General features: G+C 63.3%; 50 protein-coding genes and 2 pseudogenes (1 of these 52 running past the window's edge). 29 read left to right on the top strand and 23 right to left on the bottom strand.

Features of this window, described 5'->3' with window-relative positions; translation table 11 throughout:
- The 3 genes in view from ACFC25_RS18235 to ACFC25_RS18225 are tightly spaced (at most 24 nt apart) and all read right to left on the bottom strand, a layout consistent with a single transcriptional unit that may run on beyond the window.
- Positions 1-197 carry the start of a sugar ABC transporter substrate-binding protein gene (locus tag ACFC25_RS18235; protein WP_376047748.1) on the bottom strand. 826 nt of this gene lie to the left of the window's left edge, so only the first 197 of its 1,023 coding nucleotides appear in the window; it begins with the start codon at positions 195-197; the stop codon falls past the left edge of the window.
- A gap of 24 nt (positions 198-221) precedes the next feature.
- Positions 222-1,895: a hydantoinase B/oxoprolinase family protein gene (locus tag ACFC25_RS18230; RefSeq protein ID WP_337348762.1), complete on the bottom strand. Its 1,674-nt coding sequence runs from the start codon at positions 1,893-1,895 to the stop codon at positions 222-224.
- Positions 1,896-1,905: 10 nt separating this feature from the next.
- Positions 1,906-3,957: a hydantoinase/oxoprolinase family protein gene (locus ACFC25_RS18225; protein ID WP_337348763.1), complete on the bottom strand. Its 2,052-nt coding sequence runs from the start codon at positions 3,955-3,957 to the stop codon at positions 1,906-1,908.
- Between the two features lie 300 nt (positions 3,958-4,257).
- On the opposite strand from ACFC25_RS18225, the gene dtd reads away from it, so the two are divergent.
- The 3 genes from dtd (at position 4,258) to ACFC25_RS18210 (ending at position 8,652) form a co-directional block, all read left to right on the top strand.
- Entirely contained in the window at positions 4,258-4,710 is a 453-nt protein-coding gene (dtd, locus tag ACFC25_RS18220; RefSeq protein WP_376047743.1) for a D-aminoacyl-tRNA deacylase, read from the top strand.
- 169 nt (positions 4,711-4,879) lie between these two features.
- The gene (locus tag ACFC25_RS18215; RefSeq protein WP_376047740.1) at positions 4,880-6,613 is read left to right on the top strand and encodes an ABC transporter ATP-binding protein; all 1,734 of its coding nucleotides are present in this window, start codon (positions 4,880-4,882) and stop codon (positions 6,611-6,613) included.
- Positions 6,610-8,652: an ABC transporter ATP-binding protein gene (locus ACFC25_RS18210; protein WP_376047737.1), complete on the top strand. Its 2,043-nt coding sequence runs from the start codon at positions 6,610-6,612 to the stop codon at positions 8,650-8,652. Before ACFC25_RS18215 ends, ACFC25_RS18210 begins: the two co-directional genes overlap by 4 nt.
- Before the next feature lie 22 nt (positions 8,653-8,674).
- Here the strand turns inward: ACFC25_RS18210 and ACFC25_RS18205 are convergent, their stop codons facing one another.
- The 4 genes from ACFC25_RS18205 to ACFC25_RS18190 form a co-directional block, all read right to left on the bottom strand.
- A complete protein-coding gene (locus tag ACFC25_RS18205; RefSeq protein ID WP_376047734.1) occupies positions 8,675-9,031 on the bottom strand; it encodes a hypothetical protein in 357 nt (118 codons plus the stop codon).
- A gap of 7 nt (positions 9,032-9,038) precedes the next feature.
- Complete coding sequence (locus ACFC25_RS18200) at positions 9,039-9,656, bottom strand: hypothetical protein (RefSeq protein WP_376047732.1); 618 nt, start codon at positions 9,654-9,656, stop codon at positions 9,039-9,041.
- Positions 9,657-9,893: 237 nt separating this feature from the next.
- On the bottom strand, positions 9,894-10,193 hold the full coding sequence (locus ACFC25_RS18195) for a hypothetical protein (RefSeq protein WP_376047729.1): 300 nt from the start codon (positions 10,191-10,193) through the stop codon (positions 9,894-9,896).
- A gap of 16 nt (positions 10,194-10,209) precedes the next feature.
- Complete coding sequence (locus ACFC25_RS18190) at positions 10,210-10,905, bottom strand: hypothetical protein (protein ID WP_376047727.1); 696 nt, start codon at positions 10,903-10,905, stop codon at positions 10,210-10,212.
- A gap of 170 nt (positions 10,906-11,075) precedes the next feature.
- On the opposite strand from ACFC25_RS18190, the pseudogene ACFC25_RS18185 reads away from it, so the two are divergent.
- From ACFC25_RS18185 to ACFC25_RS18175, 3 genes and pseudogenes are all read left to right on the top strand, one after another.
- Positions 11,076-11,311 (top strand): annotated as a pseudogene (locus ACFC25_RS18185) (ABC transporter ATP-binding protein); the annotation flags it as partial.
- Between the two features lie 424 nt (positions 11,312-11,735).
- A complete protein-coding gene (locus tag ACFC25_RS18180) occupies positions 11,736-13,289 on the top strand; it encodes an amino acid permease (protein WP_376047724.1) in 1,554 nt (517 codons plus the stop codon).
- 63 nt (positions 13,290-13,352) lie between these two features.
- Positions 13,353-14,270 (top strand): annotated as a pseudogene (locus ACFC25_RS18175) (ABC transporter ATP-binding protein); the annotation flags it as partial.
- Between the two features lie 125 nt (positions 14,271-14,395).
- Here the strand turns inward: ACFC25_RS18175 and ACFC25_RS18170 are convergent.
- The 4 genes from ACFC25_RS18170 to ACFC25_RS18155 are packed head-to-tail and all read right to left on the bottom strand — an operon-like array spanning position 14,396 to position 20,155.
- On the bottom strand, positions 14,396-16,876 hold the full coding sequence (locus tag ACFC25_RS18170) for an AAA family ATPase (protein WP_376047721.1): 2,481 nt from the start codon (positions 16,874-16,876) through the stop codon (positions 14,396-14,398).
- Positions 16,873-17,541: a hypothetical protein gene (locus ACFC25_RS18165; protein ID WP_376047718.1), complete on the bottom strand. Its 669-nt coding sequence runs from the start codon at positions 17,539-17,541 to the stop codon at positions 16,873-16,875. Before ACFC25_RS18165 ends, ACFC25_RS18170 begins: the two co-directional genes overlap by 4 nt.
- Positions 17,478-19,202: an SIR2 family protein gene (locus tag ACFC25_RS18160; RefSeq protein WP_376047715.1), complete on the bottom strand. Its 1,725-nt coding sequence runs from the start codon at positions 19,200-19,202 to the stop codon at positions 17,478-17,480. The genes ACFC25_RS18165 and ACFC25_RS18160 overlap by 64 nt, the downstream gene beginning before the upstream one ends.
- 2 nt (positions 19,203-19,204) lie before the next feature.
- Complete coding sequence (locus ACFC25_RS18155; RefSeq protein ID WP_376047712.1) at positions 19,205-20,155, bottom strand: exonuclease domain-containing protein; 951 nt, start codon at positions 20,153-20,155, stop codon at positions 19,205-19,207.
- Between the two features lie 1,032 nt (positions 20,156-21,187).
- Here ACFC25_RS18155 and metH point away from each other — a divergent pair.
- Positions 21,188-24,838, top strand: a complete 3,651-nt coding sequence (gene metH, locus ACFC25_RS18150; protein ID WP_376047709.1) for a methionine synthase — start codon at positions 21,188-21,190, stop codon at positions 24,836-24,838.
- Between the two features lie 107 nt (positions 24,839-24,945).
- On the opposite strand, the gene ACFC25_RS18145 is transcribed toward metH, so the two are convergent.
- Entirely contained in the window at positions 24,946-25,473 is a 528-nt protein-coding gene (locus tag ACFC25_RS18145) for a winged helix-turn-helix transcriptional regulator (RefSeq protein WP_376047708.1), read from the bottom strand.
- Positions 25,474-25,581: 108 nt separating this feature from the next.
- On the opposite strand from ACFC25_RS18145, the gene ACFC25_RS18140 reads away from it, so the two are divergent.
- Both ACFC25_RS18140 and ACFC25_RS18135 read left to right on the top strand, forming a co-directional pair.
- Positions 25,582-26,367: an SDR family oxidoreductase gene (locus ACFC25_RS18140; RefSeq protein WP_376047705.1), complete on the top strand. Its 786-nt coding sequence runs from the start codon at positions 25,582-25,584 to the stop codon at positions 26,365-26,367.
- 30 nt (positions 26,368-26,397) lie between these two features.
- Positions 26,398-26,748 (top strand): hypothetical protein, encoded by a 351-nt coding sequence (locus ACFC25_RS18135; RefSeq protein WP_376047703.1) that lies wholly within the window; start codon positions 26,398-26,400, stop codon positions 26,746-26,748.
- 56 nt (positions 26,749-26,804) lie between these two features.
- Here ACFC25_RS18135 and ACFC25_RS18130 read toward each other — a convergent pair whose 3' ends face one another.
- Together ACFC25_RS18130 and ACFC25_RS18125 are read right to left on the bottom strand one after the other, a co-directional pair.
- On the bottom strand, positions 26,805-29,687 hold the full coding sequence (locus ACFC25_RS18130; protein ID WP_376047700.1) for an ATP-binding cassette domain-containing protein: 2,883 nt from the start codon (positions 29,685-29,687) through the stop codon (positions 26,805-26,807).
- Positions 29,684-30,238: a hypothetical protein gene (locus ACFC25_RS18125; protein ID WP_376047698.1), complete on the bottom strand. Its 555-nt coding sequence runs from the start codon at positions 30,236-30,238 to the stop codon at positions 29,684-29,686. The genes ACFC25_RS18130 and ACFC25_RS18125 overlap by 4 nt, the downstream gene beginning before the upstream one ends.
- Before the next feature lie 225 nt (positions 30,239-30,463).
- Between ACFC25_RS18125 and ACFC25_RS18120 the strand changes: the two genes are divergently transcribed.
- Complete coding sequence (locus ACFC25_RS18120; RefSeq protein ID WP_376047695.1) at positions 30,464-31,135, top strand: hypothetical protein; 672 nt, start codon at positions 30,464-30,466, stop codon at positions 31,133-31,135.
- Positions 31,136-31,219: 84 nt separating this feature from the next.
- Here ACFC25_RS18120 and ACFC25_RS18115 read toward each other — a convergent pair whose 3' ends face one another.
- A complete protein-coding gene (locus ACFC25_RS18115) occupies positions 31,220-32,722 on the bottom strand; it encodes a phospholipase D family protein (protein ID WP_376047692.1) in 1,503 nt (500 codons plus the stop codon).
- A gap of 340 nt (positions 32,723-33,062) precedes the next feature.
- Here ACFC25_RS18115 and ACFC25_RS18110 point away from each other — a divergent pair, with 340 nt between their 5' ends.
- The 3 genes from ACFC25_RS18110 to ACFC25_RS18100 all read left to right on the top strand — a co-directional run bounded on the left by ACFC25_RS18110 (position 33,063) and on the right by ACFC25_RS18100 (position 35,597).
- Positions 33,063-33,536 carry an SRPBCC family protein gene (locus ACFC25_RS18110; protein WP_376047689.1) on the top strand — a complete coding sequence of 158 codons (474 nt, stop codon included), beginning with the start codon at positions 33,063-33,065 and terminating at the stop codon, positions 33,534-33,536.
- Positions 33,537-33,750: 214 nt separating this feature from the next.
- Positions 33,751-34,416: a GntR family transcriptional regulator gene (locus tag ACFC25_RS18105; protein ID WP_376047686.1), complete on the top strand. Its 666-nt coding sequence runs from the start codon at positions 33,751-33,753 to the stop codon at positions 34,414-34,416.
- Positions 34,413-35,597: an MFS transporter gene (locus ACFC25_RS18100; RefSeq protein WP_376047683.1), complete on the top strand. Its 1,185-nt coding sequence runs from the start codon at positions 34,413-34,415 to the stop codon at positions 35,595-35,597. The genes ACFC25_RS18105 and ACFC25_RS18100 overlap by 4 nt, the downstream gene beginning before the upstream one ends.
- 10 nt (positions 35,598-35,607) lie before the next feature.
- Here ACFC25_RS18100 and ACFC25_RS18095 read toward each other — a convergent pair whose 3' ends face one another.
- Complete coding sequence (locus tag ACFC25_RS18095) at positions 35,608-36,531, bottom strand: LysR family transcriptional regulator (RefSeq protein ID WP_376047680.1); 924 nt, start codon at positions 36,529-36,531, stop codon at positions 35,608-35,610.
- Positions 36,532-36,675: 144 nt separating this feature from the next.
- On the opposite strand from ACFC25_RS18095, the gene ACFC25_RS18090 reads away from it, so the two are divergent.
- Entirely contained in the window at positions 36,676-37,101 is a 426-nt protein-coding gene (locus ACFC25_RS18090) for a hypothetical protein (RefSeq protein WP_376047677.1), read from the top strand.
- Between the two features lie 110 nt (positions 37,102-37,211).
- On the opposite strand, the gene ACFC25_RS18085 is transcribed toward ACFC25_RS18090, so the two are convergent.
- Positions 37,212-37,685, bottom strand: a complete 474-nt coding sequence (locus tag ACFC25_RS18085; protein ID WP_376047674.1) for a GNAT family N-acetyltransferase — start codon at positions 37,683-37,685, stop codon at positions 37,212-37,214.
- Between the two features lie 143 nt (positions 37,686-37,828).
- Between ACFC25_RS18085 and ACFC25_RS18080 the strand changes: the two genes are divergently transcribed.
- The gene (locus ACFC25_RS18080) at positions 37,829-38,128 is read left to right on the top strand and encodes an antibiotic biosynthesis monooxygenase family protein (RefSeq protein WP_337348785.1); all 300 of its coding nucleotides are present in this window, start codon (positions 37,829-37,831) and stop codon (positions 38,126-38,128) included.
- A gap of 129 nt (positions 38,129-38,257) precedes the next feature.
- Here the strand turns inward: ACFC25_RS18080 and ACFC25_RS18075 are convergent, their stop codons facing one another.
- Entirely contained in the window at positions 38,258-38,914 is a 657-nt protein-coding gene (locus ACFC25_RS18075) for a peroxiredoxin (RefSeq protein WP_376047670.1), read from the bottom strand.
- Positions 38,915-39,023: 109 nt separating this feature from the next.
- Here ACFC25_RS18075 and ACFC25_RS18070 point away from each other — a divergent pair, with 109 nt between their 5' ends.
- On the top strand, positions 39,024-40,748 hold the full coding sequence (locus ACFC25_RS18070) for a BTAD domain-containing putative transcriptional regulator (protein ID WP_376047667.1): 1,725 nt from the start codon (positions 39,024-39,026) through the stop codon (positions 40,746-40,748).
- Between the two features lie 19 nt (positions 40,749-40,767).
- Here the strand turns inward: ACFC25_RS18070 and ACFC25_RS18065 are convergent, their stop codons facing one another.
- Entirely contained in the window at positions 40,768-41,091 is a 324-nt protein-coding gene (locus tag ACFC25_RS18065; protein ID WP_376047664.1) for a hypothetical protein, read from the bottom strand.
- A gap of 121 nt (positions 41,092-41,212) precedes the next feature.
- On the opposite strand from ACFC25_RS18065, the gene ACFC25_RS18060 reads away from it, so the two are divergent.
- Positions 41,213-42,043: a GPP34 family phosphoprotein gene (locus ACFC25_RS18060; RefSeq protein ID WP_376047661.1), complete on the top strand. Its 831-nt coding sequence runs from the start codon at positions 41,213-41,215 to the stop codon at positions 42,041-42,043.
- A gap of 20 nt (positions 42,044-42,063) precedes the next feature.
- On the opposite strand, the gene ACFC25_RS18055 is transcribed toward ACFC25_RS18060, so the two are convergent.
- Positions 42,064-42,912, bottom strand: a complete 849-nt coding sequence (locus ACFC25_RS18055; protein ID WP_376047658.1) for an HAD hydrolase family protein — start codon at positions 42,910-42,912, stop codon at positions 42,064-42,066.
- A 70-nt stretch (positions 42,913-42,982) separates the two neighbouring features.
- On the opposite strand from ACFC25_RS18055, the gene ACFC25_RS18050 reads away from it, so the two are divergent.
- The 12 genes from ACFC25_RS18050 (at position 42,983) to ACFC25_RS17995 (ending at position 54,900) form a co-directional block, all read left to right on the top strand.
- Positions 42,983-43,306: a hypothetical protein gene (locus ACFC25_RS18050; RefSeq protein ID WP_376047656.1), complete on the top strand. Its 324-nt coding sequence runs from the start codon at positions 42,983-42,985 to the stop codon at positions 43,304-43,306.
- 166 nt (positions 43,307-43,472) lie between these two features.
- Complete coding sequence (locus ACFC25_RS18045; RefSeq protein WP_376047653.1) at positions 43,473-44,330, top strand: phosphatidylinositol-specific phospholipase C/glycerophosphodiester phosphodiesterase family protein; 858 nt, start codon at positions 43,473-43,475, stop codon at positions 44,328-44,330.
- A 31-nt stretch (positions 44,331-44,361) separates the two neighbouring features.
- Positions 44,362-45,402, top strand: a complete 1,041-nt coding sequence (locus ACFC25_RS18040; protein WP_376047650.1) for a hypothetical protein — start codon at positions 44,362-44,364, stop codon at positions 45,400-45,402.
- Between the two features lie 160 nt (positions 45,403-45,562).
- Complete coding sequence (locus ACFC25_RS18035; protein WP_376047648.1) at positions 45,563-46,081, top strand: OsmC family protein; 519 nt, start codon at positions 45,563-45,565, stop codon at positions 46,079-46,081.
- A gap of 106 nt (positions 46,082-46,187) precedes the next feature.
- On the top strand, positions 46,188-47,264 hold the full coding sequence (locus tag ACFC25_RS18030) for a LacI family DNA-binding transcriptional regulator (protein WP_376047645.1): 1,077 nt from the start codon (positions 46,188-46,190) through the stop codon (positions 47,262-47,264).
- Positions 47,265-47,583: 319 nt separating this feature from the next.
- The gene (gene argH, locus ACFC25_RS18025) at positions 47,584-49,026 is read left to right on the top strand and encodes an argininosuccinate lyase (protein WP_337348796.1); all 1,443 of its coding nucleotides are present in this window, start codon (positions 47,584-47,586) and stop codon (positions 49,024-49,026) included.
- Between the two features lie 66 nt (positions 49,027-49,092).
- Positions 49,093-50,010, top strand: a complete 918-nt coding sequence (locus ACFC25_RS18020; RefSeq protein ID WP_337348797.1) for an amino acid ABC transporter permease — start codon at positions 49,093-49,095, stop codon at positions 50,008-50,010.
- Positions 50,007-50,774, top strand: a complete 768-nt coding sequence (locus ACFC25_RS18015) for an amino acid ABC transporter ATP-binding protein (protein ID WP_337348798.1) — start codon at positions 50,007-50,009, stop codon at positions 50,772-50,774. The genes ACFC25_RS18020 and ACFC25_RS18015 overlap by 4 nt, the downstream gene beginning before the upstream one ends.
- Positions 50,775-50,829: 55 nt before the next feature.
- Positions 50,830-51,702, top strand: coding sequence for an ABC transporter substrate-binding protein (locus ACFC25_RS18010; RefSeq protein ID WP_376047640.1), 873 nt, complete (start codon positions 50,830-50,832; stop codon positions 51,700-51,702).
- Entirely contained in the window at positions 51,699-52,553 is an 855-nt protein-coding gene (locus ACFC25_RS18005) for a polysaccharide deacetylase (RefSeq protein WP_376047638.1), read from the top strand. The genes ACFC25_RS18010 and ACFC25_RS18005 overlap by 4 nt, the downstream gene beginning before the upstream one ends.
- Entirely contained in the window at positions 52,550-53,452 is a 903-nt protein-coding gene (locus tag ACFC25_RS18000; protein ID WP_376047635.1) for a polysaccharide deacetylase, read from the top strand. Before ACFC25_RS18005 ends, ACFC25_RS18000 begins: the two co-directional genes overlap by 4 nt.
- The gene (locus ACFC25_RS17995) at positions 53,449-54,900 is read left to right on the top strand and encodes an MmgE/PrpD family protein (protein WP_376047633.1); all 1,452 of its coding nucleotides are present in this window, start codon (positions 53,449-53,451) and stop codon (positions 54,898-54,900) included. The genes ACFC25_RS18000 and ACFC25_RS17995 overlap by 4 nt, the downstream gene beginning before the upstream one ends.
- Positions 54,901-55,082: 182 nt before the next feature.
- On the opposite strand, the gene ACFC25_RS17990 is transcribed toward ACFC25_RS17995, so the two are convergent.
- The 3 genes from ACFC25_RS17990 to ACFC25_RS17980 form a co-directional block, all read right to left on the bottom strand.
- Positions 55,083-55,346, bottom strand: a complete 264-nt coding sequence (locus tag ACFC25_RS17990) for a hypothetical protein (RefSeq protein ID WP_376047630.1) — start codon at positions 55,344-55,346, stop codon at positions 55,083-55,085.
- A gap of 143 nt (positions 55,347-55,489) precedes the next feature.
- A complete protein-coding gene (locus tag ACFC25_RS17985) occupies positions 55,490-55,720 on the bottom strand; it encodes a CDGSH iron-sulfur domain-containing protein (RefSeq protein WP_337348804.1) in 231 nt (76 codons plus the stop codon).
- 20 nt (positions 55,721-55,740) lie between these two features.
- Positions 55,741-56,796, bottom strand: a complete 1,056-nt coding sequence (locus ACFC25_RS17980; RefSeq protein WP_376047627.1) for an iron-containing redox enzyme family protein — start codon at positions 56,794-56,796, stop codon at positions 55,741-55,743.
- Positions 56,797-57,149: the final 353 nt, after the last annotated feature.

Genomic DNA, 57,149 nt, shown 5'->3' with positions numbered 1-57,149 from the left:
TGCTCCACGCCGAGGTACGTGCCCTGGGCAAAGCCGTTGGATTTGGCAAAACCGAAGAATCCAACGTTGAGTTTCTGGTCTGCACCGGCAGCCACTGCTTCTGTGGTGCTGCTTTGGGCGGGCGGGGTGCATGCTGAGGTCAGCAGGGCGAGGCTCATGAGGGCCATCGCTGCGGCTGGACGCTTGGTGATTTTCACAGTTAATCCTTTCTGTCGCGGCGTTTAGTAGCCGTAGTGGGTCTTGGCGAAGTCCTCGGTGATGAAACCGTTGACGATGTCGTACTCAATGTCTTCGCGGGAGCGCTTGGAGACATCTCCGAAACCGCCGCCGCCCCCAACTGCAAGGCGGACGACGTCGCCGGCCTTGATTTTCCGTGCGTTGGCCTTCAGCGTCCGGACCTCGTCGTGGCGGCCGGGATTGATCACCACTTCCGGGCCCTGGGCGTCAGAACCACCGAAGAGGCCCCAGGCGGGCGTCTTGGACCTTTCGAACCACAGCCCCACGACGCAGTCGGCGAGGAACTCGTATTCACGGACAACTCCGTTGCCGCCCCGCCACTGCCCGGGGCCACCGGAGTTCGGACGGATGGAGTACTCGTTGATCCGCAGCGGGTAACGGGTTTCCATCATTTCGATGGGCAGGTCCTTGAGGGACCCGTTGACGTTGTTGATCATGGCGGATTCGCCGTCGGTTCCCTGCCAGGCGCCCCAGCCGCCAAGGGTGGCTTCCATGCTGACGAAGTTCCGGCCGAAGCGGGGGTCGAAGCCGGCGGCAGTAATGATCATTGAGTCACCATGGCTGGCGCTTGCCACCCGTTCAGGCATGGCGGGTGCCATTGCCTTGGAGACCAAATCGATCAGCAGCCCGAGATGCGAGAAGTACCACTGGCATGGTGCCGGTGCCACGGCGCCCAGCACTGAGCCGGAACGCACCTGGGTGGTCATGGGGCGGAAGGATCCGCCGTTGGAGTTGGAGTCCGGGCTGACCAGGAGCTTGTACCCCACACGCAGGGCCGAGACGGCTTGGGCTGCGCCGCAGTTGACCGGGCCCATGGTCTGGTCGGCGGAGCCGGTGACGTCGAAGTCGACAGTGTCGCCGGCGACGGTGATCTTCAGCCTGATCGGGATGGGGGTGTCCAGGTTGATGCCGTCGTTGTCCAGGACGCCTTCGGCTTCGTACACGCCGTCGGGGATGTTGCGGACGGTCTCGCGCTCAATCTCCTCCGTCTGGCGGAAGATCTCATCGCGTGCGGCATCGAGTTGCTCCATGCCGTACCGGCCCACCAACTCCTTCATCCGGGTGGTTCCCATCCGGAGTGCGGCGATCATCGCGTGCATGTCGCCGATGGTCTGGTAGGGAAAGCGGACGTTGGTGCGGATCAGGTCCACCACGGAGGTTTCAATGCCGGCTTCCATGAGCTTGACCGGCCCCATACGGAAGCCTTCCTGGAAGATGTCCGTGGCATCCATCGAGCCGCCCACATCCTTGGAGCCCATGTCCATCCAGTGCGCGCGGGTGGCGGCGAAGCCAACCACCGAGCCGTCGTCAAAAATCGGCGCGAAGATGGTGACATCGTTAAGGTGCGTTCCGCCGAGGTAGGAGTCGTTAAGGATCCACACGTCCCCTTCCTGCCAGACCTCGCGTCCGTACAGCTCCTCCACAGCAATGGAGCACGTTTCCAGGTTGCCGAGGAACAGTGGGAGCCCGGCGGACTGTCCGAGTACGCGGTGTTCGGTGTCCAGCAGCGCCACCACACAGTCACCGCCCTCGTAGAGGATGGGTGAGTAGGCGGAGCGGATCAGGGTGGCGTTCATATCGTCCGCGGCGCTGGTGAGCGCGTTGCGGATGATTTCCACGGTTACGGGATCCAGGGTTTTGACTGCAGTGATTGTCATTAGTGGTACCTCAATTTCCTTCTGCGTCTTCAGTGCGGATGACCAGGGAGCCGAACTCGTCGACCGTGACGTTGAACCCGGGCGGCACCACGGTGGTGGCGGTCTGCTCCACGATGATGGCCGGTCCTTCGAAGGTGTGCCCGGCGGCCAGGTCGTCGCGGCGCACCACGGTGGTCTCGTGTTCCACGTGGTCAAAGACCACCCGGCGCATTTCGTGCTTGAACTCGGGGCTCTGCGCGGTTGCGAAGAGCGGTGCCTCCAGCCGGCCGAGGTCGCCTACCGCCTGGGTCCGCAGTGCGACGATCTCGATGGGGGCGCCCAGGTTGGAGTGCCCGTAGCGCTCGTGGTACATCGCGGAGAAGCGGACCGCCAGGTCGGCGACGAAGCCCTCTGACTCGGGTTCGTCGGCGGACGTGAGGGGGACGTTCAGTGAGAATTCCTGGGACTGGTAGCGCACGTCCACGGAAGCGGTTGTTTGGCGGCTTTCCTCAGGGACGCCCTCGGAAACCAGGGACGTCAGGCCCTCCACTTCCATCCTTCGCAGGACACCGGCCATGTCAGCCACGTCGATGTCTTCGTCGAGGAAGAAGTACGGTTCGGAGAAGTCCTTGCGGATGTTCGTCTGCAGCATGCCCCACGCCGAAAACGCGCCGGGGAAACGGGGAACCACGGTTTCCGGGATCCCGAGTTCCTTGGCGAGGAAGACCGCGTGCATGGGCCCTGCGCCGCCGAACGCCACGAGGGCAAAGTCGCGAGGTTCGATGCCCCGGGAGATGGTGATGGTCCTGATGGCCTGGGCCATCTGGGAGTTGGCTACGTCGCAGATGCCTTCGGCCATGGCGATCGGGTCCAGGCCGAGCTCGTCTCCCACTGTCTTCAGGGCCGTGATGGCCGCTTCCCGGTCCAGGGCAACCTGTCCGCCTGCGAACCAGTCGGGGTCCACGCGGCCGAGCACCAGGTTGGCGTCGGTGACGGTGGGCTCGGTGCCGCCGCGGCCGTAGCAGGCCGGCCCGGGGGTGGCACCGGCGGACCGGGGTCCCACCCGGAGACCCCCGGCTTCGAGCCATGCAACAGAGCCGCCGCCGGCTCCCACAGTATGGATGTTGACGACGCTCATGAGCATCGGCAGGCCCTCAAGGTGGGCTTCGGTGGACACGTCGGGTTTTCCGTCGACAACGAGGGAGACGTCAAAGGAGGTCCCGCCCATGTCAACACCGATGAGGTTGCGGTTGCCGGACACGCCAGCCAGTTCGACGTCGCCCATTGCGCCGCCGACCGGCCCGGACAGCAGCGTCTGAAGGGGACGCTTGCGGGCGGACTCTGCGGTGAGCACGCCGCCGGAGGACTGCATGATGTGCAGCGGGGCCTCCACGCCGCGGTCCGCGAGCTTCTCTTCCAGGTCCAAAAGATAATTGCGGACCACGGGGCCCGTGTAGGCCTCAACCACCGCGGAGGAGGTGCGCTCGTATTCGCGCCACTCCTTGGCTGCTTCATGTGAAAGCGAAACGGTGAAATCCTCGCCCAGTTCTTCAAGCAGGATTTCACGGGCACGAAGTTCATGGGCCGGGTTCTTGTAGCTGAAGAGGAATGCAACGGCAACGGCGCCGTATCCCTCATCCTGTGCCCGGCGGGCTGCTTGGCGGACGGCCACTTCGTCAAGCGGCCGGATCTCGTGGCCCTGACCGTCGAGGCGTCCGCCGACGCCGATGACGTCCTTCCGCTCGATCAGGGGAGCCGGCTTGCGGTACTGGGCGTTGTAAAGCTCCAGGCGGGGGCCGCGGGCGATGTGGTAGGAGTCCTCCACGCCTGCAGTGGCCAGCAACAGTACTGGAACGCCGCGACGCTCAAGGAAAGCGTTAAGGCCTTGGGTGGTGCCATGCACCAGGAATTCGATATCGGAAAGGTCGGTAACAATCGATTCGAGACCGGCGATGACGCCGGCGCTCAGGTTGCCCGGCGTGGTGGATGCTTTCGTCGCCTCGTAGGTCCCTGCGCTCTGGTCATACGCCACGATGTCCGTGAACGTTCCGCCGATATCCATCGACACCCTGTAGTTCGGCATGTGTATCTCCTTATGGTTCTGGTTGAACTTGGTGTGTGGAAAATCACGTTAGACAGGGGGCCTTCCGGAACGCGGTGCATCATGCACAATCTGGGGCTAGGAGATAGGGCTCCCTGCCTAAAGAGGCCCTTGGAAAGCCCATTCAGCAGGGGATCCTGGCACCTGAGAAATTGGGGAGTGGATTTCTTGTTTGGGTGCTTGACGCGTTCATAGCGGCGCTCTTAGCCTTGTCTTGCCGCTGCGGGGGCGGCAGGACTGACCCGCGCGTAACCCGCTGACGGACTCCGTTAGGGTTGATGCGTGCGAGCCATCCTTCAGCGGGTCACCCGAGCCGAGGTCACCGTCGACGGCGAAACGGTGGGGTCCATTGACCGCCCGGGACTCGTTGTCCTGGCCGGCGCCACCCACACGGACACCTTGGACGATGCGGCGGCCCTCGCCGCCAAGATCTGGACCCTGCGGATCCTTGAGGGTGAGAGGTCGTGTGCCGACCAGAACGGGCCCCTGCTGGTGGTCAGCCAGTTCACGCTGTACGCGGACACACGGCGGGGAAGGCGCCCCTCCTGGTCGGACGCGGCGCCTGCGAACACCGGCGAGCCCTTGATTGAACACCTGGTCGCTTCCCTGCGCGGCCTTGGGGCGGAGGTGTCCACCGGGCGGTTCGGGGCCATGATGCAAGTGTCCCTGGTCAATGACGGACCGTTCACGATCAGCCTCGACACCGCCGATTTTTCAGCTCCCCGCCGCGGCTGACCATCCGGAAGTTATGGGCAACGCGGCCTTGAGGTCGGTGAATACGCTGTCCGAGAACCCGCCCAACTTCTCCTCCACAGGCACGGATCATCCCCAGCAACCAGACGTAAACTGACGTTCGCACCACCTCTCATCTGACTCCGCCAGGACAGAAACCTTTGGAGCCGCCATGCTCTGGAAACTGCTTGTTGAATACCTGCGGCCGCACCGGCAGCTGCTGGTCGCCGTCGTGGTTTTCCAGCTGGCGCAGTCCATAGCCTCCCTGTACCTGCCCACCCTGAACGCGGACATCATCGACGAAGGCGTGGCCAAGGGGGACACCGGCGTCATCCTCAGCCTGGGCGCCCTCATGCTGGGAATCACGCTGCTGCAGATCATCTGCGCCGTGATTGCCGTTTATTTCGGCGCGAAGGCCGCCATGGGCACAGGCAGGGACCTGCGCGCCGCCATCTTCAAACGCGTGGGGGAGTTCTCCGAGCAGGAAGTCACCAAATTCGGCGCGCCCAGCCTGATCACCCGCTCTACGAACGACGTCCAGCAGGTGCAGCAGCTGGTGCTGATGGGTGCCACCATGATGGTGGCCGCGCCCATGCTCGCCATCGGCGGGGTGATTATGGCGGTGCGTCAGGACGTGCAGCTGTCCTGGCTGATCGCCGTCGCGGTGCCGGCCCTGATGATCGGCGTGGGGCTGATCATTGTCCGGATGGTGCCGCTGTTCCGGAAGATGCAGAAGCGGATCGACACCGTGAACCGGGTGCTCCGCGAGCAGCTCACCGGCATCCGCGTGGTGCGCGCGTTCGTCCGCGAGGACATCGAGACCGCGCGCTTCGCGCAGGCGAACGACGACGTCACGGACACCGCGCTGCGGGCCGGCCGGTTGATGGCACTCGCGTTCCCCGTGGTCATGCTGGTGCTGAATGTGTCGTCCGTGGCGGTGATCTGGTTCGGTTCGTTCCGGATCGAGGACGGCTCCATGCAGGTGGGCACCCTGATCGCGTTCCTGAGCTACCTGATGCAGATCCTGATGTCCGTCATGATGGCCACGTTCATGGCGGTGATGATCCCGCGCGCCGCAGTCTCCGCGGATCGGATCGGCGAGGTATTGGGCACGGAGTCGAGCGTCCGGCCGCCGAAGAAGCCCGTCAGCAGCGCGGTGCGCCGCGGCGAGCTGGAAATGCTCGACGCCGGATTCGCCTACCCGGGTGCCGACCAGCCCGTCCTCTCCGGCATCAGCTTCACCGCCAAAGCAGGGCAGACGACGGCGATCATCGGCAGCTCGGGCGCGGGCAAGACCACCCTGGTGAACCTCATGCCGCGGCTATTCGACGCCACCACCGGCGCGGTGCGGATCGACGGCGTGGACGTGCGCGAGCTGCACCCGGACCTGCTCTGGGGCCACATCGGCCTGGTGCCGCAGCGGCCCTACCTGTTCACCGGCACCGTCCGCAGCAACCTGCAGTACGGCAAGCCGGACGCCACCGAGGACGAGCTCTGGTCCGCGCTGGAGATTGCCCAGGCCCGGGACTTTGTGGAGGAGATGGAGGGCGGGCTGGACGCGCCCATCTCCCAGGGCGGCACCAACGTCTCCGGCGGGCAGCGGCAGCGGCTGGCCATCGCCCGGGCCCTGGTGAAACGGCCCGAGCTGTACATCTTTGACGACTCGTTCTCGTCCCTGGATACCGGCACCGACGCCCGGCTGCGGCAGGCGCTCAAGCGCAGCACCGCCGGCGCCACGCTGGTGATCATCGCCCAGCGGGTCTCCAGCATCGTGGACGCGGACCAGATTTTAGTGCTCGACGGCGGCAGGATCGTGGGGCGCGGAACGCACAGCGAGCTGCTGGAAACCTCGGAGACGTACCGCGAGATCGTCTCCTCCCAGCTCGCAGCGGAGGAGACGGTATGAGCTCGCCGCACCGGCCGCCGTCGGGCGGTGCCAACACAGCCGGCCCCGCTGGAACCGCACCCGCCGCACCAACCGGGGCTGCCGGCGTCGGACGCATCCCGCGTCCCGCCCGCGGACCGGGCCAGGGCGGTCCGTTCGCGGGCATGAACGTGCCCGCGGAGAAGGCGATGAACTTCGGGCCGTCGGCCAAGCGGCTGCTGGGCACGCTGCGGCCGGAGCGGGCGTGGCTGCTGCTGGTGCTGGTGACGGGTATTGCGAGTGTGGCGCTCTCGGTGATCGGGCCGCGGCTGCTGGGCGAGGGCACCAACCTGATCTTCGCCGGGGTGGTGTCGCGGGAGCTGCCAGCCGGGGTCAGCAAGGCGGAGCTGATCGCGCAACTGCGGGCCGCGGGGGAGAACCAGCGGGCGGACATGCTCACTCCGATGGCGCTGACGCCGGGGGAGGGGATCGACTTCGCGGCGCTGTCCAGTGTGCTGCTGTGGGCGCTGGTGCTGTACGTGCTGGCGTCGGCGTTTATGTGGGTGCAGGCGTATGTGCTGAACGGCGTGGTGCAGCGGACGGTGTTCGGGCTGCGCGAGGAGATCGAGGCGAAGATCCACCGGCTGCCGCTGCGGTATTTCGATTCGATCCAGCGCGGCGAGCTGCTGAGCCGGGTGACCAACGACGTCGACAACATCTCCCAGAGCCTGCAACAGTCCATCAGCCAGGCGGTCACATCGGTGCTGACGGTGGTGGGGGTGCTGGTGATGATGTTCATCCTCTCGCCCGCGCTGGCGCTGATCGCGCTGGTGACCGTGCCGCTGACGCTGGGGGTCACGGCGCTGATCGCCAAGCGCTCGCAGAAGCTGTTTGTGGCGCAGTGGAAGCACACGGGCGAGCTGAACGGGCAGATCGAGGAGACGTACACCGGGCATGCGCTGGTGAAGGTGTTCGGCCGGCAGCGCGAGGTGGAGGAGCGGTTCCGGCAGAAGAACGTGGAGCTGTACGAGGCGAGCTTCGGGGCGCAGTTCATTTCCGGGCTGATCATGCCGGCCATGACGTTCATCGGGAACCTGGTGTACGTGGGGATCGCGGTGGTTGGCGGCCTGCAGGTGGCGTCCGGGGCGATGCAGCTGGGAGATGTGCAGGCGTTCATCCAGTACTCGCGTCAGTTCACCATGCCGCTGGCGCAGCTGGGGTCCATGGCTAACCTGCTGCAGTCCGGGGTGGCGAGCGCCGAGCGGGTGTTCTCGTTGTTGGACGAGGAGGAGCAGTCTGCTGATCCTTCTTCGGGTGTTTCTGTTGATGGCGCGGGGCGGGGGCGGCTAGTGTTCTCGGATGTGTCCTTCTCGTACTCGCCGGACAAGCCTTTGATTTCGTCTTTGTCTCTTGTTGCGGAGCCGGGGCAGACGGTGGCGATTGTGGGGCCGACAGGGGCCGGTAAGACCACGCTGGTGAACCTGATGATGCGGTTCTATGAGCTCGATGCGGGGCGGATAACGCTCGACGGCGTGGATGTCACCTCGGTGCCGCGCCGGGAGCTGCGCTCGCGGCTGGGGATGGTGCTGCAGGATACGTGGCTGTTCGGTGGGACCATCCGGGACAACATCGCTTATGGGCGGCCTGGCGCTACGGAGGACGAGATTTTGGAGGCGGCGCGGGCGACGTATGTGGACCGGTTCGTGCGCTCACTGCCTGATGGTTACGACACTGTTTTGGAGGACGAAGGGTCCAACGTGTCAGCCGGTGAGAAGCAGCTGCTGACGATTGCCCGGGCGTTCCTGGCGCGGCCTTCTGTTCTCATTTTGGACGAGGCGACGTCTTCGGTGGACACGCGGACCGAGGTGCTGGTGCAGAAGGCCATGCGGGCTTTGAGGAGCGACCGGACTTCTTTTGTGATTGCGCACCGCCTGTCCACGATCCGCGATGCCGACCTCATCCTGGTGATGGAGGCCGGCCAGATCGTGGAGCAGGGGACCCACGCTTCGTTGCTGGCCGCGGGCGGGGCTTACGCGCGGCTGTACGAGGCGCAGTTCGCGGCTCCTGTGGCGGAGGTTTAGGGGCCTTCGCTGGGCAGCAGCGCTATACGTCCTCTTCGATCCACCAGGTCCCCTTCAGCCCTTCAGGACGGACCTTCTCAAACGACGTTTCGTAGATTTCCAGAATCCGAAATACAACTCCGTACGCGGCCCAATCATGGACGCCACCGTATTCATCCGAATAGGAATCCCAGATTTCATCACCCTCGGCCTTCGGCAGCTGAAATTGTGCCCCGAACGGCCCCCTCGAATCATGGGGAAAGCCGGCATAGAGAACCACAATGTTGCCATCGACCACTGAGATATCACCCGGCCTCAAGGTCCGGGCGAGTTCCGAATCAGCAAAAATCCTCCGAACCTCACCAAGGATCGAAGAATGCAGGTCCAGCGAATCAGTCATCTGATGATTATCCTGCCGTTGCAGCCACCCAGGCTGGGCACGTCATGGGCCCCACGCAATAGGTGGTGATGACACCCTTCTGAAGACCGTCACCCATGCGGGTGTTGCTCACGACAGTACGGACATCCATAGTCCTTTTGATCCTGCAGATGCCAAGCCAGCATTCGTACTCGTTGGCCGGAGTCTGGTACACAATCGTGTTGCCACCTTGAACGGAACGCGTCTTGGGGAACATCGTTGTCTTCTTGACCATGTTCAGAGTGACACGATGTTTCTGAACATGCGCCCATCCAAAAGCGGCAGTCCCGTTACGGATTACCGTGGGCTTTGCCAGGTTATCGTTCCATCGGGAATAGATCACATATGCAGGATCAGCAGCGCGAGCCAATAAATCTTCAGGAACAGCGGCGGAAGCATTGCTGGCGGCTTTTACCGCCATCACATCTGACTCCAGAAACGTCCCGTTGGGTTGGGCCTGAACATAGCCAAAGGCGGACACGACCTTATCCGGCGTTGGCTCCGACGCAGTTGCCGGCGAAAGCGGAGAAACTGTCAATAGGAGAGCGGCAGAGGCACACACGGCCAAGGCACGCTTGAAAGCTGTGATCTTCAAAATAATCCCCAATCAATAAAGGCTTGTCGAAACGACAAATCCCGCGCCGAACCAAACCGAACGAAAATGCCAAAACACGTCAACTACCCAGACCAGCACCACTATTCGCCGCCACGCAAAAGCCAACCGTTTCGCGCCTCTTTCCCGTTGTGCACAAACGGGTTGGGTCCCTCGCTGTTTTGTTGCATTGGTGAAGTTACGGGCCGTGGCAGGAGGTCAAGGTGGACGACGCTGGAAGAGCGCGTTTGCTCAGGATGTTCCAAGTCGGACGGCTGGCCCGTTCTCCACAAAACTTGGATGGAACCAACCGATCACGAACGGGGCCACCACGATCAACGTCAGGATGCTTCCGAGCGTCCACAAGACCACTGACCTCCACTTGGACGTGCGAATCCGCGTCGTCATGGAGGAAGCAGCAACCAGAAGCGGCAACCCCGGAAAGAGTGGGAACGCCACGAACTCAAGAACCACGAACAAGGTGAAGATCCAGTCGATTCTTTGATACAGGCGGCCATCATGGTCCCTGCCCGCTTGGACGCGTGCGCTCATGGTTTTACTCTTTCAGTTATCCGCCGACTTGCCACGCAGTGACGCCGCCAAGCCTGTCAGTCTGGTAGTGGAGTCCCACCTGAAGAGTGATGGGGCTGCCCTGGTAGGCAATGCTGGCATCAAAACGGTAATACGCGTCGGCAACTACCCCGGCGGCAGGGGCGGTACAGCTCAATACCGTAACGGCCCACCCGGCCGCGACCCCGCCCTCGGAATGGCACAGGTGATAACCAGGATCCGTTGCTGAAGCAATCCACGCGTGTGTGCCGTTCCAGTAGGTCCGCCCGGTGTGTTTTTCGACAAGCGAGCCGCCCCAGTATGTGTGGGTCCACAAACGGGTCCAGATGGAGCCCGTCGCTGTCGCAGTAAGGAGAGATGCGGTCTCAGCCTCGCTGAGACCTTGCCTGACGGCCTCGGCTTTGACTTCCGCGACAGTTGCCATAACAGGCGCGGTTTCCGTGATGGTCACCGTTGCTGAACACAACTCCGCGGCATCCTTCGCGGATTGTGTTGCGCTGGTTCCCGTTTTGGCGGCAATCGCTTTGACCTGCGAAACGCACGATTCAGAGACAAAGACGGACTTTGCCGAAACAGATATCTGGTTTGTCGGTGGACCGGACAACTCGACGACCGGGCCTGGGTCAATGCTTACCGGCCGATCTTCCATCTGTTGGGCGGAGCCTATTTGAATCGCGTAAGCCGGAGCGGCCATAGAGAGACACCCCGATAACAAGGCGAGGGATGCCAGGGCTGAGGCAAAAATATGTGGTCGTCGCACGTGAAGCTCCTCATCATATTGATGCCCCCCTGAGCTACGACTGTGTCGTGCCTCAGACCTTACGACTTTTAGACACTCACGGGAAGAGATTCAGGGAAAACCCGTCGGCGGGGCGGGTGTTCTCGTTGCTGGACGAGGATGAGCAGTCTGCTGATCCTGCTTCCGGTGTTTCTGTGGATGGTGCGGGGCGGGGGCGGCTGGTGTTCTCGGATGTGTCCTTCTCGTACTAGCCGGACAAGCCGCTGATCTCATCGCTTTCCCTTGTGGCGGAGCCGGGGCGGACGGTGGCCGTGTGGGGCCCGTCGGTGCTGGCAAGACCACGCTGGTGAACCTCCTGCTGCCACTTGTGCCATGAGTGGCATTGGCTGTCGTCGCCTACCGACGCGCTCATAGCAGATCATCAGAGCTGCTTAGTCACCAGCGCAGATCAAATCAGCAACTCTGGCGCTCAGATTGGATTGCCACGGCCTATGCGTAAGGACTTGACCCGCCGGACGTGCAACATTCGCGACGCCAAATGGCGCTCCCTTTGCGTGTGTTAGCTTGATCACCGTCCTTCCGGCCTGAGGGCTTCGGAAGGCCCAAATTCACCGCAGCTACCTTTTCGGAGGCACCATGGGACTTGGCTCCCGCACACAACGAAGTGATCGGGCTATTGCGGCCTATCTGCTCGACACGGCAGTCGCAGACGCCTGCACCGGTCGAGCCGCTATTGGCACCGGGTACCCGGCCCGGCCCGCAACCATATCCAAGGGTGGTGCTGCATGACACCACCGAACGGAACTCTCGCAGATACCAAGCCCGATGGAACAGAGGGGTCTTCCCTTGCGGTGGCACGTCGCGCTTCCGGCGAATCCACCAACGAACTCAAGCGGGGGCTAAACCACCGCCACCTGCAGATGATCGCCATTGGCGGTGCGATCGGTACCGGGCTGTTTGTGGCCTCGGGCAGCACCATTTCCCAGGCGGGTCCCGGCGGTGCGTTGGCCGGCTACGCGTTGGTCGGGCTGATGGTGTTCCTGTTGATGCAGTCACTGGGCGAGATGTCGGCCAAAATTCCGGTTGCCGGTTCGTTCCAGTCCTTTGCCACCCGTTTCGTCTCCCCGTCCTTTGGTTTCGCGATCGGCTGGAACTACTGGTTCAACTGGGCCATCACGGTGGCCGCGGAGCTGGTCGCGGCCGGAATCATCATGGACTTCTGGTTCCCGGGGGTCCCGGGATGGGTGTGGGCCGGGATCTTCTTGTTGGTGCTGACCGGGCTCAATGCCCTCTCGGCCAAGTCCTTTGGAGAATCGGAGTTCTGGCTCTCGCTGATCAAGGTCAGCGCAGTGGTGCTCTTCCTGATCGCCGGGGTGCTGATGATTTTTGGCATCCTCGGGGATAGCTCTCCGGGACTGAGCAACTGGGAAAACCGTGAAGACGTGTTCCACGGGGGTTGGGTCTCGATCATCTCGGTCTTCATGGTTGCCGGGTTCTCCTTCCAGGGCACCGAGCTCGTCGGAGTCGCCGCCGGCGAAGCGAAGAACCCGCGCCGCGAGGTGCCGAAGGCTATCCGCACTGTCTTCTGGCGCATCATGCTTTTCTACATTGGAGCCATCTTTATCATCGGCTGCCTCATCCCGTTCACGGATCCGAGCCTGCTGGCCTCCGGTGAGTCCGATATTGCATCATCGCCCTTTACCCTGGTCTTCGATCGCGCCGGAATCGCCTTCGCGGCGGCCTTGATGAACGCCGTGATCCTGACCGCAATCCTGTCCGCGGGCAACTCCGGACTGTATGCGTCCACCCGGATGCTTTACGCCATGGCCCATGACGGCATGGCCCCGAGGATCTTCGGTCGAACCAATGCGCGTGGTGTACCGATCGCGGCGTTGCTCGCGACGGCGGCCGTGGGACTCTTCGGGTTCCTCTCCGCGATCGTCGGGCAGGGTGCGGCCTATTCCTGGCTGCTGAACATGTCGGGCCTATGCGGCTTCATCGTCTGGGCAGGAATCGCGGTCTCCCACTACCGTTTCAGGCGCGGCTTCCTGGCCCAGGGAAACAAAGTCAGCGACCTGCCGTACAAAGCATCCCTGTTCCCCATTGGCCCACTGCTGGCCTTCGCCCTGCTCATACTGGTCATCGCGGGACAGAATTACGAGGCCGTGCTTGCAGGCCGGTCCGTGGAGGTGCTTACCTCCTACATTGGGTTGCCAGTCTTCATCGTTCTATGGCTGGGTCATCGCTACATCACCAAGTCCAGAGTCGTGCCGCTGCTTGAGATGGATCTCACGGGACCTAAGGACCTCGAGGACGAACCTAGGGCCGCAGCCCAGTAACTGGGCCGAAAGAGGGAAGCCGGGTGAGAACAGCACCCGGCTTCGCTCTCTTCCCCGAGGTCAGTGACAGCGTTTATCCAGTATTCGCGTCAGTTCACCATGCCGCTGGCGCAGCTGGGGTCCATGGCCAACCTGCTGCAGTCAGGCGTGGCGTCCGCCGAGCGGGTGTTCTCGTTGTTGGATGAGGACGAGCAGTCGCCGGATCCTGCTTCGGGAGTTTCTGTCGATGGGGCCGGGCGGGGGCGACTGGTGTTCGAGGACGTCTCGTTCTCCTACTCGCCTGACAAGCCGCTGATCTCCTCGCTTTCCCTGGTGGCCGAACCGGGGCAGACGGTGGCGATTGTGGGGCCGACCGGTGCGGGGAAGACCACCCTGGTGAACCTGATGATGCGGTTCTATGAGCTGGATGCGGGCAGGATAACGCTCGAAGGCGTGGACATCACCTCGGTGCCGCGGCGTGAGCTGCACTCGCGGCTGGGCATGGTGCTGCAGGATACGTGGCTGTTCGGCGGGACCATCCGGGACAACATCGCGTATGGGCGGCCTGGGGCTACAGAAGCGGAGATCCTCGAGGCCGCCACGGCTACCTATGTGGACCGGTTCGTGCACTCGCTGCCGGAGGGCTACGACACGGTGCTGGACGATGAGGGCTCCAACGTGTCCGCCGGCGAGAAGCAGCTGCTGACCATTGCCCGGGCGTTCCTGGCCCGGCCGTCGGTGCTGATCCTGGATGAGGCGACTTCTTCAGTGGATACCAGGACAGAGGTGCTGGTGCAGAAGGCCATGCGTGCCTTGCGGTCCGACCGGACTTCCTTTGTGATCGCGCACCGCCTGTCCACGATCCGCGACGCCGACCTCATCCTGGTGATGGAGGCCGGGCAGATCGTGGGGCAGGGGACGCACGCTTCGCTGTTGGCTGCGGGTGGGGCGTATGCCCGTTTGTATGAGGCGCAGTTCGCGGCTCCGGTGGCGGAGGTTTAAAGGGAGACAACAAGTCATTTTCGTCACATGGGTCAGTGTCGTGGAGGAGCTCAATGCGGTGCCGGTGCGATCATGATTATCGTAAGGCCACAAATATGGCGATCCCTTGAGGGTTGGTAACGATGCTAGGCAGCCTTTCGTCTGACTGCGGTGTCGGGCTGATACTCAGTTCGCACGCTCGACAGAACAGACTCGCCGTCGTGACGGCTTATTTCCACTTCGATGAGTGACTGCCCCTCTGCCGCCGGTGCGAGTTCCAGGGCAAGATAGTCGAATAGTTCTCGTTGGTGAACAGCTACGACGACTTGCCGTTTTTGTTCGCGCGAGATGCGTTTCAGAAGGGCCGCAAAATTTGCGATGTGGATATCGTCCATAGATTGAATCGGGTCGTCCAAGATAAGCCAAGGCAACTCGTCGTGAGCAACGAAGTGTAAAGAAAGGAACAAGGATAGCGCCGCAGTATTGACGTTGCCATGACTAAGCATGGCCGCTGGGGTGCCGGCATTCCGACCAAAACGATCGACTGTCGTGAGTTTAACGGAAATGCTGCGCTCGCTCTTCACTTGCTTATCGAACTGGGGAATGAACGGCTCATTTGGGACAAGCCGTGTAAAAAACTCTTTCCAAGTCGAGTTCAAATGCTGATCGAACACAGAATTTATAACTCTAGACCGGATCTCCTCCGCTTTAGTTCGAAGTGCCGACGCAGCCTCCTTGCGATCCCTGGCTTCACGGAGCTGACCATTTACTTCCGCAAGCTGACGACTCGAAGAGTTAGATCGCATCATTGCACGTTCGAGCTCGATTGAAGTCTCTTTATATGCTTCGAATATCTCTTTAATTCGCTGTAAGCCCGACATGACGGCGCTTATCTTTCCTCGCCGGTTTGAAATAGCCTCCTCTGCATAGGATAGGCGCGAGTCAAAGGTTTCAAAATCTCGCTCGTTTCGGAGTCCAAGTGATTTCTCAATTGCGTCGATCTGATTCCGCAGTTCTTCGAACTTGGCGCGCCTAGTGATCGCAGAAGTTGCGTTTTCTTGGCAACTAATGAGGATGTCCCCAAGGCGGATGGCCTCATCGACAACGGCGTGAATGGAAGGCGCCTGGTCCAAATGAGTAACGATCGCACCTCTTAGGGTTCGTAGTTTGGTCAGATCGGGTTCCTCGAAGACGCGTTCTTCGGCGCGCGTGAGTTCGGCTTGGGCTTGCTCCATCTCCGTGCTGCATTCGCGCAACTGAGAATCGATGTCGCGCCATAAGGTTGCTTGCGTTTCCAACTGACTCAGTTTTGATCTCAAGTGTTGCTCAAGCCCAAGCTTTCCATCGGGGAAAGCTTGATCGCAGACGGGGCATTCGGGGCTATCAATACTGGGCAAGATCATGGCCAGAGCATCGCTGAGCTGGCCTGAAACGACGCTAGTTGCAAGGCTGTCCCACTGCAGCTTGAGAGCTTTCCGGCGAGCATCGAGCGACTTCAACTCCTCCTGTAGAGTTCTTACTCGGTTCGCCTTTTCATCATTCGCTTGTATTTGCTGATCGGTAACTTCTAATTTCCCCAGCAGTAGAGAAATGATTCGACCGACGTCCGCAGCGGCATGCTCGCGTCGCCACGTATTTGTGGCGCCCAGCAACTGACTGGCCTTCTTAGCAAATGACGTAACGGAGTCTTCATTCATCTCCCACCATACTTCTACGGCACGCGCTGCTGACTCAACCTCGATATTCAAAGTGTCTGTGAATAGAAATTCGACCTGATTACCGGGCTCTCCAATAGCCTGCAGAATAGATTTGGCAATGCTTACACTGGCTTGAAGACGTGCGAGTTCTTGATTCCCCTTTTCACTATCGCCGATGCTTATAAGCTGTTGTTCGATGCGAGGCACGAGGTCCGTATCGGAAGCATCCTCCGATCCCTGTTGTGTCGTCGATGAGGTAACTAGAAGTGATAGTTCAGACCGCAACCTATTCATGCGGTCTTCTAGGACTGCCTTCCTAGCGAGATCATCTTTATGCCGCACATCGAGTTCTGAGCGATCAGCAAGGGCCCCGGTCCACACTCGACTTTTCTTCTGGGCGTAGTCGATCCTGATCGTGGAGTGTAATCCCGCAATAAGTGCGTCGAGCCTGTCAATGCCCAAGAGCTCTTTGACGAAGCTGATGAGCGTCGACTGTTGTCTCTTCTGGTCGACTGGTGCGTAAACATCCAGCAAACGTCCAAGTGTCGCTTGGGAGAGAAAGCACCTTTCTGAGAAGTGCTTCGCGAGTGCATTACTGAGTAAGGGTTTGCCGCTTTGACCCTTTGGGTTGACCACCAGTGTCGAGGAATTCCTGGCTGAGCCAGTCAACATATCCCCAACGGTAAGTGTCACTGCTCCGGCATCGCTGCCGCGATGCAGTAGATGTCGAGCATAAGTCGTGTCACCCGAGTCGCGGAGGTACGCAATCTCCCCCGTGGCTGCCAGCTCGATGGCGGACAGAAGGCTGGACTTGCCGGCGCCATTGTCGCCGTGTACGAGCACCACTGAACCATCTAGTGGGACGTCCCATCGCCCGCTAATGCTGCGGAAGTTGTTTATCTCTAGAGATTGCAAGCGTGGCTGTTTCATTTCTGCTCCCCGGAGGTATCGTCCCTGGTGATTTGCCTCATGGGCTCTTCGAACCAATCGAGGAGACTATGCTCCACTGTTTCTCGTCCATCCTGACTATGGTGAATGAGCTCGTGAAGAAACCGAGGATAACTTCCATTTTGGGCCAGATCGTGAAGTGACTTCATCGGATCTTCGAGCAATTCTTGGACAGCGGTATTCAACGTAAGGGGCAGCAAGGGGGCTATCTGCTCCTCGACTGAAAGCACCGTCTGGTTTGTATCGACAACTAGTACACGTGCGAGGGCTTGGGCTTCTCGGAAGCTTGAAACTCCTCGGGCGGGTCTGCCCACGACTATTAGAGTCAGGGCCATGCTCGACCTTGCCACATCAAGAGCCTGGGCAATGCTTTTGAGACTTCGCAAAATCTCATCGCTGACCGTCCCTAATTCCTTAACCAAGACTAGATCGAGGTAGCCGCTACCTGACACAAAAGGTATGCCGAAATCGAACTCGGTGTCTCCGATTGCGTACGGTATGTCGAGTCGCAGAAAACCCGACTTTGTCAGGAGATCAACCGTGGCAGATAAGGCGGATTCGGTCGTGTGTGGCACCTCGAGATTCAAATGGACATCCTCCTGGAAAATGACGTTATGAGGTCTTTGGAACTCGTCGCTTCCTGCCATACATCGTTCATCACTACTTCGTGAGCCAGCTCCCCAGGCCGGCGGGCTGTTCCCATATTTCCACGCGGACTACGTTGTCGGCGAGGGACGCCTGTCCCTGTCAGACGAGCAACAATGATGCGTTCAAGGGGCTTCTGCCAAGCCTCCATTTTCATGGCGACGGCGGCAGCATGTTCGTCCTTGACGAAGGCAATGAGCAGCGAAGTGGACCGATACCTATCTATCCTTACCAAGCCTGCACGGTCCGGCTCGTGCTCGAACCGCACTCTCCATCCAGCGCTTAGGTCGAGATAGTTCAGCAAGCCGACAACTGATGCCGCCTCCGGAAGGCGGTTGTGTTCAGCCGCCGGGTCTGTCGCCGCGAGCGAAAGGGGTCCTCTGATAATCGGAAGGTATCCGTTCAGGGGATCCGAATCGCCGTGGTAGAGCCGCATTAGCGGTGAGAGGAAGTGGGTGAGAAGGGATTCGAGTAAATCCGGTCGGCTATCGGCGACTCGGGAAAGTAGGTCTTGCCTTATATCTAGTGCTTCAAGAAGCGACTGTTTTAGCAATTGGTCTTCAAGGTCGCCCATGCGTCTGAGAAGGGCGGCGATTTTGAGTCCAATTATCCGAATCACAAGAGCGGCCAAAAGGGGCTCTGCATAGAGAGGCAGTAGCGACTTATCTTGTACTAGCGCACGATTCGATGTGTAGTCGTTGCCGTAGGCGCTCTTGAGGATATTTGTATGTCCGTCTTGGAGACGTCTATCTGCAACTACGTAGGCAGGTTTTGCTTCTTCCCATTTCCACGGATGCGTGAAAGTGGCATTTGCATGGACCTGAATAAGGTTGTTGTCTTGGAAGGAGAGCCCAAGGACAAGCGTCCTATGATCCGTCATCAGGTTGGTGACTTCTTGAAGGATCCGTTGATGCGGATCTCCGCTCTGGCCCCACTTGACTATGTCAAGAGTGTCCGCGACGAGATAGTCTCTGTATTCCTGCCCGTCATTGGCTCGAACAGCGCATCCATGAATTTTGTATAGCCTAGTGCTACTCGATCTATGATGTGCTCTGAAATCCTCTTGTGTCATCAGCACTGAGATGTCGGATCCGCTCCCGTTTTCCATGAGCGACCTGTACGAAGACTCTATGAGCCCATCCCAATTTGTGGTCACTACATGAGGCAGGACACCCTCATGCATCAGTATCGCGATGAGTCGATGATTTTGTCCTGGACGAATGTCGGATGATCCGTACGTCGCCCGTATGTCCACAGCGGTCCAAAGTAGGAAGTCTGCAGGTTCGTCACCTACTCCATGATTCAGGATGCTCGCATACTTCTCGACGTATGGTTCAAGTGCCTTTATCGAGGGGACCGTCCACCCTGCTGGATCGGCATCGAAGGACTCTTGAATCTCGTCACTAAACCGAGCATGGACGATTTCGCTCAAGGCTTTTCTAAAGGGACTGCCGGGATTTCCCGCAGACTGCTCCTGGAGGTAGACGAGTACTTTCTGAATGAGTTCCGCTAGAGGGGGCACTTGATTCCGAGAGATGCCTGAACCCAGCCATAGAACACGATCGCCTTCCATCACGTCCTCTAGCAGTGCAGAGTGCGGACCCTTGATCAGTTCTAAGGCGGCAGCGACATCTCGAAGGTGTGGTGGATGATCAGGAGACATTGTTACGAGTGTCCAGCCAATTCGCGAATTCCTTCATTGGGTTCAAATTTCTGCTGGAAATCTGACTCCGTCATGATCTCCAGTGGCTGGCCGCTCTCTACGAGCGCGAAGGCCTTTACGAGGCTTGAGCTGTATTTCATGCCAGGGCGAAAAGTACGTTCGTCGAAGTCCCCAGTGACCAGGACGGTTGTCTTTTGAGTTGGCTTCTTAGATATGGAGCCACCATGCCGGATAACCATTGCTTGCGCATCTTCCCGGACCCAGGAGATCTTCCCCGTGAAACAAACGACCTCGCCTGCCATGGGTCCGTTCGGATCGATCTCCAGATCCTCGAAATCGAGCCGTACCCGGGCAGGTTTGGACGCCTTCCGAGAGCCGCTCCAAGAGTCCGGATCGATTCGGCCCATTTTGACACCGGCGTGCACGACAAGGTCCTGGATCGTCATGGCGCTTTTGGACTCTGCCAGCGCAATAGCAATAAGGGCGGCGGCTGTTGCATCGGCCCCAGCCTCATGGTGGTCAAATGTCGGAATAGCCAGGGCATCTGCTACCCATGGCAACTTATAGGCGGGGAGATCTAGCAGCGCCCTACTCATCACAAGCGTGCACGTGTAGTCCAGAATGGGCCACGCTAGCCCCGCGAAGTCACAGGCCTCACGAAGGGCCCCAGCATCAAAGGCAGCATTGTGAGCAACGACAATGTCACCGTCGATGAAGTCCAAGATTCTGGAGAGCGACGACGCCCACGTAGGTGCATCGCGGACGTCGTGTGCCGTAATGCCGTGGATTTTAATGTTGAAATCGTCAAAACCTCCGTCGTCAGGCGGGGTGATCAGCCACGACGTGGTCGCAGTAACAACACCGTTGATGACCTTGGTCAGGCCAACAGAACAGATTGAGCCGCGCCGAGCATTCGCCGTTTCGAAATCGATTGCGGTGAAAGACAGAGCCATAGCGGAGGTTCCTCGGTCGGAAGAAATTTTGGCAGCGCGACTTGCTATTTGGGGAATGGGTCCCAAGAGCGATTCGGACGGGCTGCTATTGGTCAGTTGTCCCGGGGCCGGTGCTTCGGCGGGGCTTGGCCACGGTCTAATGGCAGTGCGCCCTCCATGGAAATAGGGCCTATTCTTTCGAGTTCTATCAGACTCGATGTCGAGCCAGTAGTTCAGTAGCCGGATACAACCTCTGGCTATCCGAAGTGCTTCTTCGGATGCTGATTTAGTAGATCGGGGATCTGATTCCCAGGCCGAAGATGGTGGCGGAGCGGGCCAATCTACGTCTTGGAGCGGGGCAAGTCTTTTCACTTCTGAAACGAGTGCGCCCGCGGCCTTGGCCGCCTTGCGGTTCCCGGATACTTGAAGGTTGTGCGCCAGACGCCTGTCGTTTTCATCCCAAAAAGCTTGCTGGAGAAAAGAAACCCAGGATTCGCAGTCACGAAGGAAGTCCTCGGGCTTCATTCGAGCCGAAGCGAGAACGCGCTGTTCGTCGCATTCGATTAGTGCTCGTTCAGAGAGCAGCACAGGACGGTTATACGAGACGCAATCAAAAGCTGCGGAGTCAAATCCATCAGTGACGATGGCATTTGTGGCCGATGCCCGCATGGGACCTCCTGTGGAATGCACAGACACCTGCCACAAGGCCCAACGGCCATCGTGTATGTCCAGAACGGCAACACCGTGCGGCACGGCAATGTGAGCACCCACTGATCCCCCAATATGTATGTTGCGCTCATCATAGGTCAAGCGGCGGACAGTAAGCGGACGGCGCCATGTCGAGATGTCTAAAGCCAAGGTGTCCGCTGCTCATTTTGCACCAGTTGTAAGGGCTTCATAGCGATTCAGCACCCCTTGCATCTACGCGTTGGAGTCGTGACACGTCTGCCAAGTCGGCGTTGAGAAGGGGAGGATCGACGGAGCAAGTCCACCCCCGTCGTAGCACACCGACACACAGCGCAACGTTCGGCGTGTCGCACGTAACCTGTTTAGATGCCTCGTTTTGCGCTTGATATTGAGTCCGTCCCCCGCCCTGTCCGCGCCCAGGAGCTGCTGGACGCCGTGAACCAGCGGGTCGTCATTGCCGACGGCGCCATGGGCACCATGCTGCAGGGCCGGGAACTCTCGCTCGAAGACGACTTCCTGGGCCTCGAAGGCTGCAACGAGATCCTCAACGCCACGCGCCCGGATGTCCTCGCAGACATCCACGACGCGTACTTCGCCACGGGCATCGACGCTGTCGAAACCAACACCTTCGGCGCCAACTGGTCCAACCTCTCCGACTACGGCATCGATGACCGGATTGAAGAGCTCGCCCGCAAGGGTGCGGAGATCGCCCGTGACCGCGCCGAAGCGGCTGAAAAAACGGACGGACGCATGCGCTGGGTCCTGGGCTCCATGGGGCCCGGCACCAAGCTCCCCAGCCTCGGCCACACCACCTACGACTACCTCAAGCAGACCTTCGCACTGCAGGCCGAGGGCCTCATCGACGGGGGAGCGGACGCCTTCCTCATCGAAACCAGCCAGGACCTCCTGCAGACCAAGGCCGCAGTCAACGGCTGCAAGCAGGCCATCGTCACCCGCGGCATCCGCCTCCCCATCTTCGTCGAGGTGACGGTCGAGACCACCGGCACCATGCTCATGGGCTCCGAAATCGGCGCTGCCCTCACCGCCCTTGAGCCGCTCGGCGTCGACGCCATCGGCCTGAACTGCGCCACCGGGCCGGACGAGATGAGCGAGCACCTGCGCCACCTCTCCAAGCAGTCCTCCGTCGCCATCGCCTGCATGCCCAACGCCGGCCTGCCCGTCCTCGGCCCCAACGGTGCGCACTACCCGCTCTCACCCACCGAACTCGCCACCGCGCACGAGCAGTTCGTGCGCGAATTCGGCCTCGGCCTGGTGGGCGGCTGCTGCGGTACGACGCCGGAACACATGGCCGCCGTCGTCGAACGTCTTGCCCCCTTCCGCACCGCTGCCGCGGTCACCAGCGGCGGGCGGGGTGCCGACGGCTCCCGCGTTCCCACCGAGCGTGAAGCAGGCATCGCCTCCCTCTACCACCACGTGAACTTCGACCAGGAGTCCGCGTACCTCGCCATCGGCGAGCGCACCAACGCGAACGGTTCCAAGGCCTTCCGCCAGGCGATGCTCGAAGAGCGCTGGGACGACTGCGTGGACATCGCCCGCGAGCAGGTCCGCGTCGGTGCGCACCTGCTGGACGTCTGCATCGACTATGTAGGGCGCGACGGCGTCGCCGACATCAAGGAGGTCGTCTCGCGTTTCGCGTCGGCCTCCACCCTCCCGCTCGTCATCGACTCCACCGAACCGCCCGTTCTGCAGGCCGGCCTCGAACACATCGGCGGACGCCCGGTGGTCAACTCCGTCAACTACGAGGACGGCGACGGCCCGGACAGCCGCTTCGCGCGCATCATGCCGCTCGTGAAGGAACACGGCACGGCCGTGATCGCCCTGACCATCGACGAACAGGGCCAGGCTCGCACCACCGAAGGCAAGGTGGCCATAGCCTCCCGCCTCGTCGACGCCCTGGTGGGCGACTGGGGGATGCGCGTCGAGGACATCATCGTGGACGCGCTGACCTTCCCCGTCGCCACCGGCCAGGAGGAAACCCGCCGCGACGGCATCGAAACCATCGAGGCCATCCGCCAGATCACCACGAAATACCCCGGAATCAACACCACGCTCGGCGTCTCCAACGTCTCCTTCGGGCTGAACCCGGCAGCGCGCATGGTGCTGAACTCCGTGTTCCTGCACGAAGCCGTCCAGGCCGGCCTGACCAGCGGGATCATCGACGCCGCCAAGATCGTGCCGCTCGCCTCACTGCCGGAAGACCAGCGCAAGGTCGCCTTGGACCTCGTCTATGACCGCCGCGAATACGACGCCGACGGCAACCTCACGTACGATCCCCTGGCCAGCATGCTGGACCTGTTCGCCGGCGTCGACACCGCAGCGCTGAAGGACCAGCGCGCCGCGGAACTCGCGGCGCTGCCCACGGGCGAGCGCCTGGAGCGGCGCATCATCGACGGCGAAGGCAAGGGCCTCGAAGAGGACCTCGACCTGGCACGCAGTGAGGGGATGACCCCGCTCGGCATCATCAACGACAACCTGCTCGAGGGCATGAAGGTGGTGGGCGAGCGCTTCGGCGCCGGCGAGATGCAGCTGCCGTTCGTGCTGCAGTCCGCCGAGGTGATGAAGAACGCCGTTGCCCTGCTCGAGCCGCACATGGAGAAGTCCGACTCCTCGGGCAAGGGCACTATGGTGATCGCCACCGTGCGCGGCGACGTCCACGACATCGGCAAGAACCTGGTGGACATCATCCTCACCAACAACGGCTACAAAGTCATCAACATCGGCATCAAGCAGGGCATCGCCGAGATCATGGCCGCGGCCGAGGAGCACAACGCCGACGTCATCGGCATGTCCGGGCTGCTCGTGAAATCCACCGTGGTGATGAAGGAGAACCTCGCGGAACTCCAGTCCCGGGGCCTCGCGAAGAAGTGGCCCATCATCCTCGGTGGCGCCGCACTGACCCGAGCCTACGTGGAGCAGGACCTGGCGGAGCAGTTTGACGGCGTGGTCAGGTACGCCAAGGACGCCTTCGAGGGCCTTGCCCTCATGGAACCGCTGGTCCGCGTGGCCCGCGGCGAGTCACCGGACGACGTCGGCCTGCCGCCGCTGAAGAAGCGGATCCACAAGGGAGGCGCGAAGTTCACGATCACCGAACCGGAGGCCATGCCCGGCCGTTCCGACGTCGCCGCCGACAACGCCGTGCCTGCGCCGCCCTTCTGGGGCACCCGCATCGTGCGCGGCGTCGCCCTCCACGACTACTCGGCCTTCCTCGACGAGCGCGCCACGTTCATGGGGCAGTGGGGGCTCAAGCCCGGCCGCGGCGAGGACGGCGCCTCCTACGAGGAACTGGTGGAACGCGAGGGCCGGCCGCGCCTGCGCTACTGGCTGGACCGCATCCTCGGCGAGGGCATGCTGGACGCGTCCGTCGCCTACGGCTACTTCCCCGTGGTCTCCGAAGGGGAGCAGGTGGTGGTGCTACACCACGGGGAGGATCGCGACGGCGTCCTCGGCACCGCGGGTCTCCTCGCCCCCGACGGCGGTTCAGGCGGTCCGATCGGCACCGACCGGCTGCGTTTCAACTTCCCGCGCCAGCGGCGCGACCGGCACCTGTGCCTGGCCGACTTCGTGCGCTCACGCGAATCGGGGCAGGTGGACGTCCTGCCGGTGCAACTGGTCACCGCCGGTTCGAAGATCGAAGAGTTCACGTCCAAGATGTTCGCCGCCAACCAGTACCGCGACTACTACGAACTCAACGGCCTGGTCATGCAGCTCACCGAGGCGCTGGCGGAGTTCTGGCACGCACGCATCCGAAAGGAGCTGGGCTTCGCGGCCGAGGAGCCGAAGGACACGGCAGGATATTTCAAGCTCGACTACCGCGGTGCCCGGTTCTCGCTCGGCTACCCCGCCTGCCCGGACATGGAGGACCGCCGCAAGGTGACGGAACTGCTGAAACCCGAGCGGATGGGCGTGATCCTCAGCGACGAACTGATGCTGCACCCTGAACAATCCACCGACGCGTTCGTGTTCCACCACCCGGAGGCAAAGTACTTCAAGGTGTGAGAACCAGGAGCGGACCTACCCGCTGGGGCTTCTGCATGGCGGAACAGGCATATCGGGCAGCCTGGTGCACCTGCGAGACGTGCCGGAAGCGGAAGAGCTGGCTCTACCTAGGCACCAGGCAGGCTTCGCGCCTTGGACTTTGCCTGTGGCGTATTTCGATCAAGGTAGCGGTCGCGCATCAGTGGGCTCGCCGCCGGCCCGGCCGTAAACACGTGTGACTGACCGTCAACACGGCAGCCACTGACCCGGTCCACTAGGACCGGCTCGACTTCTTCGCCCGTTTGGCTATCAACAAGAATCATCGACCGGTCAGAAGGCGCAAGACGGGAGTTTGTCCATGCCGCCATCGCGACCAGCACGGGGCGAAGTGAGCGTCCCTTTTCGGTAAGCACATACTCATGCCTTGGCGGCTTCGATTGGTACAGCCGCTTCTCAAGAAGTCCCTGTCCCACGAGCACACGCAGTCTGCTCGTAAGCATGCTCGACGACAGGCCTATGTTGGCCTGGAACTGGTCAAACCGGCTGTAGCCGTCGAAGCAGTCGTGCAGTATCAGCATCGTCCACCACTCGCCCACGTACCCAAGCGCCGCCGAGAGCGGGCACTCCCGGTCTTCGAGCCGAATTTTGCCACCCACTTGCGCTCACCTCTCCAGTTACTGCTAGGGTAGCAGGAACAGTCACTGCTAAAGTAGCAGTGACTGTTGGCACCCATCGCCTGAATCACATCACGCCGAGGAGGCGCCATGACTTTTTCTCACGCTCTATCGTTGACAGGCCGACGGGCACTTGTGACTGGAGGCACTAAAGGTGCAGGGCAGGCAATTGTGCGGCGCCTTCAAGACGCCGGTGCATCGGTCACCGTGGCGGCACGAACACGGACCGAGGGTGCCTTGGCGCCAGGAGGTTTCGTCGCAGCCGACATCACCACGCGTGAAGGAGCGCAAGCCATTGCTGAAAGCGCACGCAACGTTGGGGGATTTAGCATCGTTGTTCACGCCGCAGGGGGCTCGAGCGCGCCGGGTGGCGGCCACGCCGCTCTTAGTGAGGGGGACTGGGACGACGAGCTGCAACTCAACCTCCTCGGCGCGGTCCGTCTCGATCGTGCCCTCGTTCCGTACATGATGGAGGCCGGCAAAGGCGCGATCGTGCACATTGCATCGATCCAGCGCCACATGCCGCTCCACGACAGCACACTTGCCTACGCCGCCGCCAAGGCTGCCCTACGGACATACAGCAAAGGCCTGGCTAACGAGCTGGCACCGCAGGGGATACGTGTTAACAGCGTTTCGCCGGGCTTCATTCAAACCGCGGCAGCAGATGGGCTCATCGAACGCATCGCTCAGGCGGGTGGCATGGACCAAAGCGCTGCCTTGGAATCGCTCATGAACTCCCTTGGGGGCATCCCGCTGGGCCGCCCCGCACGCCCGGATGAAGTCGCCGAGCTCGTCGGCTTCCTCGTGTCCGATGCCGCCTCCTCGATCGTCGGTGCCGACCATGTCATCGACGGTGGCACCATCCCCACTATCTAGATCACCGCCATAACTACGGAAGAAGCAACCATGACAAATGACATGCAGCTGGCAGATCTGCCCCTGCCCATCACCACATACTTCGAGCGCTCCCAAGGCAATCAGAGAAAAACGGCCATTGAGGCATTCGCCTCAGATGCCGTCGTCGTCGACGAGGGCCGTCAGTACCGCGGAACCTCCGAAATAGCCGGATGGCTCGATCGTGGCGCAGCCGAGTATGAGTGGACGACGACTTTCCTCCGGGCCGAACGAGACGACGACACCACCCTGGTCGTAAACCGCCTTGAGGGAACATTCCCCGGAGGTATTGTCGATCTCACGTTCCGCTTCGTGCTTGACAGTCAGAATACTGCTATCAGTGAGCTGACCATCGCACCATAAGCGTGCGGTTCATCCGGCCTGACTCCGGTCAGGGACGGTATGCGGCCCGGGTGTCCTCAGACCCGGAGCTGAAGCCGGTCCTTGGCCTGGGCAGGGTGTCCGTTGACCCTTCCGCCCGCGCTGGAGACCGGCTTCACCCGCCGGAGCGCAGCGAGGATGGCCCGCCCCACCACAGCGATTCCCACCACCGTGGTGATGCCGCGCAGGGTGTCCCAACCCGCCGTCGACGTCACCAGCGAGTACAGCAGGAAGCTGCTGAGGTTGGTGCCCAACGGCGCGCCCGGCAGGTACGAGATGCCGGTGCCGGCGCCCACCGCGAACGGCCAGAACCACAGGTTGGTCAACAGGCCGAACACGTACGACGCCACGATGCCGTAGCCGCCCAGCATCCACAGTTCGGCTTTGCCCCGCACCCGCCGGGGGAGCAGGCCAGCCCCCGCACCCACCCACGCGCAGGCGAAGATCTGGAACGGTGTCCACGGCCCGATGCCACCCCACAAGGCACTTGAGAGGGCGATCGTGGCGGCGCCGAGGAGCATGCCGAAACGGGCACCGTACGCCCGGCCGGCCAAGATCAGCAGGATAAAAACTGCCTCCACGCCCCCGACGCCGGTGCTCGCCACGCGCACCGCGGAACCGACGGCGGCCAGGACGCCGAGCAACGCCACCGTGTGTGCGGAGCGGACCGACCCGTCCAGGGAGACGACGACGGCGACGGCGGCGAGCGGCGCAATCGCCAGCGCCGCGTAGGGGAGGGCAGCGGCAGCGTCCTCCGGGAAGGCCGCGGCGAGCAGCGGCCAGCAGAACGCTGCGAGTGCCAGAAGGTTTGCGGCTGCGAGGACGGCGAGCTCGACGCCCCTGGGCATCCGGATGCGGCGCTGCCTTGCCGCGCCCTGGGTATCTGTGGGTTCGCTGACCCGTGGCCTCGGCCCGGCACCCGCCCGCCGGGGGAGCGGGAGGAGCGGTTCGGGCTCGTTGGCCGGCACGGAAGAGGGCACGACGCCGTCACTCATCGGCAGGATCCGGGCACCGAGGCCATGGGCAAAGTCGAGGTCGTGCGTGGCGATCAGGACCGCCGCACCGGAGTCCGCTGCCGCCCGCAGCGCTGCCGCCACCGCGGTGCGCGCCGCAGGATCGAGTCCGCGGGTGGGCTCATCGATCAGGAGTACCTGGGGGCTGTCCATGGTCTGCAGCGCAATCGCAAGGATCCTCCGCTCTCCTGCCGAGAGGTCCCGGGGATGCTCATCCCCAATGGGAATCCGGACGTCACCGCGCAAGCGGGCCAGGCGTGACGCCGCAGGCAGCGGGGAAAGCTGGTCACTGCTCCGGCTTGGGTTGCTTCGGCCCGGGTGACGCCGAGCCTGCCGCGCAGCGCGCACCTGGCGCCGCTCGGCCGCGCGGAGCTCTCCCGCCACCGTATCCCTGGTGAAGAGGTCGTCCGAGGCATCCGGGACGAGGGCGACCCGGCCGCCGTCGACCGTCCCGCCGTCGACCGTTGTTCCGCCAACTGTTCCTTCACCCAGGGCGAGAGCCACCAGGAGGGACGACTTGCCGGCACCGTTCGGCCCCACGAGCGCTACCACTTCACCGCGGTGCAGGGTCAGGGACGCGTCGAGGACAAGCGGCTTGCCCTTGCGGTGCACCGCGACGTTTGCCGCAGTCAGCACCGGCGCGTGCTCCGCTGGCTGTACCGGCGTTGGACGGGCGGCAGTGGCCGACGGCGGCGCTGGCGCAACGCCCGGCACCAGGGCGCCGTCGTCGATGGTCCACCAGGAGTCGGCAACCGGTACGAGCTGCTGCGCCCGGTGCTCTGCCACGATGACACAGACACCGTCGTCGCGGGCGAGGGCGTTGAGTACTGTGATGACGCGCCGGCGTGCTGTGGTGTCGAGGTCGGCCAGGGGTTCATCAACCAGGAGCAGGGCTGGGTGCTGCACCACCGCGGCGGCGATGGCTACAAGCGTTGCCTCACCCGCCGAGAGGGTGCTGACGTTCCGGTCCAGCAGTGCCGACACCCCGATTCGCTCCGCGACTTCCAGGACCCGCTCCTTGGCGGTACCGGAGGCCATGCCGCGCAGCTCAAGCGCGAGGGAGATTTCGTCCTGGACCCGGGTGGAGGCGAAGGCGGCGCGGGGATTCTGCAGGACGGCGCCGATGAGCCGGGCGGTATCGCGCGGCGGCGTGGTGGTGCGGTCTGTTTCCCCGACGCGCACGGTGCCGGAAATTTCCCCGCCGTCAACGTGTGAGAGAAGGCCTGCGATCCCCCGCAGGATGGTGGATTTGCCGGAACCCGTGGGCCCGGTAATGACCGAAATTGACCCGCTCGACGGCGCGAACCCCGCCACGCGCACCTGCGCGTCACCAATGCGGAACTGGGCGTCGCGCACCAGAAGCGGGCCGCCGTCGTCGTGCCCGGGTTGGTGTGCTGCCCTACTCCCGAAGCCGCGCAGCTCCAGGGCCGCGGCTACCCGGCCTGCGTGCTCAAGGGTGCGCTCGAGCACGGGTACCAGGGCCCGGGCTCCGAAGCGTTCACCCCGCAATCGGAAGGCCAGGCGTACGGAAGTGACGGCGTCGGCCAGCGCCGGGAGCGCCGCCCAGGCCACCACCAGGGTCCGGGCCAAGCCCTGCAGGGGGCCGCCGCGGGCCAGGCGGACGAAGCCGCGGGCTATGTCCACCCAAGCGTTGAGGATGCCGAAACCGAGGATGATCCCGGCGATCGGCAGGGCGGACAGAACTGCCTGCCACAGCCCAGGTCCCGTTAGCGGGCCGAGGAGGACCACATGGGCGTACGGGGCTGGCAGCCGCACCGGCGGCAGGTCGAGCAGAACCGGCTCACCGATGCCCGCCCCGTTGAAAAGAATGCGGTAGATGACCCGCGCCGCGATGAAGACGACGGCGAGAGCCGCCGCTGCACGTAGCGGCGCGGGTCGAAAGGTCATGCCTTCGGGGCGGCCGGTTCGCCGTCGACGGTGTAGAGCAGTTCGAGGCTCTCTCCGGGGCTGACCTGCAGGGTGGCGAGGCCTTCCTGGGCGTAGGCCCAGTCACCGGTGGCGGGCTTCACCCAGAGGGACCAGTAGGCAAAGGCAGCGGGCATGCCGCTGCATTCTTCCTTGTACGTGCCGCCCTTGTGGACGATTTCGAAGTCTGCGGCGGGGACACCGTTCACGCGGCACACCAGTTCGTTGGGGTACTGCGTGGTGCCTACAGTCTTCACGTCTGCCTCCTCGAGCACCTTGGAGGCGGGGGTCTTCGCGTCCACGGGCACGCACACGGACTTGTCAGCGGCTGCCTGCTTCAGGGCGCCGGAGTCGACGATGACCTTCACGCCGGTGCAGGGCCCGTCGGCGGCGGAGGAGGCCGCTGCCGTGGAGGCCGGTGCAGAGGTGGTTGGCTGGGTGGCGGCCGGCGTTGAACAGGCGGCGAGGGTAAACAGGAGACCTGCGGCGGCGAGGGAGCTCGCGGCGGCGGTGCGGATTGTAGTCAAAGTCACGTGTCAAGCGTAGGGCGTTGCTGGTCAGGAGCGGGATGCCGTCGCATTGTGTGACGCTACTTCTCCACTGAATCCAGGAATGACGGCTGCATCAGCAGGCGTCATTCCCTTTCGGCGGGCGGCCAGACCGCAACCGCGCACCGGACAACATCGCCCAGCCGGAGGTTTTCCAATGAGCCAGTTCGCAACCTTGTGCCTGCCGACGTCGAGGTTTACCGTAATCCCATGGCTCGGCGAATTCGCGGAGATGCGACGGCGGCGGCCGTCATGGTGGCGGGGTCGGCAACGTTCCTGGCCGGGGCCTTCATGCCAGTCTCGCGTGTGTATGTCGAAAGAGACCCGCAGCGTAAACTGGCCATTCTGCTGGCGGACCCTGGGCAGTGGAGTACCCAGCAAATGCTCTTGGCCGCAGGCACAGCTGCGTTGCCCGTTGGCGTGGTGATGCTCGCCCGCCACTGGGATACGGGAAGCGGGCGGGGCAGTCAGGAACCCTTGGCGGGGCAGCGGCTTGCCCAAGGCGCCGCACTTGCGTGGGTCGCGGGAGCTGGTCTGTTCCTGGGTCACCTGAAGGCGCGATACAGGGATCCGGAGGCCTTCGCGTTGGGGAATATGCCCTTCTGGCCCTTTCAGGGGTACATGGGGCTGAGCCTTGCCGGCATGGCTGCCCTGGGTGGCGGGCTTTTGGCACGGGCGCGTGCTCACACCAATTCCGGCGCACTGCCACAGGACCCGCGCTGGCCGGGCTGGCTCAATGTGGGCGGGGCCGGAGTCTTCGCCGGCGTCCTGGTGGCTACCGGTGACCTGCCGCCCCTGCTGGTCTACGTCGTGGAGCTGACAACCGGCGTTGCGCTGCTACGGCAGCTCCGCCGGAGCGCCGACCCGGGGAAGCCAGCCTAACTCGCGGACCCCTCAGCGATTGTGAACTTGTACGCACCCCAATGCACAGGGGCCGTCGCCGTGCGGGAGCAAAATAGTCCTCGGCTAGAACTGGGTAGTGCCGCGCATCTTCCGAGGGCGGCCGTCCGGGTCCACCACCAGGCGGTACGCAGGGTCCGCCCAGAGACGCTGGAGGGGCGTCACCGGTTCTGTGGTGTGGTGCCGCACATGTCCCCTGGGGCGGGGTGGGCGGGCGCCGGTCTTGTGCCAATGGTCCAGGGCATCGGCGGCGGCATTCCACAGGCCTAGGCCGTCCGCCGGATCGAGTAGCCGGGGATCGCTCTGGTCCAGGCCCAGGTGTTCGGCCCAGAGCTGGAGCCGGAGCCCTTGGGCCAAAGGACGGGAAGCCCCGGAACCATTGCGTGCCTCGGGTGCTTCCTCCTGGCCCCCAGAGGTGTCGATGACCGCGCAGGTCAGCTCGCTGTCCGTGGTCCAGGACCGCCGGTTGAAGTTGTCCGACCCGCACGTAAACCAGGTGTCGTCGATGATGCAGATCTTGGCATGGACATAGATCGGAGTCCCGGCCCTGTTCTCCAGGTTGAACACGCCGAATCTGTCGGGGGCGGCGCGGCGCATCCTTTCGATGGCGCGCAGTTGCCCGAGCCGCTTGGGTGGCCCTCCCAGCGCACCGTCGGAATCCGGGTAACGGGGCACCACGGCGATCACGTTCAAACCGGGGTTCTGTTCGAGGGCCGCCGCGATTCCCTCTGCCACCTCAGCCGACCACAGGTACTGGTCCTCGATGTAGATCAACGAACGGGCCAGGCCGAAAGCCTTGGTGTAGGCCCGGGCAACGCTCCGCTCACCATGGGGTGCGAACGGGAACGGCGGATGCTTCACGCCGTAGGTGCGCAGCAGTTGCACGGCGTGGGGGCCAGCCGGCGGCGGGGGCGGCGCAGTCTCCGGCAGGGGTTCGGGGTGCCGGGGCATGTCGGCTAGGCGTTGCAGCAGCATCCGGTATGGAGTGCGACGGTCCAGAGGATGGGGGTCATCCCACCTTTCCGCGAACAGCTTCAGAACATCCGCCACCACCGGGCCGCGCAGTTCCAGGGCGGCATCGTGCCAGGGCGGCTGTTTCCCGTACCGCGGATCCATGTCCACAGCCTGCGGGTCTCCCATGTGGTCGGCGTCGTCCCGGCGGCTGTGGGAAAGGTCGATCCCGCCAACGAATGCTACGTCCCGCGAAGGGTCCTGACGATTGCGGATAACGAACAGTTTCTGGTGATGGCAGCCGAAGAGGCGCACCCGTTGATCCAGCAGCACCTCGCCGCCGGCGTCGTTGATCTGGCGGCTGAGGTGCTCGTTGGACAAGTTGCTCATGGGGGCAGACACGCGCTCTCCGTGGGACCTCCAGACAAGCCCGCGCACTTCAACTCCGGCCCGGGCCAGCCGCGCCAGCACCTCGCCGATCGCCGGCCCGTCGGGCGTCAGCCGTTCGTCGCCGTCGCCACGCCAGTCGGTGAACCACACCCGGTCTCCCGCCTCAAGGGCGGACAGTTCCTCGTGCAGCCGGGCGAAATAGGTGGCACCGTGAATCAGGGGCCGCACGAGGTTCCCCTCCGACCACGACTGCGATTCCCCACTGCCTGTGTGCACTTCGGTGGCTGCATTGCCCCACTCGGCGGCACTCAAGAACCAGTAACCAGCACTACTGTCCACTCGTCGTTCCCTTCGGGACCCGGGGCCCGTCATTGGGCGTCCGGCCTACCAGTAGCCTACGACTGTGCCGGTCAATGTCATCCGGTGGTGCCGTCGTCCCGCCAATCCGGAGGTCTGGACACACTGAGCCGCCGGATTTATCGTGCAGATGTGGCGGCTGCCTGACTGGCAGGATTGCCAGTGCTGCCGGTCTGTTGTTGCGGCCGTCCGTCATGACAGGAGGAAGCAGATGGAACACGTAGAAGAGACCGTTGACGTCGCCGTACCGGTGCGGACCGCGTACAACCAGTGGACCCAGTTCGAATCCTTTCCGCAGTTCATGTCCGGTGTGGAGTCCGTAACCCAACTGACCGCCACCACCAATCACTGGGTTACCAAGGTAGGTGGTGTCCAGCGCGAATTCGACACCGAAATAGTTGACCAGGAGCCTGACGACCGGATCGCCTGGCGCAGCACCGACGGCAAGTCCCATGCTGGCATCATCAGGTTCACGCCGCTGGACGCCAATCACACGAAGGTCAAAGTCCATTTCGAATGGGCGCCGGAAACCGTCACTGAAAAGGCAGGCGCGGCACTGAAGATCGACGAGATGCAGGTCAAGGCGGACATGCGTAAGTTCAAGGACTTCATTGAATCGCGCGGCGCCGAAACCGGCGCCTGGCGCGGTGAAGTCAAGGACAGCGGCCCGACCGGGCAGATCTAAAACCGGAGGGTTCGCCCAATTCGCGGGAAGCGCGCGGGATCGCTGGATCGCTCCAGCGATCCCGTGCCCTTTCCCGCGAGTTCGGCGGCCGGGGCTGCGTTGGGCCCTCGCCACAGCTGGAAAAACGTCCACAGCTAGTCCCTACGCCCAATCCAAGGAACTGAAATGTACTTGTATAGATGTATACAAGTATGCTTAACGCGGAGGTCACCACATGGCAGATTCACCGTCCCGGAACACCGGGGCACACGTTGTCTACGCGGAGCTGAAGCGGCAGATCCTGAGCCTTGAGCTGAAGCCCGGGGCGCGCATCTACGAACCGGCAATGGCCGAGGCGCTGCAAGTGAGCCGTACGCCGCTCCGGGAGGCCATCCGCCGGCTCATTTCGGAGAACCTGCTGGAACAGCAACCAACCGGTGGTGTTCTGGTGCCGGCCCTGGATGAGGCGGCAATTTCCGAGCTGTACGAGGTGCGCGCGGCCATGGAATCGCTCATGGCGCGGCAGGCGTGCCTGAAGGCCACTACGGCGGACATCGAAGCCCTTCACGGCATTCTTGAGCGCAATGCGGCCATGGTGCATTTTGCCGATGAAGCCATGAAGCAGGGCATGTCGCTGCATTCAAAGATCGCCGATATTGCGGGGAACTCGTGGGCCCGGCGGTTCCATGACCAGATCTCCAGCCAGATGGAGCGGTACCGCCATTTCACCAACAGTACGCAGGAACGGCGGGACCAGGCGCTGGCACAGCATCGGATCCTGGTCGACGCGGTGGCCGCCGGCAAACCCGACAAAGCCGCCAAGCTAGCCTTCGACCACGTTATGGAGGCCAGGGACGCGGCCGTGCGTGCCCTCACAGGCAGCAGCCTCGTCATCACATGATCGGCGAACTCGGACGCCGCTCGGCCACAGCACTCCTCACGCATTCCGCCCTGATCCAGGCGGTCACCTTCCTGGTCCGTCCGGCCGCCACCTACCGGGCGCTCGAGCTGGACGTTCCCGGATTCGCGCTGGGTCTCCTCGCCGCCAGCTACGCGGTCTTTCCCCTGTTGCTCGCCGTCCCCACGGGCGGACTGGTGGACCGCCTGGGTGAGCGCCGGCTGATGGCGATCGGATCCGCCGTCGTTCTTGCCTGCTCTGCCTTCCTGCTGCTGTGGGGATCGTCCATCGTGACGCTGGTCATCGGAACCGCGTTCCTCGGTGCCGGCCAACTTGCCTGCGTAGTGGGGCAGCAGGCCGTGGTGGCCAACAACGCTGCCTCATCCAGGATGGACTCCGCCTTCGGCTACCTGACCTTCGCGGCATCGCTGGGACAAGCCTTGGGGCCGTTGGCGATTTCCCTGGTGGGAGGCGCCTCGGTGCGGCCCGATACGCAGGCGATCTTTTTCCTCTCCGCCTGCATGAGCCTGGTGCTTTTCGTGACCACATTCGGCGTTTCGGCCAAAGTCAGCGGGGGCAAAAGGAAGGCAGTGGTGGGCGATGGTGGCGGCGGCAAAGGCAGTGTTGTTGCGCTGCTGAGGACACCCGGCGTCGCACGCGCTCTGGCCACCAGCGCAACCGTCCTGGCCGTGGTGGACCTGACCATCGTCTACCTCCCGGCGCTCGGATCCGAACGCGGGCTCTCAGCGGCAACGGTGGGCCTGATGCTGACCACCCGGGCCGTGTTCTCCATGGTTTCCCGGCTCCTGCTGGGCCAGATGGCACGGAAGCTGGGGCGCATGCGGTTGTTGGTGTTCAGCCTGGCGTTGTCCACTCTCGCGCTTTCCGTGGCCGCAATTCCCATGCCGGTATGGCTGCTGTTTGTGGTCATGGCTGTGTTGGGGTTGGGCCTCGGCATCGGTCAGCCCCTCACCATGTCCTGGCTTTCAGCCCAGGCTCCGGCGGGGCAGCGGGGCCGGGCGCTGGCCCTTCGGCTTGCCGGCAACAGGGTAGGCCAGGTGGTGCTGCCCAGCGCCATCGGCGTAGTGGCGGCCGGGTTTGGCGCAGGAGGGGTGTTCCTGGCATCAGCAGTGGTGGTGGGCGGGACGCTCCTGCTGCTGCGCGGCGTGCGCCTGGACGATTAGACCCGTCCGGTCAGGATGGCGAACGCGTGTCGAACGCCCCAGCCGATTCCCGTAGAAGGCGTGCGACGGTGTCCACCGGCGTACTCGGTGACCGTCGCCGGTCGAACCGGCGCAGGACGATCCGTCGCGTTCCGAGCCCGGGGACGTCCAGGACGTCGACCCCGTCGTGGGCGACGCCACTCAACGCCAAAGTGGGCACGATCGCAATACCCTCGCCCGCAGCGACGAGCGCGAGTGCGGTGAGCGTTTCCTGGTATTGATGCACGGTTTCCATCTGGGCGCCCGTTGACTGGCGGAGCCGGCCGAGCACTGCAGAGTTGGCGGCTGTGGGTTCCACGCCGAGCCACGGAAGTGGCAGGCGGGCAAGGTCGATGTTCTCGGTGCTGAGCAGGGCGCCGGCGGGAACCACTAGCTTCCATGGCTCGTCCAGCAGGGGCTCCTCGGTCATTCCGGCGGAAAGCGAACGCTGTTCGGCCGTCGTGGAATCGAGCTCCACCACGACGGCGTCGAGCTGGCGCTGGCGGAGCAGCCGCATCAGGGCAGGGAAGTCGTCCTCGACGATCCTGATCTGCAATTGCGGGTACTGGGAGCGCCACTCGGGCAGGCGTGGGATCACCACCGTCCGAACGAAGCTGGTGAATCCGCCCACGCGCACGACCCCTGCGATCTGGGCCCCGCCTTCGATACGGGCGCGGGCGACGCTGAGTGCGCGTTCAATCTCCTCGCCGGCTTCCGCGACTGCCAGGCCGTCCGGTGTCAAAACTGAACCTTTGGGCGTGCGCACCACCATGGCGTGCCCCGTCTCGTCCTCCAATTTGTTGAGCTGCTGTGAGACGGCCGAGGCCGTGATTCCCAACTCGTCCGCCGCGGCGAGCACCCCGCCCGTACGGGCAACAGCAAGAAGAACGCGCAGCCTGCGCGGATCGATATCCATGTTAAGTAGTTCTAAACCACACCTTCAGTGAAATGCAATTGCTCTAAAGGCATTTCAAACTCATAATTGCTGTTAAAACCGGACGGGCCCGCGGAAAAATCCAGGCAACACCCTCTTCCCGGGCATCACCTCTGAAAGGACATCATGGAACTGCTGTGGGAAATCGCAGGTTGGTCGGGGGCAGTTCTGATCCTGTCGGCATACCTGTCTGTTTCCATGGGTTGGTTGAAGGCCGGCAAACGCTTCCAGATGGCCAACCTCATCGGTGCATGTGCCTTCATCGTCAATGGTGCGGTCCACGAAGCGTGGCCCTCAGTAGTCACGAACGTTGCCTGGTGCCTCATTTCCGCCGTCGCGATTCTTCGTATGCGTGCCACACGCGAGTCGCCGGTTGCTGCAGTTGAGGCCCCGCAGGTGCAGTTTCCCGGCGTCCCTGACACCACCGGCCAGATCGCTGTTGTCGAGGCAATTACGTCTGCCGTTCACGGCGACGCCGCGGGACGGGTGGCTGAGTGCCAGGCCAGCCGGCGTGACGCGCGGGCAGCACTGCCCACTGCGTGGACGTCCTGAATTCGCCCAGTTCGCGGGAAAGGCGCGAGATCGTGGGATCGTTCCCGCGATCTCGCACCTTTCCCGCGAGTTCGACGGCGGGTACGGGTGCTCATGCCGGGGGTTCTCCCTTAGAGGCGGAGTTCCATAAAGACGCTGTTCGTATCCAGGACGTAATCGGCGAAAGGAGGGCACTCGGTGAAACCGTTACGCGTATACAGGCGCCGCGCCGGAGCAAAGTAGTCCTCGGTTCCGGTCTCAAGGTAGAGGCGTTCGAGATTTCGGGCACGGGCGTCGTCGAGGATGTGCCGGAGCATGAGCGTGGCCACGCCCCGCCCCCGTGCGTTTGCCGTGGTGCGCATGGACTTGATCTCGCCGTGTGTGGGGGACCCCGGCGGGGAATCCAGGACCTTGAGCGCGCCACACCCCAGCAGGCCGCCGGCCTCCCGGGCCGTCCAAAACGTGATTGACGGCGCGGACAGCGCCGAGTGGTCTAGTGCGTGGACGCTTTCAACCGGCGAGGTGGCGAACATGTCAGCCAGGTGTTCGCTCAGGAGCTGATGGACATCGTGGCGTGCGGGGTCATCCCGGTCAATCGAAATCACGCTCTCCAATTTACCGTTTCCGTACTCGGCGTCGTCCGCCTACAACCTTGCTAGTAAGAAGTGCTGCCAACGCGAACCGAGGAACGCGCGGGGAACGGCCGCGACCTACCTTTAAGCGAGAAATCGGAAAGGAGGTGAGAGCAATGGCAGACCACTATGCCTCAGGAACCTGGCAGGTGAAGCAGGGCAGCGATCAGGAGTTCATAGACCGATGGACGGAGTTCCTTCAGTGGTCCCGGGCGAACTACCCGTCGATCCTCGTGGCGAACCTCATTCGTGACCGACGTGTTGCCGGGCACTATGTTTCGTTCGCGGAGTGGACCGACGAGGCGTCCCGGGACGCATGGAAGCAGAACCCGGAGTTCATGACCCACTTTGATGCCTGCGTGGCGCTGTGCGAACACATGAGCGGCGCTGATTTCGATCGGGTAGCGACTGTGTAATCCATCTGCTTATTGCCTGATCACCGAGCGCGGTCCGGCCGCCGACAGCGTCAGCCGGACCGCCCGCGCGGGCCAATGCGGCCTGCAGTGGGCGGTTTCGGTCATGTCAGGCTCCAGTCTCTTGCACGATCACACCGGTTGCGGGACGATCCGAATGTACGGCTTGGGCTCCTTCCAATCGCCAAATATCCCGAGGGCCTCGCTGTTCGGCACGGAGCCGGCGATGATGACTTCCTCGCCTTGCTTCCAGTTGACCGGCGTCGCCACCCGGTGCTTCGCAGTGAGCTGAAGCGAGTCGACAACACGAAGCACTTCATCGAAGTTGCGTCCGGTTGTCATGGGGTACACGAGGATCAGCTTGATCTTTTTGTCCGGCCCAATGACGAACACGTTGCGGACGGTCTGGTTGTCCGCGGGCGTGCGGCTCTTTGCGTCCCCGGACGTGGCCGCCGGGAGCATGCCGTAAAGCTTCGCCACGGTGTAGTCGTCGTCGCCGATCACGGGGTAATTGGGGCGTGCCCCCTGCGTCTCTTCGATATCGGCGGCCCACCGCTCGTGATCAGCTGCCGAGTCCACGGACAGGCCGATGATCTTGACTCCGCGTCGGTCGAACTCGGGCTTGATCTTGGCCATGTAGCCGAGCTCGGTCGTGCAGACCGGGGTGAAGTCCTTAGGGTGCGAGAACAGCACTCCCCATGAGTCTCCGAGCCAGTCATGGAAGCGGATATCGCCGACAGTCGTCTTGGCGGAGAAATCGGGTGCGATCTCACCGAGTTGCAGTCCCATCATGTCCTCCTGGTCGTTGTGATGTGATGACGGAACCAATTGGTTCGCGTCACTTCTGACGGTAAGGCGACCCTGTTCCCCGACCGTTCCCCCCAGCTACCATGAGGGCGTGGAGAAGTGCGCCGTCCTCATGCTGGGCGCGTTCGGTGTCGTGATTGACAGCCGGCCGGTTCAGGACGACGCGTGGAAACGGACCAAGGCGGCCGGGCTCGTTAAGGTCCTCGCCCTCGCAGAAGGGCACCGACTGCATAGGGACGTGGTCGCCGATCTGCTCTGGCCAGACCTCAGCGCGCAGGCTGCCGCTTCGAATCTTCGCAAAGCTATGCATTTCGCGCGCGCCGCCCTCGGCTCGCCAGACTCCGTTCAGGCGCACGGCGACCTGCTGGTGCTGCTGCCAGGCGTGGATGTTTCCATTGACGCGGAGCGGTTCGAAAAGGACGGGCTCGCCGCGCTTGCCTCATCGGCAGGGGTGGATGAAGCGCTAGCCCTGTATCGAGGCGACCTGCTTCCCGATGATCGATTTGCCGTGTGGGCCGAGGACCCCCGCGATCGGCTGCGCACGCTGTACCTGCGCTTGCTCAAGGCCGCGGCTCGATGGGACGACGTGGTCAAGGCCGACCCAACGGACGAGGAAGCCCACCGCGCGATCATGGTTCGGGCGCTCGGCGCGGGCGATCGCCAGGGCGCGATCCGCCAGTTCGAGCGACTGTGTCGTCGGTTGCGCGCCGACTTGGGCGTCGGCCCAGGGGCGGCGACCGTCGCGGTCTACGAGGAGGCCATCGCCCAGGACAGCCGACGCGCGGAGAATCGCACGCGGGTCACGTTGGCGCGAGCACTCATCGCCCTCAATAGTGGCGACCTCGTCGAAGCCACATCATACGCACGGCGTGCACGCGAGCTGGCCATGGAAGCGGACTTGGGCCGAGAGATCGGCGAGGCCAGCGCAGTGTTGGCGATCGCGGCGAACATGCAGGACCGTTGGCCCGAAGTGTTCGAGGCCGAGTTCGTGGAGTTCACCCAGCACGACTCCGCGCGCTCCGGCTACATTCTTGACGCACAGTTGTGCCTTGCCGAGTTCTGCCTGAGCGGGCCGGACGGGCACGGGAGAATTGCGCGGCGAATAGCGCGCCTGCGCACGATCGCCGAACGAGCAGGCTCGGTGCGCGGCCTGGCCATCGCAGACCTGTTGCTGGGGGAGGCGGCACTCTTCTCCGGTGAGCTCGGCGAGGCGCGCAGTCTTCTCCAGTCCGCACTCGAGTTGCACCGGCGGGCTGGTGCACCGGCCGGCGAGATCGTGACACTGCAACGACTGGCTGAGGTTGACCTCGCGCAGGATCGGCCCGAGGAGGCCGCCCGGGCAGCCAGTCGCGCTCTGGGTGCCGCTGCGTCCACGTGGCTCGAGCCGCATCTCGTCGTACGCCTGTACGGGGTGCTCGCTGAGGCTGCCAGATCTCCGGCGCAAGCGGTCCGCATCATTGAGCGAGCCGACGCGGCACTGGCCGGGAGGAGCGTCTGTCCGCCGTGCTCGATGGGTTATCAAGTGGCCGCGGCGACGCATTACGCACTGGCCGGGAAGCTGGACGCAGCCCGCCGCCGGCTCGCCAACGCGGAGCAGCTCGCAGGCATGTGGCCTGGCGGACCATGGCACGCCGCCCTCTGGGAAGCACGAGCCGTCCTACGCCGCGCAGAGGGTCACGATGATCAAGCCATCGCCCTGTTTTGGGAGGCGGCAGCTAGTTTTGCCGAGCTCGGCAGGCGCCAGGACGAGCAGCGCTGCCTAGCCCGAGCAGCACAAAGAACGCCAAAGGCGACCGGAAAGCCTTTGGCTGGATAGTTCCGGAGAGCTTCGTTCCTCAACTGCTGAGGTCCCAGTGCACCCGGATGGCCTCGGCAATGGGGCCGGCGGTGACATCGACGCGGAACGCGACGGGCGCTGTCCCCGTTTCCTCGATCACCGAGTCACGGTACACGCGGCCGCAGGAGGGGCACAGGGTGTAGAGGTCCTCATCGGATGGCCATTCCGCCAACCCGGCAGGGACCGGGGTGTCGTCGACGTTGTGGACGGGGATGCCTTCTGAGTTGGCTTGGATCAGCCCGTCCTTGCTGACGGTGTTGCCGCACACGCAGGTGATGGTGGTGACATCATGACCGGTCACGTCGGCGGTTTCCGCGTCCATGGTGACCTCCCCGGTGATGGAAGAGATGTTGTGTAATCAGCTTATGCCTGCTGATCCTTGGCGTCGCCGGTGCTTGTAAATCCCCGTTGTGGTGGGCGCCCAACAGGGCCACCATGATGCTATGAACGCTGAAACATCGAAGGCGTCGGAGCTGAACCTCCCGCAGGCCTTCCTCCTTCTGGCAACGAACGACGTCACCGGCAAACCAGATATTCCGGTGTTCGCACTCAGGACCACCCTGGCCGGCGCAATCCTGGCCGAATTGGACCTGATCGACGCGATCGAACTGCAGGGCAAGCAGGTCAAAGCTACGGGCGCCTCCCCGGAAACGGATCTCCAGCACGAACTGGAACTCATCCGTGGCAAATCCCGGCCCCACACCCCCAAACGGTGGGTCTCCATGCTCGAGGGCCGCGCCGAAGTGCAGCGCATCTACGAGGGGATGGCTTCACGGGGCATCGTGGAACATGTGGGCGAACGACACCTGGGCCTGTTCCGGGCCGTGCGCTACCCGGAGAAGGATCATGCCCCGGAGGCGGCGCTCCTGGAAAAGATCCGCGCCGCCCTCAGCGGCCCGCCGTCCAACCTTGAGGTGCCTGACACTTCAACCGACGCCGGAACGGCCGTTGCGGGCACGGCCGTTGCGGGCACGGCCGACGCCGGGACCTCCGACGCAAGGACCGCCGACGCCGGCCCGGCCGATGCCACGGCGGCTGAGTCCACGAAGCCCGGGGACGGTGCCCCTGCTGCCAAACCTGGCTCCGAAGCGCCCGATGCCAGGACCACGGCACTGATCGCCCTGCTTCAGGCTTCCGGGCTGCTCGTCAAGCTCTTTCCGGAAGCGGACCTGACGCGGGCGAATGAGCTGTCGTGGGACTACTGGCCGACCCGCGCGGTGGAGGACGAGCTCCGGATGATCCGCATTGCGGAGCAAGAAGCCGCCAACTTGTGATGCCGCTGCGCCGGGCCTGATCAGATGAGGCCGAGCTCGGCGAAAGCGGCAACGAGCCCTTCCTCCCGGGGAGGCGCGGCGGTGCGATCGGCGAGTGCCACAAGCTCCGGGAGTGATCCTTCGATGGCGACGCCGACCCCTGCGTAGGCGATCATCTCCAGGTCATTTGCGCCGTCGCCGATCGCAACCGTGTCTTCCCGGGCAATGCCCAGATGGGCGATAACGGCTGCGACGCCGTCGGCCTTGCTGATCCCGTGCTGGTACAGTTCCCCCGCGTGCCTGCCGTCGTCGGCCACCGAATTGGCGACCACCGCGATGGCCCCGCCGATTTCACCAACCAGATGCTCCATGGCAACGGGGGAGTCAAAGACGGAGACCTTGGCGAACGGTACGGCGGCCAGGTCCGAGGTGGGCCGCACGGCCCGCATGATGTCGGACGAACCCACCGGGCCCTCGGGTGACTGCTCGAAATGGGCGTCCAGGATCACCTGCAAGCGTTGCATCGCCGCCGGTGGTGCGTACAGGGCCTCCTGCGCCTCCAGGACATACACGGCGTCGTGCGCGTCGAGCGCCCGGACAGTGCGGGCCGCAAGATCAGCCGGAAACAGCCTGTCCAGGAGCACAGTCCCGCCTACCTCGGCGTAGGCACCGGCGCTGGCCACCAGGCCGTCGAAGCCGGCGGCGAGAATGCTCTTGGGCAACATTGACACTGGACGCCCTGTGCATAAAAAGACCCGATGACCGGCCTTCCGTGCCGCCCGGACTGCGCGCACGTGCCCCTCGGGAACCACGCCATAGTCCGCATAAGTGCCGTCAACATCGAGGAAGACAGCCCGGACAGTTCCAGTGGTGCTCGGCGTTACGCTCATGGTTCCGGATCTTACACACCGGCAACATCCCCTCGTAACAGTCGCCCTCGGCCGGGTTAGACTCGCCTCCATGGGGGAACACAGCACGTCAGGGGAACGCAAGGAAAAGTCAGCCCGGGTCTCGGCGGCCGTCCTGCCCGTGGCGGGCCTCGTCGCGTTAGTGGTGGGTTGCCTCGTCGCCTGGAGCAACGCGAATGTCAGCTTCGGCTGGTTCGCTTACGCGCCGCTGAGTGACCAGCTCTTCATGGGGAGCGGTGTGGCAATCGTTAGCCAAGGGACACAGATCGGCTTGGCGGTGGCAGCCACCGGCCTGCTCATCCTGGCGTTCTGGGCCGGGTACAGAATCGGCAGAAGAGCTAGCCCCAAGCCGACCAGCAATAAAGCCGTTCCGTAATTGGTGATGATCCCGGCAGATCCGTAACCGACGCCTCCCGTTCACCGCCCCGAAACCGTTGTGGCCACGCCCGTTCTCCCGCAGCAGGAAGTCTTTTCACGCACCACTGCCCAGCGCCCCCATCGCCTGGGCGATGAATCGACTCAGCTGTACCAAGGAGAACCCCGTGTTCCTGAAAAGCGCCGTCACCGCCCTCGTGGCCCTTACCTCCCTGACCGGAATCGCAGCCCCGCCTGCCGCGAACGCGGCCCACGCGCCGTCGTCCGTGGTCCTCGGACAGCCGCTGCCCGCCGCCCACGCCCACAACGACTATGAGCACGACCGCCCACTGTTCGATGCCCTCGAGCACGGCTTCACCAGCGTTGAGGCAGACGTGTGGCTCGTCGACGGCGAACTGCTCGTCGCCCACGACCTCGAGGATGCCACGCCCGGAGTAACGCTCGAGAGCCTCTACCTCGATCCGCTGGACGAGCTGGTTCGGAACCAGGGCCACAGCGTTTACCCCCACTGGGACGGCAGCTTCCAGCTCCTGATCGACATCAAGAGCGAAGGGGAGGCCACCTACGCCGCAATCGAGCAGGAACTGGCCGAGCACCGAAGCATCATGAGCCGCTACAGCAACGGAACCACCAAATCCGGGCCCGTCACTGCCGTCATCAGCGGAAACCGTCCCCTGGCCACCATGGAGGCACAGGACAAGCGGTTCGGCTTTTACGACGGACGCTCCGCCGACCTCACCTCCGGAAAGCCTGCCGAACTCATGCCGCTGGTCAGTGACAACTGGACCAAGCTTTTCAGCTGGCAGGGCGTTGGCCCCATGCCCGAGGCCGAACGCGCCAAGCTCCAGGCATATGTGGCAGAGGCACACATTCAGGGCTACCGCGTCCGTTTCTGGGCCACCCCGGACCAGCCCGGCGCCGCCCGAGACGCTGTCTGGAACGAACTCTTCGACGCCGGCGTGGACCACATCAACACCGACGACCTTGAGGCGCTGGAACAGTTCCTCACCGCCCGCACGGCCTGACAGCCCCGCAACAGAGAATAGGAATAGCTCCATGCCTTCAAAGACCCTGAGAACGACGACGGCGGCAGCCGCCCTGGCGCTCGGCCTCCTTGCGCCGCTGCCCGCCAACGCGTCCAACCACACCTCCGACAACGAAGCGTTCACCTTTGGCGTCATCGGCGATATCCCCTACGGCGACGCCGAAATCGCCAAGTTCCCGTCCCGCATCCAGGACATCAACGCCGACAGCGCGCTGAAGTTCGTCACCCACGTGGGCGACATCAAGAACGGCTCCTCGGTCTGCTCCGACGAGTACTTCGCCAGCATCCGCTCCCAGTTCGATACCTTCGGGCACCCATTGGTCTTCACCCCGGGCGACAACGAGTGGGTGGACTGTCACCGCACCAACAACGGCGCCTACAACCCGCTGGAACGGCTGAGCAAGCTGCGTGAGGTCTTCTTCGACGAGCCCGGCAAGACCCTCGGGGAGACGATGCCGGTCCAGACCCAGGAGAACCTGGGTCTGCCGGAAAACGTCCGCTTCGTCCAGAACCGCGTGGCCTTCTCCGTGCTGAACATCCAGGGCAGCAACAACTCGCTGCTGCCGTGGAGCGGACTGGGCGAGACCGCGCCGACTCCGGAGCAGTTGGCCGAAGTTGAGCACCGGACGGATGCCGTCCTGGACCAGATACACAGCACCTTCGCCGACGCCGATCGCCGCAACGACCGAGCGGTGGTGCTTATGACCCAGGCCGACATGTTCGATCCTTCGCAGCTCGCCGCGGCCTCTGCCAACCCCGAAACGGTCTCCGGGTTCCGCGAAATTGTGGCGGCTATCATCGACGAAACCAATCGCTTCGACCGGCCGGTCTACCTCATCAACGGCGACAGCCACGTCTTCGCCGAGAACCAGCCGCTGGCGGATGGCTCGCCGTGGCTGGACATCTACGGCCAGCCCGCCGCGGATGACCTGCAGCGCATCACCGTGGACGGATCGGCCAACGCCACCAACTACGTCAGGTTCACGGTGGGCGGCAACGGCGGCGAGGCCGGCAGCGTCCTGAACTGGGAAAAGGTCCCCTTCACCCAGTAGGCACCCAACCGAAGCGAACGACGGCGGGAACCTCCCGCCGTCGTTCCCTTGCGTGAGTGCCCCTGAAGGTTCAGCATGAGAACATCCTGCGCCGCCCGCCATGCGGCCGGCTACGCGCAGAGTCAGCGCCACACCGGAAGCCGCGGCGAAGGAGACACGGATGAGCAACTCACGAATTGCCGAGGCGATCTCGTCAGCCAAGGCGTACCTGGCCGCACACCCTGACGAGGCGCGTTATCGCGACTCGGTTGCCTCCGCCGTGGTGGAGGACGGCCTTCGGGTTCGCGTAACCGGTGCCGACGGTTCGTCCCTTGTCACAGACATGGTGGCGGGGGTCGGAGGAACTGCATCAGCGCCCTCGCCCGGGTGGCTCTTCCGTGCCGCGTACGCTTCCTGTGCAGCCACACTGATCGCGATGCGCGCTGCCGAGCAAGGGGTGGTCTTGTCTTCCTTGGAGGTGGAGGTGGACGGCGAATCCGATGACCGGGGCATTCTAGGCATCGCCGAGGACGTGCCGGCCGGCCCGGTCAGCATGAAGGTCGCCGTTCGAGCGGTATCGCCCCAAGACGAAGGAACGGTGCGGGAAGTCATCGCGTGGGGGCTGGACCATTGCCCCGTAGATGATGCGGTCCGGCGGCCCGTCCCGGTAGAGCTCGACGTCCACGTAGACAGACCATAACCGGGCCTGGACCCAAAACCCCTGCAATGGCATTCTTTCGGGAAACCGGTATCAATGCATCTGGAATTGGCCGCCTAGACCAGGATTTTTGTTGTAAATTTTAGCAATGGAATTGAGACGAAATGGCACCGCTACCCTGATGGACGTGGCCCGAGTGGCAGGGGTCTCGCGTTCCACTGCGGCACGTGCCCTGGGGGGATATGGGGCAGTGAGCCCGGAACTCCAAGCGATGGTGTCTGCGGCAGCCGAAGCCCTTGGTTACCGGAGCAATGCGCTGGCCAGGAGTGTCAGTTCGGGCCGTTCGCACACCATTGGGGTTGTGGTGAGCGATATCGAAAATCCACATTTCGCCCGGGCTGTGCGGGGCATGACCGATGCTGCGAAGGCGGCAGGCTTCGATGTCATCCTCGCAAACACGGATGAGAATATCGACGCAGAACGCGCGGCAGTCCAGGTGTTCCTGGACAAGCGCGTGGACGGCCTGATCGTGGCGTCGACCAGCCGGAGCGACTCCGGGCACCTGCTGGATGTTGTGGGCATGGGGCGGCCTTTGGTGCTCTTCGACCGGCGTCCCGACAACGTGGACTCCGATTGGGTTGGGACTGATTGCTACGCGGACGCCAAGACCGTCATGGAATACCTGATCAGCAAGGGGCACCGGAATATTGCCTTCCTTTCGGCCACCACCAAGACTCCCGAGGAGCTGGAGGCGGGACACCCCCTCCCTATCTCAACCATTGCGGACAGGGTCCGCGCCGTGCGGGAGTCTGCCAGGGCCGCGGGCGTGCGCTATGAGTTCATTTCCGACGCCATGTCACCACAAAAGACCCACGTGATTGTTGCCTCCTTGCTCAACCGCCGGGACAGGCCCAGTGCCATCATCGCTTCCTACAGCAAGCTGGCACTCCCGGCCTTCCAGGCAATTCGCGCGGCGGGGTTGACCGTTCCGGAGGACATTTCGCTCGTATGCCTTGACGATGCGGACTGGATGACGGTCAGTTGCCCGGAAGTCCACGCCATTTCCAATCCTGCCTATGAGATGGGGATGAAGGCCGCGGAGGTACTGCTGGGCCGTATCGACGGTTCGGGCCCTGAGTTCAAGGACCACCTGCTCCCGGCAACGTTCACTCAGCGCGCTTCCGTTTCCGACCTCGCAGGAGTGGCGGTCACGCCCATCGCGTAGCCCCTCCAGCGTCCCTCTTCAGGGCCCGAGACCCTTGGTTTCGGGCCCTTTCTTGCGCTCTGTACCTGGCATCGTGAGGGCGCCGGCGGCGCCCGGCGGTCCGGCCCTAAAGAAAAACAATTGCTGGAGATACCGGTGTCTCATAGCATAGACGAATTGCGGGAGACCGGTGTCCTACCTTGGACTGCGCTATACGTAATCTGAGCGAAACAACATTGAAACCATTGACAATTACTGTTTACTTCAGAAATACTTTCGTTGCATGAAGTGATACGGATCACTCATCGGCGCAGACTTTTTCCAGGCAGGAGCTGTACGAATGAATGAACAGACAAAGTTGTGGGGCGGCCGTTTCGAGGGCACGTCCAGCCCGGAACTCGCCCGCTTTTCGCGGGCTGATCCCCGGTACTTCCGCATGGCACCGTACGATCTGCACGGTTCACGGGCCCATGTCCGGGAGCTCAACCGCTCCGGCCTCATCGGTGATGCTGAGCTGGGGAAGTTCCTGGACACGATTGATGACCTGGCAAGGGACATCGAGCGTGACCGCGTGCGCCCCCAGGAAGCGGACGAAGACGTCCACACCTTCCTTGAACGCCTCCTCATCGAGCGCATGGGACCGGTGGGCGGCAAGATCCGCGCCGGACGCTCACGCAACGACCAGGCTGCCAACGACCTCAGGCTCTACATGCGGGACAAAGTCCGGCGGGTCAGTGAACTGCTGATCGAACTGGCGGAGTCCCTGGCCGGGCAGGCCGACCAGCACCTGAACACGCCCGTCCCCGGCTTTACGCATCTTCAGTCCGCACAGCCGGTGGTCTTTGGCCACCAGATCCTGGCTCACGCACAGCCCCTGATCCGGGACCTTGAGCGCTTCCAGGACTGGGACCGCAGGGCAGCTGTTTCGCCCCTTGGAGCCGCGGCCCTGGCCGGTTCAACCTTTGCTCTCAACCCCGAAATCGCAGCAAGGGAACAAGGCTACGAAACCAGTGCAGAAAACTCGATCGACGCCGTGGGAAGCCGCGACGCCGCCATTGAATTCCTCTTCGTCTGTTCCCTGACGCTGATCGACATTTCGCGTTTGTGCGAGGAGATCATCTCCTGGGCCTCCCAGCAGTTCCGCTGGATCACCATGGATGACGCCTACTGCACGGGCAGTTCCATCATGCCGCAAAAGAAGAACCCGGACATCGCCGAGTTGGCCCGCGGCAAGGCAGGGCGCGTCCTTGGGGACCTCATGGGACTCATGGCAACCGTCAAATCCCTGCCGCTGGCCTACAACCGGGACCTCGCGGAGGATAAGAACGCCGTCATCGACGCCGTTGACACCCTGGAAGTTGCGCTTCCGGCGCTGTCGGGCCTGGTCCGGACCTTCACCGTCAATGTCCAGGAAGTCCGACGGCAGGCGACAGCCGGCTACACGCTCGCCACCGAAGTTGCCGACTGGCTCGCCAGGCAGGGGATCCCCTTCAGCGAGGCACACGAAGTTTCCGGCTCCCTTGTGCGCTTCTGCGAAAGCCGGGGACTGGACTACGACGACCTCAGCGATGAGCAACTGGCCTCGGTGGATCGCCGCCTGACCCCCGATATCAGGAACGTCCTGACTCTCGAAGCGGCACTCGATGCCCATTCAGGGTTTGGTGGAACGTCACCCAAGCGAGTGGCCGAACAACTGACGCGGCTGCGGGCAAGGCTGGACCAGATGAAGACCTGGGCTGCCGACTACAACGGCCTGCGGGTCAGGCCGGACCACGAGGGCTGAACCATGGGCCCTATCAGCGCAGATGCACGCGGCGCAGCAGATACCCTCCACGATCAGGAAAAAGCCATGAACACTCAAACTGAGCCCAGCGTCACCGACGCTGCTTCGGTCGACTTGAAAATTGTCCCCCGGCGGCACGTGGGGCGGTGGGTTGGCGCCGCAGCGGTGGTGCTCCTCCTCGTCTGGTTGGGAGTCTCCTTCTCCCGCGCCAAGATCGACTGGCCCACGGTCCAGGAATACCTGACAGTCCCCGTGCTGATCCAAGGCATCGGTGTGGCCCTTCTCCTCACCGCAGTGGCCATGGCCCTTGGCCTGATCCTGGGCGTGGTCACCGCCGTGATGCGCCTGTCCAAGAATCCTGTGGTCTCCGGTGTGGCCTGGCTGTATATCTGGGTCTTCCGCGGCACCCCGGTCTACCTACAGCTCCTTATGTGGTTCAACCTTGCGCTGATCTTCCCAGTGATCGGCATCCCGGGACTTTACTCGGGCCGCATGATTGATGTGCTCACACCCTTTGTCGCAGCGTCCATCGGCCTCGGTCTGAACCAGGGCGCCTACACGTCCGAAGTGGTCCGCGGCGGCATCCTCTCCGTTGACGAGGGCCAGACGGAAGCAGCCCAGGCCGTGGGCATGACACGCCTGCAGGCTATGCGCCGCATCGTGCTGCCCCAGGCGATGCGGGTCATCATCCCGCCCGTGGGCAACGAAGTGATCGGCATGCTGAAGACCACCTCGCTGGCCTCCGCCATCGGCGTGAGCGAAATCCTCTCCGAAGCCCAGCACATCTACTACGTCAACAACCGGATCATGGAACTGCTCATCGTCTGTGCCGTCTGGTACTTGGGCGCGGTATCCATCCTCAGCATCGGCCAGTACTACCTTGAACGATTCTTCGCCAAGGGTTCCTCCAGCCGGCAATTGCCGCTGACTCCCTTCCAGCATCTGAAAAGCATCTTCGGCACCAACAGGAAGGCACTCTCATGACCACGAACGTTCTGGTCCGCGCCGAAAACGTCCACAAGAGCTTCGGCCTGAATGAAGTGCTGAAGGGCATCAACCTTGACGTCAACGCCGGAGAGGTGGTCTGCCTCCTGGGAGCCTCCGGTTCCGGAAAGAGCACATTCCTCCGCTGCATCAACCACCTTGAGACGCTCTCCAACGGGCGCATTTGGGTGGGTGAGAAAGTGGTGGGGTACCGCCAGGACGGTAACCGCCTCTATGAACTTTCAGACAAAGAGGCGGCCAGGCAGCGGCGGTCCATCGGCATGGTTTTCCAGCGGTTCAACCTCTTCCCCCATATGACAGTGCTGGAGAACATCATCGAAGGGCCGGTGCTCGTCAACAAGGTCAAGCCCGCAGAGGCCAAGCGGCATGCTTCGGAACTCCTTGCCCGGGTGGGCTTGGAAGGACGCGAGTCGTCCTACCCCCGTCAGCTGTCAGGCGGACAGCAGCAGCGCGTTGCCATCGCGAGGGCGTTGGCCATGAAGCCGGAACTGATCCTCTTTGACGAGCCGACGTCGGCGCTGGACCCCGAACTGGTGGGTGAGGTGCTGGACGTGATGAAGGACCTCGCCAAGTCTGGCCTCACCATGATCGTGGTCACCCACGAGATCGGATTCGCCAAAGAAGTGGCGGACCGCGTCGCCTTTATGCACGGTGGCGAAATCGTAGAGCTCGGCCCGCCCGCCGACGTCCTTGGAAATCCCCAGCACGAGCGGACCAAAGCCTTCCTTTCCCGCGTTTTCTAAGTTCACCATCCCCAAGATTTTCTTGACTCACCATCCCCAACGAACTGGAGCCATCATGAAGCACTTCACCAATGCCGCACGCATCGCGGCTCTGACCGCCGTCACGGCCTTTGGCCTCACAGCATGCGTGGGCGGCGCAGAGACTGCCACCGAGGCAGCCGCAGGCACGACCGGCCTGCCCCAGGCAATCAAAGACGCCGGAAAGATCCGGATCGGCCTGTCTCCCGACTTCCCGCCCATGGAGTTCCGGGACAGCGACAAGAAACTCTCCGGCGTCGACATCGAACTGCAGCAGAAGCTTGGCGAGGTCCTCGGTGTCGAGATCGAAGTGGTCGAGTCGCCTTTCGACCAACTGATCAACTCCGTCCAGACAGGCCGCGTTGACCTGGTGATGTCCGGCATCTCCGACACCCTGGAACGGCAGAAGACCGCCGACTTCGTGGACTACTTCAAATCCCAGGGCCGCCTCTACACCTCCGGCGCCCGTGCGGGAGAGTTCACTCAGCAAACGGATATTTGCGGCAAGAAGCTGGCAGTCAGTGGCAAGACCGATTACTTTGAGCAGGTCAAGACCCTCAGCAAGACCGTCTGCACGGACAAGGGCCTTCCTGAGCTGGGTATCCTCCCCACGGACTCCGGAGCTGCAGCCCGCCTCCAGATCGAGCAGGGCCGAGTGGACCTTGCAGCGCAGGGCGGCGAAAACCTGGCCTACTTTGCCAAGACTGAACCCGGAAAATACGCTTCCGTCCTGGACCCGCTGCCGGCCAAGCCGTTCGGCGTCCTCATGAAGAAGGGCGACACCCAACTGGCCAACGCCGTGAAAGACGCGTTCACCGAGATCGTTGACAATGGCGAGTACCAGAAGATCCTCGACAAGTGGGGCCTGGGCTACGGTGCCATGACCCCCGAGGTCAACGGCGTCAAGTGAACCGAGACGCAGCAGTGAAGGCTGGGGCGGCGGTGTGGCCGGAAGGCAAACGCAGCGCCGTCGCCCTGGCCTTCGACCTTGACGGTCCCACCGGCGATGCCATGCTCAAAGGCGCCATCTGGGACCGGCCGGAGTACTTCAGCCAAGGCGCCTACGGGGCGTGGCGGGCCGTGGACAGGATCCTCGGGCTGTTGAAAACGCACGAAATAGCGGCGACTTTCTTCACTCCTGCCTGGGTGGTGGAGACGTGGCCGGAGCAGTGCCGGCGCATCGTTGAGCAGGGCCACGAAATGGCCCACCACGGCTACAAGCACGAAAAGTATTGGGACCTCAGCCCGGTGGAGCAGCGGCACGTCATCGAAACCAGCCAACGCATCTTCCAGGATGTCCTGGGCACCACGGCGGTCGGCTTCCGGACACCATCGGGGGACTGGCGCCCCGAGACCCCGGCCTTGCTCGAGGAGATGGGTTTCCTCTACTCCAGTTCCATGCGCGGAGACGACCGCCCGTACTTCCACACCGGCGGGAAGCTCGTTGAGATCCCTGCCCGGTCCGACATGGACGACTACGCCTCGCTTGCTTACACCACCAACCCGGACTGGCCCTCGGGCGGTGATCGGATAGCCAGCTATGACCTCACGCTGGACAACTGGACCAGGGAGTTCGACGGCTATCACGCCGAAGGCCTGTGCCTGTCCACCATCTTCCACCCCAAAGTGGTGGGCAAACCCGGCCGGGCAGTACTGCTGGACCGCTGGATCCGGCACGCGAAAGATGCCGACGACGTCTGGTTCAGCACATGCGCCGACATCGCCACGTGGTGGCAGCAGACCAAGGAGCCTCAGACGTGACTATCACTCAAACCCAGGGACGGTGGCCCGAGGGTAAAAAGTGCGCCTTCGTAGTCACGGTCGGGTTTGAGGCGGAACTGTCCGTACTCGCTGCGGCGCCTGACGCCGTCGACCGCGCCAAGAGCCTGTCGGTGGGACAGTACGGGGGAACGCGGGGAGTGGACCGCCTGCTGGCTGAACTGGACCGCACAGGCACCAAAGCGAGCTGGTTCGTTCCCGGCGCCAACCTCGCGAGCTACCCCCGGCAGCTCGAGGCAGTCGCCGGGGCAGGGCACGAGTTCGGCAACATGGGCTGGCAGCTCGAAGACATGGGCAGCCAATCCCTCGCCGAACAGGTGGACAGTATCGGTCGCGCCCAGGACGCCTTCCAGTCCCGCCTCGGGCTGCGTCCGGAGGGATTCCGCGCAGGACGCGGGTCCTACGCGCCCGGGCTGACTGACGAGCTGCTTACCCAGCGATTCACGTGGTCCTCGTCTTGGCACGGCGACGACCTGCCCCACTTCCACGCAGGATCTGCGGCCGCATTGGTGGAAGTGCCCCGCCACCACGAACTGGACGACTACCCCTACTTCGTCTTCAACCTGGACCCACCCATCCCCGCGGGAAGTCCACGGATTGCCTCCAGCCGGGAAGTGCTGCGGAACTGGATCCTGGAATTCGACGCCTACCGTGCAGAAGGGTTGTGCTTCGTCCTGACCCTCCACCCGGAAATCATCGCCACCCCCGGGCGGATCGGAATGCTGCGCGAGTTCATGGACCATGTAGCCGCCCACGACGACATATGGCACGCCACCGGCGGCGATGTGGCCCAGTGGTGGCGGCGGAGCGCCAAACCCAATCCTGCAGACCACCCCGCCGAGATATTCCACGCACTTACCCGCGAAGGCAGGCCAGCATGACCAACGACCCCACAGCTTCAGAGCGGATTGCAGGTTTCCTCACGGCGCTGCGGCCAGCAGACATCCCCACCGATGTCCGGCACAGGGCCAAGATCCACATCCTTGACACTCTTGGTGCCGGAATTGCAGGAGCCTCCTCACGGGAAGTGGACATCAGCCGAACAGCGCTCGGAGCTGTCTATGGAACTCCCGCCCCCGGCTCAGGGGCACCGCTTTGGGGGACACCCGCCGAACTGCCCGCGCTCGGGGCGGCGTTCGTCAACGGCATCGCCTGCCACGCCTTCGAACTGGACGACTCCGGCGGGTGCGACCATTCCGGTGCTGTTGTGCTGCCCGCGGCGCTTGCGGCAGCGTCGCTGCCCATGGCCGGTTCCCGCGGAGGAACCGTCGGCGGAACAGCCGACGGCGGACCGCACGTTGGCGGCGCCAGTCTCCTCCACGCCGTCATCGGTGGATATGAAGTGGCCCGCCGCGTCCAGGACGCTCTGGGTGGCTACGACTCCGTCAACAATGCGGGCTGGCATTCCACCGGCGTGTGCGGAACATTCGGAGCCGCAGTGGCGTCCGGCGTGATCCTTGGCCTGGACACCGAACAGATGGTTTCTGCCATTGGCCTGGCCGGGTCCTTCACCGGCGGCACCTGGTCATTCATCGGTGACGGTGCAATGTCTAAGCGCATGCACGTGGGCCGCGCTGCCGAAGCAGGCCTGAACAGCGCACTTCTCGCCAGGTCCGGGTTCACCGGACCGCGGGACCTGTTCGCCGCCCCGTGGGGCAGCTTCCTGCGCCTCTACGGCCGGCAAGAGGACATAGACCAATCCCGCCTGTTCGAAACACTCGGTGAGGAATGGCAGATTGAACGGGCATCCATCAAGCCCTACGCCACCTGCCGCAGCACCCACGCCGCCATCGATGTCATCCTGGATCTGCGGGAGCAGCGCGGCATCTCTGCTGAGTCGGTCCGCACCATCACCGTCCACACCAGCGCGCTCATCGCCGACATGTGCGGCAAGGCCGACGTGGGCTCCTTGGTTTCGGCTCAGTTGAGCATGCAGTTCGCCCTCGCCACGGCCCTCCTGCACGGGGGAGTCGGCCTGGCTGAAGTGGCCGAACAGGGCAGGACTGACCCCCGGATCCTCGAACTCATGGAACGGATCCACTTGGTGGTGGACCCCCAGCAGCAGGGCGGTTCAGCGGAACCGCGGATCGAGGTGCAGACGGAGTCCGGCACCATCGTTGTCCAGGCCGTCCGGGCTAAGGGTGCCTCCACCAACAGGCTCAGCGACGACGAAACCATAAGTAAGTTCATGGGCCTCGCCACCACCAGGCTGCCGGAGACGGCGGCACTCAGCGTGGTGGAGAACGTCATGGAACTCGAATCCAGCCACGACATAGGCCCGCTCCTTCGGCTGCTCACCGTGAATTCCGAACCGGCGCTCCTGAGGTAATAGGGAAACGGAAACCAGGGTCCTGCGCAATCACGTGAGCAGGTTGGCACCAGACGGAAAGGTACCACGGCGGGAACGCTCCCGCCGTCGTCCGCTCGCCCGGGTGACTCTCGGCTCAGTCCGTTTCCGGTCCTTCGCAGAAGTGGCAGCCGTCTTCACAGCCCTCCTGTGCTGACACTTGGCTAGAAGCTGTCAATGGAGGCTCCCGCGGCAGAGAGGACATACTGGGGCCTGCGGGACCCGAACTGGCTCGCCACCAAGGTCCACGTCACCAACTCGCCGCCGCTCGGCGGCATGATGCTCCCCTCGGCGAGGAGTTGCGCATCTGCCTCCTGGCCGGCCGGCGCCCACCATCCGTTCAGCGGGCAATGCTCGCCGGTCCGCGCCTCGCGGCCTTTCCGGGAACTCTTGCTGGGGAACTGCCGGTGCGGGATACGTTTCTTCATCGCTGCTTCTTCGCTCTGCGGGATTTTAGTGGGCTGACACCAGACGGGTAAATGTGGTGTGGATCCCAGTATCTAACTGCATAGCATTTAAGAAAAAGCGATGTTTTCCGCACAATATTCATCGCAATTAGTGATGAATAGTTTTACGTTTCGGGGCGTCCCGCGTCGGCAGGTTCGGTCCGGAACTTTATCAGCTTGTGGGTCCCGTCGCAGTACGGTTTGATCGCTGAGGCTCCGCAGCGGCAGAGCGCCACCGTCCGGCGCTGCCTGGGAACGGGTTCCCCTGTTGGCGTGAGGATCTCGAAGTCCCCGCGGACCAGCAGCGGTCCGTCCGGGCAGACCACGATCGACCCTTCTGCTGGTTCGTGGTTCATGTGCTCCTGATCTTCTGTAGTCATGCCGCGGCGGGCAATTTGGTGCGCAGCGATGACCGGCCGTTTTCCCAAGCGTCCACAACGTGGTGGGTGAGCAAGGTGTCCAGGGCGAGGGCCGCCGTCGCGCCGAACAAGACGTCGGGGAGCAGGTCCGGGTCCGCTTCCACCAGGCCTCCGGCCAGATCCCGCCCGGCAATCTGCTCGTGGACGGCGTCTGCTTCGACGTGCTCATCGAAGTACGCTGTCGCTGCGGCATCGAAGTTATGCCGGCGGAAACCGTTCCCGTAGAGCTGGTTGGGCCGGGAGGACGTCATCTCATAGATCGCCAGGTGACCGGCGATGGCACCGCGCAGCCGGCGGTTCAGCCCGAAGAGGGACATCATGTTCACTGATGCCAGGGCAAGGGCCGGAACCGTGTTGACGTAGGCGCCATAGCGGTCATCGAGCCCGAGGGCACGCATGGTCCTGGCAAAGAGGGCGCTGTGCATCCGGTCCGCGCGGCCGCCGCCGTATTCGTCCGCCTGGATTTCCACCAGGGCCGCCTTCGCACGGCCGGCGAGGCGGGGAATGGCCCACGTGTGCGGGTCCGCTTCCTTGAGTTGGTAGATGGATTTCTGAATGAGGAATTCCTTGAGCTGGGAAAGTGTGGCCCTCTTCGCCACATACTTCGACATGCTGGGCCCCGTGTCCGACGCCGCGAGGTTAAACAGGACCGTGGCCACGCCGTCGCTGATCGGAACCGCCCCGGGAACCTGCGGAATGTCGGGAACCGCAGCTTTGGCTGCAGTCCTCAGTCCCTGTTCGAACGGCTTCTCCAGAAGCCGGCGGACGGCGATCATGCCGGGGTGCCATTCCCAACTGTCATCCACGCCGTCCAGCCCGCTGTAATGCAGCTCGTACAGGCAGAACAAGGCCAGCTGGAGGTCGTCGTCCTCGATAACGTCTTGAGCCTCGGCCAGTTGTGAGGTCACAAGTGCGTGGAGGTCGGCCAGGCCGGCGGGGGTATCAACGGGCTGGCCGGCGAGGATCGCGAGCAGGGCGGCGCTGATCGGCCCCCGCTGTTCGGGGATGTGCATGGTACTCCTACTGAATCTTCGGCCCGGGGCGGGCCCCTCTAAGGACGTTTCTAGGATCAGAACCGGTTGCGGTTGCGGGGATTCGCGGCCGGGTTCTGCTTGGCCCGGCGGGCGCGCATGATGCGGCTGATGATGGTGGGGAGCAGGGCAAGCAAAAGCTTCTTCATGGAGTTTCCTTCGTCGAACGGGGGGGAGGTGAAAAGCAGACAGGCCGGCGCCGCCGGGGGAGGCGGGTTGCCGGCCTGTCTGCTGGGTGGTGGTTAGGGGTTTTGGACGTGGTCCTTGGCCTCTGTTGCTTTGTCTTTGACGTCGGCGGCGGCGTATTGGCCTTCGGTTTTGACGTGTTCGGCGGC

Origin of the sequence: Pseudarthrobacter sp. NPDC055928, from assembly GCF_042270935.1 — a bacterium.
In the GTDB taxonomy this organism is placed as follows: domain Bacteria; phylum Actinomycetota; class Actinomycetes; order Actinomycetales; family Micrococcaceae; genus Arthrobacter.
The sequence above is the reverse complement of the archived record's forward strand: the minus strand, read 5'-3'. Positions and strand labels throughout refer to the sequence as shown.

Excerpts from the sequence above, each read along its gene's own strand:
- ACFC25_RS18015 (WP_337348798.1), top strand. The coding sequence starts at position 50,007 with ATGACCACGAACGTTCTGGTCCGCGCCGAAAACGTCCACAAGAGCTTC.
- ACFC25_RS18180 (WP_376047724.1), top strand. The coding sequence starts at position 11,736 with ATGACACCACCGAACGGAACTCTCGCAGATACCAAGCCCGATGGAACA.
- ACFC25_RS18170 (WP_376047721.1), bottom strand. The coding sequence starts at position 16,876 with ATGAAACAGCCACGCTTGCAATCTCTAGAGATAAACAACTTCCGCAGC.
- ACFC25_RS18215 (WP_376047740.1), top strand. The coding sequence starts at position 4,880 with ATGCTCTGGAAACTGCTTGTTGAATACCTGCGGCCGCACCGGCAGCTG.
- ACFC25_RS18225 (WP_337348763.1), bottom strand. The coding sequence starts at position 3,957 with ATGCCGAACTACAGGGTGTCGATGGATATCGGCGGAACGTTCACGGAC.
- ACFC25_RS17990 (WP_376047630.1), bottom strand. The coding sequence starts at position 55,346 with ATGAAGAAACGTATCCCGCACCGGCAGTTCCCCAGCAAGAGTTCCCGG.
- ACFC25_RS17980 (WP_376047627.1), bottom strand. The coding sequence starts at position 56,796 with ATGCACATCCCCGAACAGCGGGGGCCGATCAGCGCCGCCCTGCTCGCG.
- ACFC25_RS18230 (WP_337348762.1), bottom strand. The coding sequence starts at position 1,895 with ATGACAATCACTGCAGTCAAAACCCTGGATCCCGTAACCGTGGAAATC.
- ACFC25_RS18195 (WP_376047729.1), bottom strand. The coding sequence starts at position 10,193 with ATGAGCGCACGCGTCCAAGCGGGCAGGGACCATGATGGCCGCCTGTAT.
- ACFC25_RS18105 (WP_376047686.1), top strand. The coding sequence starts at position 33,751 with ATGGCAGATTCACCGTCCCGGAACACCGGGGCACACGTTGTCTACGCG.
- ACFC25_RS18155 (WP_376047712.1), bottom strand. The coding sequence starts at position 20,155 with ATGGCTCTGTCTTTCACCGCAATCGATTTCGAAACGGCGAATGCTCGG.
- metH (WP_376047709.1), top strand. The coding sequence starts at position 21,188 with ATGCCTCGTTTTGCGCTTGATATTGAGTCCGTCCCCCGCCCTGTCCGC.
- ACFC25_RS18020 (WP_337348797.1), top strand. The coding sequence starts at position 49,093 with ATGAACACTCAAACTGAGCCCAGCGTCACCGACGCTGCTTCGGTCGAC.
- ACFC25_RS18160 (WP_376047715.1), bottom strand. The coding sequence starts at position 19,202 with ATGTCTCCTGATCATCCACCACACCTTCGAGATGTCGCTGCCGCCTTA.
- ACFC25_RS18135 (WP_376047703.1), top strand. The coding sequence starts at position 26,398 with ATGACAAATGACATGCAGCTGGCAGATCTGCCCCTGCCCATCACCACA.
- ACFC25_RS18120 (WP_376047695.1), top strand. The coding sequence starts at position 30,464 with ATGGCTCGGCGAATTCGCGGAGATGCGACGGCGGCGGCCGTCATGGTG.
- ACFC25_RS18050 (WP_376047656.1), top strand. The coding sequence starts at position 42,983 with ATGGGGGAACACAGCACGTCAGGGGAACGCAAGGAAAAGTCAGCCCGG.
- argH (WP_337348796.1), top strand. The coding sequence starts at position 47,584 with ATGAATGAACAGACAAAGTTGTGGGGCGGCCGTTTCGAGGGCACGTCC.
- ACFC25_RS18040 (WP_376047650.1), top strand. The coding sequence starts at position 44,362 with ATGCCTTCAAAGACCCTGAGAACGACGACGGCGGCAGCCGCCCTGGCG.
- ACFC25_RS18080 (WP_337348785.1), top strand. The coding sequence starts at position 37,829 with ATGGCAGACCACTATGCCTCAGGAACCTGGCAGGTGAAGCAGGGCAGC.
- ACFC25_RS17995 (WP_376047633.1), top strand. The coding sequence starts at position 53,449 with ATGACCAACGACCCCACAGCTTCAGAGCGGATTGCAGGTTTCCTCACG.
- ACFC25_RS18055 (WP_376047658.1), bottom strand. The coding sequence starts at position 42,912 with ATGAGCGTAACGCCGAGCACCACTGGAACTGTCCGGGCTGTCTTCCTC.
- ACFC25_RS18060 (WP_376047661.1), top strand. The coding sequence starts at position 41,213 with ATGAACGCTGAAACATCGAAGGCGTCGGAGCTGAACCTCCCGCAGGCC.
- ACFC25_RS18075 (WP_376047670.1), bottom strand. The coding sequence starts at position 38,914 with ATGGGACTGCAACTCGGTGAGATCGCACCCGATTTCTCCGCCAAGACG.
- ACFC25_RS18205 (WP_376047734.1), bottom strand. The coding sequence starts at position 9,031 with ATGACTGATTCGCTGGACCTGCATTCTTCGATCCTTGGTGAGGTTCGG.
- ACFC25_RS18210 (WP_376047737.1), top strand. The coding sequence starts at position 6,610 with ATGAGCTCGCCGCACCGGCCGCCGTCGGGCGGTGCCAACACAGCCGGC.
- ACFC25_RS18035 (WP_376047648.1), top strand. The coding sequence starts at position 45,563 with ATGAGCAACTCACGAATTGCCGAGGCGATCTCGTCAGCCAAGGCGTAC.
- ACFC25_RS18190 (WP_376047727.1), bottom strand. The coding sequence starts at position 10,905 with ATGGCCGCTCCGGCTTACGCGATTCAAATAGGCTCCGCCCAACAGATG.
- ACFC25_RS18095 (WP_376047680.1), bottom strand. The coding sequence starts at position 36,531 with ATGGATATCGATCCGCGCAGGCTGCGCGTTCTTCTTGCTGTTGCCCGT.
- ACFC25_RS17985 (WP_337348804.1), bottom strand. The coding sequence starts at position 55,720 with ATGAACCACGAACCAGCAGAAGGGTCGATCGTGGTCTGCCCGGACGGA.
- ACFC25_RS18010 (WP_376047640.1), top strand. The coding sequence starts at position 50,830 with ATGAAGCACTTCACCAATGCCGCACGCATCGCGGCTCTGACCGCCGTC.
- ACFC25_RS18030 (WP_376047645.1), top strand. The coding sequence starts at position 46,188 with ATGGAATTGAGACGAAATGGCACCGCTACCCTGATGGACGTGGCCCGA.
- ACFC25_RS18065 (WP_376047664.1), bottom strand. The coding sequence starts at position 41,091 with ATGGACGCGGAAACCGCCGACGTGACCGGTCATGATGTCACCACCATC.
- ACFC25_RS18140 (WP_376047705.1), top strand. The coding sequence starts at position 25,582 with ATGACTTTTTCTCACGCTCTATCGTTGACAGGCCGACGGGCACTTGTG.
- ACFC25_RS18110 (WP_376047689.1), top strand. The coding sequence starts at position 33,063 with ATGGAACACGTAGAAGAGACCGTTGACGTCGCCGTACCGGTGCGGACC.
- ACFC25_RS18100 (WP_376047683.1), top strand. The coding sequence starts at position 34,413 with ATGATCGGCGAACTCGGACGCCGCTCGGCCACAGCACTCCTCACGCAT.
- ACFC25_RS18130 (WP_376047700.1), bottom strand. The coding sequence starts at position 29,687 with ATGACCTTTCGACCCGCGCCGCTACGTGCAGCGGCGGCTCTCGCCGTC.
- ACFC25_RS18165 (WP_376047718.1), bottom strand. The coding sequence starts at position 17,541 with ATGGCAGGAAGCGACGAGTTCCAAAGACCTCATAACGTCATTTTCCAG.
- ACFC25_RS18090 (WP_376047677.1), top strand. The coding sequence starts at position 36,676 with ATGGAACTGCTGTGGGAAATCGCAGGTTGGTCGGGGGCAGTTCTGATC.